General features: G+C 66.6%; 57 protein-coding genes and 1 pseudogene (1 of these 58 running past the window's edge). 36 read left to right on the forward strand and 22 right to left on the reverse strand.

The genetic code is table 11. From position 1 onward, the window contains the following. Positions 1-101 precede the first annotated feature (101 nt). The 3 genes from BST42_RS20385 to BST42_RS20395 all read left to right on the forward strand — a co-directional run bounded on the left by BST42_RS20385 (position 102) and on the right by BST42_RS20395 (position 3,631). Positions 102-1,562 (forward strand): HNH endonuclease signature motif containing protein, encoded by a 1,461-nt coding sequence (locus BST42_RS20385; protein ID WP_083121142.1) that lies wholly within the window; start codon positions 102-104, stop codon positions 1,560-1,562. A gap of 46 nt (positions 1,563-1,608) precedes the next feature. Further along, on the forward strand, positions 1,609-2,514 hold the full coding sequence (locus BST42_RS20390; RefSeq protein WP_083121143.1) for a DUF4436 domain-containing protein: 906 nt from the start codon (positions 1,609-1,611) through the stop codon (positions 2,512-2,514). 103 nt (positions 2,515-2,617) lie between these two features. Further along, on the forward strand, positions 2,618-3,631 hold the full coding sequence (locus BST42_RS20395) for an aldo/keto reductase (RefSeq protein ID WP_083121144.1): 1,014 nt from the start codon (positions 2,618-2,620) through the stop codon (positions 3,629-3,631). Positions 3,632-3,634: 3 nt separating this feature from the next. Here BST42_RS20395 and BST42_RS20400 read toward each other — a convergent pair whose 3' ends face one another. The 7 genes from BST42_RS20400 to BST42_RS20430 all read right to left on the reverse strand — a co-directional run bounded on the left by BST42_RS20400 (position 3,635) and on the right by BST42_RS20430 (position 11,089). Continuing rightward, complete coding sequence (locus BST42_RS20400; RefSeq protein WP_083121145.1) at positions 3,635-4,804, reverse strand: AI-2E family transporter; 1,170 nt, start codon at positions 4,802-4,804, stop codon at positions 3,635-3,637. 5 nt (positions 4,805-4,809) lie between these two features. Further along, on the reverse strand, positions 4,810-5,583 hold the full coding sequence (locus BST42_RS20405; protein ID WP_083121146.1) for an SDR family NAD(P)-dependent oxidoreductase: 774 nt from the start codon (positions 5,581-5,583) through the stop codon (positions 4,810-4,812). Then, positions 5,580-6,647: an NAD-dependent epimerase/dehydratase family protein gene (locus tag BST42_RS20410; protein WP_083121147.1), complete on the reverse strand. Its 1,068-nt coding sequence runs from the start codon at positions 6,645-6,647 to the stop codon at positions 5,580-5,582. Before BST42_RS20410 ends, BST42_RS20405 begins: the two co-directional genes overlap by 4 nt. Positions 6,648-6,703: 56 nt before the next feature. Then, entirely contained in the window at positions 6,704-7,522 is an 819-nt protein-coding gene (locus BST42_RS20415) for a formylglycine-generating enzyme family protein (protein WP_237159536.1), read from the reverse strand. Positions 7,523-7,556: 34 nt separating this feature from the next. Beyond that, positions 7,557-8,453 (reverse strand): HAD family hydrolase, encoded by an 897-nt coding sequence (locus BST42_RS20420; RefSeq protein WP_083121149.1) that lies wholly within the window; start codon positions 8,451-8,453, stop codon positions 7,557-7,559. After that, complete coding sequence (locus tag BST42_RS20425) at positions 8,454-9,995, reverse strand: arylsulfatase (protein WP_083121150.1); 1,542 nt, start codon at positions 9,993-9,995, stop codon at positions 8,454-8,456. It abuts the gene before it with no gap. A gap of 65 nt (positions 9,996-10,060) precedes the next feature. Further along, a complete protein-coding gene (locus BST42_RS20430) occupies positions 10,061-11,089 on the reverse strand; it encodes a hypothetical protein (RefSeq protein WP_083121151.1) in 1,029 nt (342 codons plus the stop codon). A gap of 121 nt (positions 11,090-11,210) precedes the next feature. Here BST42_RS20430 and BST42_RS20435 point away from each other — a divergent pair, with 121 nt between their 5' ends. From BST42_RS20435 to BST42_RS20445, 3 genes are read left to right on the forward strand one after another with little or no spacing between them, the layout of a single operon-like run. After that, a complete protein-coding gene (locus BST42_RS20435) occupies positions 11,211-13,607 on the forward strand; it encodes a plasma-membrane proton-efflux P-type ATPase (RefSeq protein WP_435406050.1) in 2,397 nt (798 codons plus the stop codon). A gap of 22 nt (positions 13,608-13,629) precedes the next feature. After that, positions 13,630-14,010 carry a hypothetical protein gene (locus tag BST42_RS20440; protein WP_133057490.1) on the forward strand — a complete coding sequence of 127 codons (381 nt, stop codon included), beginning with the start codon at positions 13,630-13,632 and terminating at the stop codon, positions 14,008-14,010. Then, complete coding sequence (locus BST42_RS20445) at positions 14,007-14,423, forward strand: hypothetical protein (RefSeq protein ID WP_133057491.1); 417 nt, start codon at positions 14,007-14,009, stop codon at positions 14,421-14,423. Before BST42_RS20440 ends, BST42_RS20445 begins: the two co-directional genes overlap by 4 nt. Here the strand turns inward: BST42_RS20445 and BST42_RS20450 are convergent. Genes BST42_RS20450 through BST42_RS20465 form a run of 4 tightly spaced genes read right to left on the reverse strand, consistent with a single transcriptional unit; the run spans position 14,420 to position 17,580 of the window. Beyond that, entirely contained in the window at positions 14,420-15,493 is a 1,074-nt protein-coding gene (locus tag BST42_RS20450; protein ID WP_110918705.1) for a 3-beta-hydroxysteroid dehydrogenase, read from the reverse strand. The two genes, BST42_RS20445 and BST42_RS20450, sit on opposite strands and share 4 nt — an antisense overlap. Before the next feature lie 52 nt (positions 15,494-15,545). Then, positions 15,546-15,776, reverse strand: coding sequence for an exodeoxyribonuclease VII small subunit (locus tag BST42_RS20455; protein ID WP_083121156.1), 231 nt, complete (start codon positions 15,774-15,776; stop codon positions 15,546-15,548). After that, the gene (xseA, locus tag BST42_RS20460) at positions 15,773-17,011 is read right to left on the reverse strand and encodes an exodeoxyribonuclease VII large subunit (RefSeq protein ID WP_083121157.1); all 1,239 of its coding nucleotides are present in this window, start codon (positions 17,009-17,011) and stop codon (positions 15,773-15,775) included. Before xseA ends, BST42_RS20455 begins: the two co-directional genes overlap by 4 nt. Continuing rightward, positions 17,008-17,580, reverse strand: coding sequence for a lipid droplet-associated protein (locus BST42_RS20465; RefSeq protein WP_083121158.1), 573 nt, complete (start codon positions 17,578-17,580; stop codon positions 17,008-17,010). Before BST42_RS20465 ends, xseA begins: the two co-directional genes overlap by 4 nt. 53 nt (positions 17,581-17,633) lie before the next feature. Between BST42_RS20465 and BST42_RS20470 the strand changes: the two genes are divergently transcribed. After that, a complete protein-coding gene (locus BST42_RS20470; RefSeq protein ID WP_083121159.1) occupies positions 17,634-18,635 on the forward strand; it encodes a 4-hydroxy-3-methylbut-2-enyl diphosphate reductase in 1,002 nt (333 codons plus the stop codon). Between the two features lie 122 nt (positions 18,636-18,757). Here BST42_RS20470 and BST42_RS20475 read toward each other — a convergent pair whose 3' ends face one another. Next, the gene (locus tag BST42_RS20475) at positions 18,758-19,891 is read right to left on the reverse strand and encodes a DUF6542 domain-containing protein (protein WP_237159528.1); all 1,134 of its coding nucleotides are present in this window, start codon (positions 19,889-19,891) and stop codon (positions 18,758-18,760) included. A gap of 120 nt (positions 19,892-20,011) precedes the next feature. Here BST42_RS20475 and ychF point away from each other — a divergent pair, with 120 nt between their 5' ends. From ychF to BST42_RS20490, 3 genes are all read left to right on the forward strand, one after another. Next, complete coding sequence (ychF, locus tag BST42_RS20480; RefSeq protein ID WP_083121161.1) at positions 20,012-21,085, forward strand: redox-regulated ATPase YchF; 1,074 nt, start codon at positions 20,012-20,014, stop codon at positions 21,083-21,085. A 524-nt stretch (positions 21,086-21,609) separates the two neighbouring features. Continuing rightward, complete coding sequence (locus tag BST42_RS20485) at positions 21,610-22,008, forward strand: VOC family protein (protein ID WP_083121162.1); 399 nt, start codon at positions 21,610-21,612, stop codon at positions 22,006-22,008. A gap of 8 nt (positions 22,009-22,016) precedes the next feature. Continuing rightward, the gene (locus BST42_RS20490) at positions 22,017-22,652 is read left to right on the forward strand and encodes a class I SAM-dependent methyltransferase (RefSeq protein ID WP_165760888.1); all 636 of its coding nucleotides are present in this window, start codon (positions 22,017-22,019) and stop codon (positions 22,650-22,652) included. Between the two features lie 5 nt (positions 22,653-22,657). Here the strand turns inward: BST42_RS20490 and BST42_RS20495 are convergent, their stop codons facing one another. Then, positions 22,658-23,017, reverse strand: coding sequence for an Rv2640c family ArsR-like transcriptional regulator (locus BST42_RS20495; RefSeq protein ID WP_083121304.1), 360 nt, complete (start codon positions 23,015-23,017; stop codon positions 22,658-22,660). A gap of 94 nt (positions 23,018-23,111) precedes the next feature. Here BST42_RS20495 and BST42_RS20500 point away from each other — a divergent pair, with 94 nt between their 5' ends. The 5 genes and pseudogenes from BST42_RS20500 (at position 23,112) to BST42_RS20520 (ending at position 27,476) form a co-directional block, all read left to right on the forward strand. Next, positions 23,112-23,516 carry an ArsI/CadI family heavy metal resistance metalloenzyme gene (locus tag BST42_RS20500; protein WP_083121164.1) on the forward strand — a complete coding sequence of 135 codons (405 nt, stop codon included), beginning with the start codon at positions 23,112-23,114 and terminating at the stop codon, positions 23,514-23,516. 2 nt (positions 23,517-23,518) lie between these two features. Beyond that, entirely contained in the window at positions 23,519-24,628 is a 1,110-nt protein-coding gene (gene arsB / locus BST42_RS20505) for an ACR3 family arsenite efflux transporter (RefSeq protein WP_264046064.1), read from the forward strand. 17 nt (positions 24,629-24,645) lie between these two features. Next, positions 24,646-25,053 (forward strand): annotated as a pseudogene (locus BST42_RS20510) (arsenate reductase ArsC); the annotation flags it as partial. Between the two features lie 54 nt (positions 25,054-25,107). Further along, positions 25,108-25,683 (forward strand): dihydrofolate reductase family protein, encoded by a 576-nt coding sequence (locus tag BST42_RS20515; protein WP_083121167.1) that lies wholly within the window; start codon positions 25,108-25,110, stop codon positions 25,681-25,683. 116 nt (positions 25,684-25,799) lie between these two features. After that, on the forward strand, positions 25,800-27,476 hold the full coding sequence (locus BST42_RS20520) for a sensor domain-containing protein (RefSeq protein ID WP_165760889.1): 1,677 nt from the start codon (positions 25,800-25,802) through the stop codon (positions 27,474-27,476). A 6-nt stretch (positions 27,477-27,482) separates the two neighbouring features. Here the strand turns inward: BST42_RS20520 and BST42_RS20525 are convergent, their stop codons facing one another. Then, positions 27,483-28,166, reverse strand: coding sequence for a class I SAM-dependent methyltransferase (locus tag BST42_RS20525; protein ID WP_083121169.1), 684 nt, complete (start codon positions 28,164-28,166; stop codon positions 27,483-27,485). A 105-nt stretch (positions 28,167-28,271) separates the two neighbouring features. Here BST42_RS20525 and BST42_RS20530 point away from each other — a divergent pair, with 105 nt between their 5' ends. Beyond that, entirely contained in the window at positions 28,272-28,796 is a 525-nt protein-coding gene (locus tag BST42_RS20530) for a DUF1942 domain-containing protein (protein WP_165760890.1), read from the forward strand. A gap of 21 nt (positions 28,797-28,817) precedes the next feature. Continuing rightward, a complete protein-coding gene (locus BST42_RS20535; protein ID WP_083121171.1) occupies positions 28,818-29,132 on the forward strand; it encodes a hypothetical protein in 315 nt (104 codons plus the stop codon). Between the two features lie 4 nt (positions 29,133-29,136). Here the strand turns inward: BST42_RS20535 and BST42_RS20540 are convergent, their stop codons facing one another. Beyond that, positions 29,137-29,817 (reverse strand): guanylate cyclase, encoded by a 681-nt coding sequence (locus BST42_RS20540; RefSeq protein ID WP_110918706.1) that lies wholly within the window; start codon positions 29,815-29,817, stop codon positions 29,137-29,139. Positions 29,818-29,854: 37 nt separating this feature from the next. On the opposite strand from BST42_RS20540, the gene BST42_RS29140 reads away from it, so the two are divergent. Beyond that, positions 29,855-30,022: a hypothetical protein gene (locus tag BST42_RS29140; protein ID WP_110918695.1), complete on the forward strand. Its 168-nt coding sequence runs from the start codon at positions 29,855-29,857 to the stop codon at positions 30,020-30,022. Here the strand turns inward: BST42_RS29140 and BST42_RS20545 are convergent. After that, positions 30,019-30,807 (reverse strand): adenylate/guanylate cyclase domain-containing protein, encoded by a 789-nt coding sequence (locus BST42_RS20545; protein ID WP_237159529.1) that lies wholly within the window; start codon positions 30,805-30,807, stop codon positions 30,019-30,021. The genes BST42_RS29140 and BST42_RS20545 overlap by 4 nt on opposite strands. 34 nt (positions 30,808-30,841) lie before the next feature. On the opposite strand from BST42_RS20545, the gene BST42_RS20550 reads away from it, so the two are divergent. The 3 genes from BST42_RS20550 to BST42_RS20560 all read left to right on the forward strand — a co-directional run bounded on the left by BST42_RS20550 (position 30,842) and on the right by BST42_RS20560 (position 35,406). Then, entirely contained in the window at positions 30,842-31,774 is a 933-nt protein-coding gene (locus tag BST42_RS20550; protein ID WP_083121172.1) for a hypothetical protein, read from the forward strand. A gap of 87 nt (positions 31,775-31,861) precedes the next feature. Continuing rightward, positions 31,862-34,483: a helix-turn-helix transcriptional regulator gene (locus BST42_RS20555; protein WP_083121173.1), complete on the forward strand. Its 2,622-nt coding sequence runs from the start codon at positions 31,862-31,864 to the stop codon at positions 34,481-34,483. Between the two features lie 8 nt (positions 34,484-34,491). Continuing rightward, on the forward strand, positions 34,492-35,406 hold the full coding sequence (locus BST42_RS20560) for a 2-hydroxyacid dehydrogenase (RefSeq protein ID WP_083121174.1): 915 nt from the start codon (positions 34,492-34,494) through the stop codon (positions 35,404-35,406). On the opposite strand, the gene BST42_RS20565 is transcribed toward BST42_RS20560, so the two are convergent. Continuing rightward, positions 35,390-36,256: an alpha/beta fold hydrolase gene (locus tag BST42_RS20565; protein ID WP_435406051.1), complete on the reverse strand. Its 867-nt coding sequence runs from the start codon at positions 36,254-36,256 to the stop codon at positions 35,390-35,392. The two genes, BST42_RS20560 and BST42_RS20565, sit on opposite strands and share 17 nt — an antisense overlap. Before the next feature lie 110 nt (positions 36,257-36,366). Between BST42_RS20565 and BST42_RS20570 the strand changes: the two genes are divergently transcribed. From BST42_RS20570 to BST42_RS20585, 4 genes are all read left to right on the forward strand, one after another. Beyond that, entirely contained in the window at positions 36,367-36,840 is a 474-nt protein-coding gene (locus BST42_RS20570; RefSeq protein ID WP_083121176.1) for a VOC family protein, read from the forward strand. Between the two features lie 80 nt (positions 36,841-36,920). Continuing rightward, the gene (locus BST42_RS20575; protein ID WP_083121177.1) at positions 36,921-37,499 is read left to right on the forward strand and encodes an Rv1363c family protein; all 579 of its coding nucleotides are present in this window, start codon (positions 36,921-36,923) and stop codon (positions 37,497-37,499) included. Continuing rightward, positions 37,496-38,071: a hypothetical protein gene (locus tag BST42_RS20580; RefSeq protein WP_083121178.1), complete on the forward strand. Its 576-nt coding sequence runs from the start codon at positions 37,496-37,498 to the stop codon at positions 38,069-38,071. The genes BST42_RS20575 and BST42_RS20580 overlap by 4 nt, the downstream gene beginning before the upstream one ends. Before the next feature lie 16 nt (positions 38,072-38,087). Beyond that, entirely contained in the window at positions 38,088-39,002 is a 915-nt protein-coding gene (locus BST42_RS20585; protein ID WP_083121179.1) for an alpha/beta fold hydrolase, read from the forward strand. Here the strand turns inward: BST42_RS20585 and BST42_RS20590 are convergent. Next, positions 38,989-39,792: an SDR family NAD(P)-dependent oxidoreductase gene (locus BST42_RS20590; protein WP_083121180.1), complete on the reverse strand. Its 804-nt coding sequence runs from the start codon at positions 39,790-39,792 to the stop codon at positions 38,989-38,991. The two genes, BST42_RS20585 and BST42_RS20590, sit on opposite strands and share 14 nt — an antisense overlap. Before the next feature lie 26 nt (positions 39,793-39,818). Here BST42_RS20590 and BST42_RS20595 point away from each other — a divergent pair, with 26 nt between their 5' ends. From BST42_RS20595 to BST42_RS20620, 6 genes are all read left to right on the forward strand, one after another. After that, a complete protein-coding gene (locus BST42_RS20595; protein ID WP_237159530.1) occupies positions 39,819-41,075 on the forward strand; it encodes a WS/DGAT domain-containing protein in 1,257 nt (418 codons plus the stop codon). Positions 41,076-41,150: 75 nt separating this feature from the next. After that, positions 41,151-42,947: a hypothetical protein gene (locus BST42_RS20600; RefSeq protein ID WP_083121181.1), complete on the forward strand. Its 1,797-nt coding sequence runs from the start codon at positions 41,151-41,153 to the stop codon at positions 42,945-42,947. Between the two features lie 42 nt (positions 42,948-42,989). Further along, on the forward strand, positions 42,990-43,505 hold the full coding sequence (locus BST42_RS20605; protein ID WP_083121182.1) for a DoxX family protein: 516 nt from the start codon (positions 42,990-42,992) through the stop codon (positions 43,503-43,505). A gap of 135 nt (positions 43,506-43,640) precedes the next feature. After that, entirely contained in the window at positions 43,641-45,377 is a 1,737-nt protein-coding gene (locus tag BST42_RS20610; RefSeq protein ID WP_083121183.1) for a DUF3556 domain-containing protein, read from the forward strand. Positions 45,378-45,486: 109 nt separating this feature from the next. Further along, the gene (locus BST42_RS20615) at positions 45,487-46,632 is read left to right on the forward strand and encodes a thiolase family protein (RefSeq protein ID WP_083121184.1); all 1,146 of its coding nucleotides are present in this window, start codon (positions 45,487-45,489) and stop codon (positions 46,630-46,632) included. Beyond that, a complete protein-coding gene (locus BST42_RS20620; protein ID WP_083121185.1) occupies positions 46,632-47,429 on the forward strand; it encodes a crotonase/enoyl-CoA hydratase family protein in 798 nt (265 codons plus the stop codon). The genes BST42_RS20615 and BST42_RS20620 overlap by 1 nt, the downstream gene beginning before the upstream one ends. Here the strand turns inward: BST42_RS20620 and BST42_RS20625 are convergent. Beyond that, positions 47,426-48,295: an alpha/beta fold hydrolase gene (locus BST42_RS20625; RefSeq protein WP_083121186.1), complete on the reverse strand. Its 870-nt coding sequence runs from the start codon at positions 48,293-48,295 to the stop codon at positions 47,426-47,428. The genes BST42_RS20620 and BST42_RS20625 overlap by 4 nt on opposite strands. Positions 48,296-48,378: 83 nt before the next feature. On the opposite strand from BST42_RS20625, the gene BST42_RS20630 reads away from it, so the two are divergent. After that, on the forward strand, positions 48,379-48,975 hold the full coding sequence (locus tag BST42_RS20630) for a TetR/AcrR family transcriptional regulator (protein WP_083121187.1): 597 nt from the start codon (positions 48,379-48,381) through the stop codon (positions 48,973-48,975). A gap of 1 nt (position 48,976) precedes the next feature. Here the strand turns inward: BST42_RS20630 and BST42_RS20635 are convergent, their stop codons facing one another. Then, positions 48,977-49,753, reverse strand: coding sequence for a fasciclin domain-containing protein (locus BST42_RS20635; RefSeq protein WP_083121188.1), 777 nt, complete (start codon positions 49,751-49,753; stop codon positions 48,977-48,979). A gap of 175 nt (positions 49,754-49,928) precedes the next feature. Here BST42_RS20635 and BST42_RS20640 point away from each other — a divergent pair, with 175 nt between their 5' ends. The 3 genes from BST42_RS20640 (at position 49,929) to BST42_RS20650 (ending at position 52,360) form a co-directional block, all read left to right on the forward strand. Continuing rightward, positions 49,929-50,450, forward strand: coding sequence for a gamma carbonic anhydrase family protein (locus BST42_RS20640; RefSeq protein ID WP_083121189.1), 522 nt, complete (start codon positions 49,929-49,931; stop codon positions 50,448-50,450). 69 nt (positions 50,451-50,519) lie between these two features. After that, a complete protein-coding gene (locus BST42_RS20645) occupies positions 50,520-51,662 on the forward strand; it encodes an NAD(P)H-binding protein (protein WP_083121190.1) in 1,143 nt (380 codons plus the stop codon). Then, positions 51,659-52,360 carry a CPBP family intramembrane glutamic endopeptidase gene (locus tag BST42_RS20650; RefSeq protein WP_083121191.1) on the forward strand — a complete coding sequence of 234 codons (702 nt, stop codon included), beginning with the start codon at positions 51,659-51,661 and terminating at the stop codon, positions 52,358-52,360. Before BST42_RS20645 ends, BST42_RS20650 begins: the two co-directional genes overlap by 4 nt. Here BST42_RS20650 and BST42_RS20655 read toward each other — a convergent pair. After that, positions 52,357-53,643, reverse strand: a complete 1,287-nt coding sequence (locus BST42_RS20655; protein WP_083121192.1) for an MFS transporter — start codon at positions 53,641-53,643, stop codon at positions 52,357-52,359. The two genes, BST42_RS20650 and BST42_RS20655, sit on opposite strands and share 4 nt — an antisense overlap. Positions 53,644-53,759: 116 nt before the next feature. Beyond that, the gene (locus BST42_RS20660; protein ID WP_083121193.1) at positions 53,760-54,566 is read right to left on the reverse strand and encodes an enoyl-CoA hydratase; all 807 of its coding nucleotides are present in this window, start codon (positions 54,564-54,566) and stop codon (positions 53,760-53,762) included. 97 nt (positions 54,567-54,663) lie between these two features. Between BST42_RS20660 and BST42_RS20665 the strand changes: the two genes are divergently transcribed. Beyond that, positions 54,664-55,724: the 5' portion of a CaiB/BaiF CoA transferase family protein gene (locus BST42_RS20665; protein WP_083121194.1), read on the forward strand. 25 nt of this gene lie beyond the right edge of the window; 1,061 of the gene's 1,086 nt are visible here — the first part of the coding sequence; the start codon lies at positions 54,664-54,666; its stop codon lies off the right edge, out of view.

The following is a 55,724-nucleotide window of genomic DNA, read 5'->3' on the forward strand; positions in this document are numbered from 1 at the left end:
GTCACACCGAGAGTCATCACCAACGGCGAACAGCCAAGACCATCTTCGCCGGAGTCTGCTTAACAGAATCAATGTCAGTGGCCCGCCTTAGTATCGAACGTATGTTCGGAAGAAGTCAGTACCACGACTACTTCGAGCCGTCGGACACGGCCGAGTCGCGTGCCCTGCTGGCCAGCATCGTCGCCTCCGCGAGGGCGGAGAATCAGACGGCTGCCCGCCGGCTGGCGTCCATCGCCGAACTCTTCGAACTGCGACGCCGCGAACGCGGGGAACGAGAAGACTGGGCCGTCGACACCTGGGCGGCCGTGGGCGCCGAAGTCTCTGCCGCGCTACGGATCAGCTCGGCCAAGGCGGGCAGCTACATGAACTACGGCTTGGCAATGAAGCAGCTGCCGGCGGTCGCGGCCATCTTCATCGCCGGCGATATCGATGTGCAGATGTTCCAGACGGTTGTCTATCGCACCGCATTGATCACCGATGACGGCGTCCTTGCTGAGGTGGACCGACGGTTGGCGCTGCGGGCTGCCCGGTGGCCGTCGATGACGCGCGGCCGGCTGGCATCCGAGATTGACCGCATCGTGGCCAAGCACGACCCCGATGCGGTGCGCAGGGTCCGTGGGAAGGTCCGCGACCGCGAGGTGGTGTTCGGCGACGAGGACAACGGGTGCGTCGAGGTAATCGCGCGAGTGGCGGCGACCGACGCCGAACTGTTCAAGCGGCGGCTCGACGTGCTGGCCAACTCGGTATGCGACGCCGACCCGCGCACAGCAGGCCAGCGGCATGCCGATGCCTATGGCGCCATGGCGGCCAGCGCCGACCGGCTGGCCTGCCGGTGCGGCGACCCGGACTGTTCGGCCGCCTGCCAGCCCGCGCCGGGCGCGGTGGTGATTCACGTCGTCGCCGAACGGGCCACCGTCGAAGGGCGCTCCGATGATCCCGGCTACCTGATCGACGCCGATTGGGTGATGCCGGCTGAGGTCGTGGCCGAGTTGGCCCGGGGCGCCAAGCTCAGTCCGCTGACTCACCCCGACGATCTCGCGCCGGAGCGGGGATACCGCCCTTCGCGCGCGCTCGCCGACTTCGTGCGCGCCCGCGATCTCACCTGCCGCGCACCAGGTTGTGACCGGCCGGCCACGCACTGCGATCTGGACCATACGGTCCCGTATCCTTACGGCCCCACTCACGCCGGCAACATCAAATGCTTGTGCCGTCGCTGTCATATCTTGAAGACGTTCTGGGGTTGGCGTGACACGCAATTGGCCGATGGAACGGTCATCTGGGAGCTGCCCGGGGATCAGACGTATGTCACCACACCGGGCAGTGCGCTGTTGTTCCCCGGCTTGATGACGCCGACGCTGCCGCCGCTGCACCGACTGGCCGACATCGACGCACCGGGTGATCGCACGCTGTTCATGCCGCGTCGAAAGACCACGCGGGCGCAGAACCGTGCGAAGTACGTCGCAGGCGAACGCCGGCACAACCACCGTCAACGCGCAGCACGCCACAGCACACTGCTCGGACCGGCGCCACCGCCGAACGACGCTGATCCGCCGCCCTTTTAGGCGGGAAAGACCAGCGCATTCGCGTGCGTCAATATACGATGCCCGCGTGACCACCGCCCCCGCCGAGCCGCAGAGCCCGGCTCCCGCCGCGCAACCCGCGTCACGTGGCAAGACAGTCGCCATCCTCACCGTGCTGGTCGTCGTGCTGGCCTACATCGTCACACTATTCGGCTACTGGTGGCTGTCCGGCTCCGCCAAGGAGCTGGAGGCGTCGGGTGAAAGCAACGGATCAGAGACGACGGTGCTGATCACGTTGCAGTCGCTGCGCACCGTCGACTACAAGGTGGATGCCAAAGTGCTTGTCATCCCCGCAGATTCGCTGGTGGACGAGAAGCTGGACACCCTCAAGGAAGACATCGCGGTGCGATTGCATCCGTGGAACTCCCTGGGCGACTTGAAGTTCCCGGCCGGCGCCGCACCGGCGGAGGTGACGACCACCATCGACGTCGACGGCGATGTGAACACCTGGCCCTTCGATCGCTACCAGACCCAGGGCATCAGCGCGGATCTGCTGGTGGGCGAGGGCGAGGATCGCAAGATCATTCCGGCCAAGGTTCAGATAGCCGGCGCCTTGCAGGGCTGGGACCTGTCCAGCGAGCAGGTCGCCCCGTCGCCCGCAGCCAAGGGTGACGGCGACGCGACGCAGGTGACCTTCAGCCGGGCCCTCGGTCCGCTGGCTTTCGACCTCGGCATCGTCATCGTGCTGCTCACGCTGCCGACCATCGCGATCTTCACCTCGGTGCTCGTGATCACCCGGCGCAAGCAATTCCAGATGCCGTTCGCAACGTGGTACGCCGCAATGCTGTTCGCGATAGTGCCGCTGCGCAACATCCTGCCGGGCGCGCCGCCGCCAGGTGCATGGATCGACATGGCGCTGGTGCTGTGGGTGATCGTCGCCCTGGTCGCGGCGATGGTGATGGTCGTCATCTCCTGGTTCAAACAGGTCGACTAGCGTTCAGCAGGCTCGCCGTCTGCGGCGACCGTATCGATCAGTTTTCCTGAGCGATGTGGTGTGAACGCGTGCAATATCGCGCCAAGACTGTAGAACATGACTTATGCGCTACGTAGCTGACAAAAACCGTTACGACGTAGCCGAATACGCGCGCAGCGGGAGAAGCGGCCTCATGCTGCCCCGCATATCGCTGGGACTGTGGAACAACTTCGGCGACGACCGACCGCTCGAGGTCCAGCGCGCCATCGTGCGGCGCGCCTTCGATCTGGGGGTGATCCACTTCGACGCCGCCAACAACTACGGTCCGCCTGCCGGATCGGCAGAGAGCAACTTCGGGCGCATTCTTCACCAAGATCTGCGGCCGCATCGCGACGAGCTCATAATCTCGACCAAGGCCGGCTACGACATGTCCGAGGGGCCCTACGGGGAGTGGGGATCGCGCAAGACGATGCTCTCCTCGCTCGACCAGTCCCTGTCCCGGCTGAACGTCGACTACGTCGATATCTTCTACTCGCACCGAACTGACCCCGATACGCCCATCGAGGAGACCATGGGGGCCCTGGCGCACGCCGTCCGGCAGGGCAAGGCTCTCTACGTCGGAGTATCGAACTACAATCCTGACGAAACGCGTTCCGCCGCTGCTGCTTTGACGGCTGAGGGGGTACCGCTGACGATTCACCAGCCCTGCTACAACATGTTCGAGCGTTCCCCAGAGCAGGGCCTGTGGGACGCAATCACCGAGATCGGCGCCGGCAGTATCGTCTACTCCCCGCTGGCCCAGGGTTTACTGACTTCGCGCTACCTCAATGGAGTTCCGGCGGGTTCGCGAGCCAGTGTTGGCCGCTGGATGACTGAAGCCAACATCTCCGAGGTCTACCTGGAGCGGGCCCGTGGCCTCAATGCGATAGCGCAGCAACGCGGCCAATCGCTTGCGCAGCTGGCGATTACCTGGGTGCTCCGTCAGCCCGTGGTGACCAGTGCGCTGGTGGGCGCCTCCAGTACCGCACAACTTGAAGACAGTCTGCAGGCTTTGAACGGACCGGAGCTCACCGACGACGAGCTCGCACAAATTGAGATCTTCGCCGTTGACGGCACCGGCGAGGTTGCAGCCGAGTAACCCCTACTGGCCCTGGGGCTCACCGTCCGCGGCGGCCGCAGTAGCTTCAGTCTCGGCCGTGATCCGCCGCCGGAACAACCGGCGGCGCTTCTCGGGCGGCTCGTGTGACGTCATCTCGACGCCCTTGTACACCGCGAGGTACACCGAGATCGTCGTGACGATGATGATCATCAGAACCGGGCCCAGCACAATGCCCCAGAAGCCGAACATCGCGATCCCGGAGAACACCGCAAGCAGCATCAGCGCGGGATCCAACCGCGCCTCGCGTGGCACCAGGATGGGGCGCAGGAAGTTGTCGACGTTGGTGACGCCGATGATGTGGAACAGCACCACAAACAGGCCGCCGCCGATATTGCCGAAGAACATCATCCCGATGCCGAACGGGATCGTGATGATGCCGCTGCCCAGCGGAATGACCGACAGTGCGGTCAAGAAGATCGCGAAGATGAAGAACCCGTTGTGGAAGCCGCCGATGTAGATCGACGCCGCACCCAGCAATCCCTGGACGAGCGCAATGATGAACTGGCCCTTCACCGTTCCCTTCACCATCGCGCCCATCTTGGCCAGATAGAGGTCGGTGACCTCTTCGCCGAGCGGGTTGAGGCGACGGATCAGCGTCAGCAGCTGTTCCTGATTCGTCAGTAATGAGACCAGCACGTACAAGAAGATGATCGCCGACGTGATCACGCCGATCGCCCCGCCCGCGGCGCCCTGCAATGCGTGCAGCAGCCAGCGGCCGAGGTTTTGGGAGATGTTCACCAGCGATTCGCGCACCGAGTCGGCGGTGACCGAGAAGTGGCCGAACGGGAGTTTGGCCAGCGCGTGGTTGGCGTAGTCCAGTGCCTGGTCGCCGACGGTCGACATGTCGGCGTTCTGCACCCATTCCGCCACATGCACCACCATGTGCGAAACCTGAAGCACCGCAAGCGTCAACAGCGCACCGACCGGAATGATGACGGTGGCCAGCGCGGCCAGCACCGTCATCGTCGCCGACAATCCGGTCCCGAACCGGCGCCTGCACCGGTTGTAGAGCGGGGTGAACAGGTAGGCGACGATCGCCGCGATCACCACCAGGATGAAGTAGTGCCGCAGGAAGTAGGCGCCCAGCAGCACGGCGACCAGCGTGACGATCGCCAGCGCGCGCTTCTGGGTGACGGTGAACTCGGTGTTCACGCCAACTACTGATTCATCAGCCGGGTCAGGTGCTCCGCAATGTTGGGGTAGCGCTTGAGGTGTGCGCCGCCGTTGAGGTCGAGGATCTCGCCGGTGAGCCAGGATGACTGCGGCGAACACAGGAAGGCCACCGCATCGGCGATGTCCTGCGGCGTTCCCGCCCGGCCCAGCGCGGTGTTCTCGACGTACTCGTCGACGACACCGGGGACCATGGCTGCGCCTTCGGTCAGCGGCGTGTGCACGAAGCCGGGCGCGACGGCATTGACCCGGATGCCGCGTGGACCCAACTCCAGCGCCGCCACCTGAGTCAGCATCGACAACCCGGCCTTCGCCGCGCAGTACGCGCTCATCCCGACTGCCGGCTGCCGGGCGTTGAGCGACGTCAGCGACACCAGCGCACCGCCCTCGCCGAGATGTCGGCCGGCATGCTTCATCACCAGGAACGCACCGTTGAGGCAGACGTCGACGACCGAGCGGAATTGCTCGGCGTCGAGCTCGGTGATGACACCGAAGCCGCTGAACCCCGCACAGTTGACCACCACGTGCAGGCCGCCTTCGCGGGCCACTGCATCGTCGAAAAGCGTTGCCACCGAGGACTCGTCGGTTACCTCGACGTCCGCCCAGGTGTGTGGATCACCGAGCGTCGCCGCGCGTTCGCGGGCCAGATCGCTGTTGCGGTCGGCGATCGTCACGCGCATGCCCTGGGCTGCCAGCGTCTGGGCCGTCGCCCAGCCGATCCCGGAAGCGCCTCCGACAATCACGGCTACCTTCTCGGTCATGACACCTTCCCGTCGTTCTCCGGAGCTCCCCACTTGCGCCGCACGGCCTCCCACGGGTTGCCGTATCCCGGCGGCTGGCCGTAGTACGGCGACTGACGTTTGAGGTACTCGCGGGCCAGCGGTGCGATCATCCGGAAGATATAGCGCTTCCAGCCGACCTTGTCTGCGGTCTCGGCCAGCATGTCGGGCCAGGAGTAGTGCTGATGGGCAAGCACCTGTTGTGCGGTCGCCGAGTCCATCCAGTCGGTGGCGAACCAGCCGGCGTCGTCGTTCGGGTCGCCCTTGCGGCCCGCGGGCAACGCGCCAACCAGACCCATCGCAGCGGCGGTGGACTGCCCGATGTCGCTCTGCCGCAACCGGTGGGTGTCGTCGCCACCGATCAGGAGGGTCTGGCCGACGACATCGGCGGTGGTGGCCGCCGCGAAGGCGAAGGCCACATCGCGGACGTCGACGGTCTGCAGCCGCCCATCGGCAGGCAGCACGCCTTCGAAGAAGATCAGGTTGGGATCCATACCGAGATTGGGTTCGGTGGTCAGCACCCCGCCGAGCCGCAGGATCACCCAGTCCAGACTCGAGGCCCGCACGATTCCCTCGGCCTCGACCTTGTGCTTGCCGTAGTTGTCGTACGGGTTGACCGGCGTCTGCGCGGTCAGCACGTCGGTAATGTGATGCGGGTTGCGCGGTCCGTACACCGCGATGCTGGAGGCCTGCACCAGCCGCGCCGGATTGGGATGAGCCTCAAGCGCTTTCACCAGATTGGCGGTCGCCCCGACGTTGACTTTGTAGGCCAGGTGCGGTTTGGCGTAGCACAGCGGTGGGATCACCGCGGCCAGGTGGATGACGGCGGCGGGGGAGACCTCGGCCGCCAGTTTCTCGACCGCGGCCGGGTCGGTGAGGTCCGCCCAGCGCACCTGGACTCCGGCGGGGAGACCGGCAGCGGCCTTCTGGGTGGCCGGGGTTTCGAGGTCGGTGGCGACGACCCGGCGGCCGGTGGCGGCCAACTGCCTGACGGTGGCACTTCCGACCAACCCGAACGCGCCGGTTACCAGCACAGCGTCGGACATCGAGCCCCTTTCCGTATGAGAATGCGTTCTAGTGAAGCATGGGCGAGGTACTGGTCCTAGCGCTTCACGCAGCGGAATCCGATGTGGCTCATGCCGGTGTCGACCATCTGCGGGCGGCGCGCGGCGGGACGGTAGCGCATGCAGTAGCTGTCGGCGCACAGGAACGATCCGCCTTTTACGACCTTGCGTGGGACCGTGAACTGCGGTTGCGCGGGGTCGTAGCTGGCCGCCTCGCTGCCCGCCCACCAGTCGGTGGTCCACTCCCACACGTTGCCGGCCATGTCGAACAGTCCGTATCCGTTGGGTCCGAACGTGCCGACGTCGGTGGTGCGTCCGTAGCCGGGTTCCGGGCGCCAGGGGAAGTCGCCGTGCCAATAGTTCGCCAGACGCTCGCCGGGTCCTTCCGGTTGATCGCCCCACGTGTAGTCGGCGTGCGCGCGCCCGCCGCGGGCCGCGGTCTCCCATTCTGCCTCGGTCGGCAATGCCAGCCCTGCCCAGGCCGCGTAGGCTTCGGCGTCCTCATACGCGACGTGAACGACCGGGTGCGCGGCGCGTTTGGCGATCGACGAACCGGGTCCCAACGGGTGCCGCCACGAGGCGCCGGGGGTCCAGGTCCACCACTGGCTGAGGTGACGCAGGTCGACGGGTCCGCTGGTCCGGCGGAACACCATCGAGCCCGGTTGCAGGTTGACCGGCGGCGCGCCCGGATAGTCGGCCGGGTTCAGCGGCCGCTCGGCAACGGTGAGATAGTCTGTCGCCGAGACGAATTGGTCGAAGTCGGCGTTGGTGACCTGATAGGGCTGAATCCAGAAGCCGTCGACGGTCACCGGTCGCGTAGGGGCCTCTTCGGGGTAGTGCAGATCGGAGCCCAGCATGGCGGTCTGCGCGGGGATCGCAACCAGTTCGGGCTCAGTCACTGAAGACGGTCTTCCAGTCGTCGCGCATGCTGGCGCGCGTCCACCCGGCTTTCTCGACATGTTGCAGAGCGCTCTCTGCGCCTGCGTCGTAGGCGAATTCACGCTCGGCGTCGTCGTGGTGGACCAGCAGTGCCAGCGACGGACCCGACCCGGCCGCGGTGTACTGCAGCATCTCGATATCGCCGTTGGAGTTGCCCGCCGCAAAGATCGGCCGCCGGCCAACTCGCGCCCAGATGCGGACCGGCTTGACCGGGCCGTCGTTGAGGAACTCCGGTTGAGCCGTGGTCAGCAGTTCACCATTCTGGAAGATCAGGCCGACCGAACTACCGATCACCCGTTCCGGCGGGACGCCGTACATCGATGTCGTCACCGGCCGCATGAAGTCGCGTCCGCCGCCGGAGACGATGTAGTTGGTGAAGCCGAACGACTCGAGGTAGCGCAGCAGTTCGATCATCGGTGCATACCCGCATGCGGTGTACGGCCGGCCGAGTGTCGGATGCTTTGCGTCGGCGAAAAACGCGTTCACCCGCGCCGCGTGCTCCTCGGTGGTGATGGTGGCGTTGGCTGAAAGAACTGCTTTGGCAAGGAGTTTCAGGTCGGAGTCGTCACCGTCGTAGTGCTTGGTGACGGCGTCGCCGAACCAGCCCAGATCGCCGGATGCAGCGGCGGTGTAGGGCTGTTCGGTAGCCAGCGCGGGATCGCGCGCGACCTGTTCGGCGATCCGGCGGACCAGGAAGTCGAGCTGGATGTATGCCGGCTTCTCGCACCACAGCGTGCCGTCGTTGTCGAACACGGCGACGCGCTCCTCGGGTGCCACCGAGTCGACGGCACGCGCGGCGAACTCGACGAGTGCCGATTTCGCGGCCCCGTCGGCCCACAACTCCAGCATCTAGTCTGCCGCCAGGAACTCGTCGAGTTTCTTGACGATCTGGTCGATGCTGAAGCTGGCCGGTGGGTGCCGCGGCGGAAATTCCTTGAAGGTGTCGAGAAACATCGACGCCATCGCGGTGGCGTAGAACGCGAAGAAATCCCGCCGCAGGAACCACTCGTAGTACGTGTTCGACGTGACGTCGGCGTACTCGAACGGGTCGGTGCGCAGGTTGAACAGCTTGGGCACCCGCAGCTCGGTAAACGGCTCGGCCCAGATCCGCAGTGTGCCCTGGCAGCGCTGCTCGGCGAACACGATCTTCCAATTCTCGAAACGCATCGCCACCAGTTGGGCGTCGTCATTGAAATAGAAGAAGCCGCGTCTGGGACTGTGCTCGACCTCGCCCATCAAATAGGGCAGCAGGTTGAACCCGTCGATATGCACCTTGTATTCCATATCGCCGATCCGGTAGCCCTTTTTCAGCTTCTCGCTGACGTCGGGGTCTCCCGCTGCGGCCAGCAACGTCGGCAGCCAGTCATGGTGCTGGATGATGTCGTTGGACACGGTGCCCGCCTTGATCTTTCCGGGCCAGCGGATCATCTCCGGCACCCGGTAGGCGCCCTCCCAGTTGGTGTTCTTCTCGCTGCGGAACGGAGTGGTCCCGGCGTCCGGCCACGAGTTTCGATGCGGGCCGTTATCGGTCGAATAGATGACGATGGTGTCCTCGGCGATACCGAGTTCGTCGAGAACGTCGAGCACCGTGCCCACGTTCTTGTCGTGGTCGATCATCGCGTCGTGGTACTCCGACTGCCACAGCCCGGCCTGCCCCTTGCTGCCCGGTTTGAGGTGTGTGTACAGGTGCATGTGGGTGAAGTTGCACCAGACGAAGAACGGGTTTCCCGCGTCGTGCTGGCGGCGGATGTACTCGACCGTGCGATCGGCGATGTCGTCGTCGATGGTCTCCATCCGTTTGGCGGTCAGCGGCCCGGTATCGGTGATGGACTGCTTTCCGACGGGCCCGAACTTCTCGTCGTCGGGCTCGGTCGAGACTTCGGCCAGCGCCTTGCAGTCCATCACGCCGCGCGGCAAGGCCTGTTCGTACAGTCGCGGGAATTGATCCTTGTGCGGATAGTCGTACTGCTCGGGCTCCTCTTCGGCATTGAGGTGATACAGGTTGCCGTAGAACTCGTCGAAACCGTGCACGGTCGGCAGGTACTTGTTGAGGTCGCCGAAGTGATTCTTGCCGAACTGGCCGGTGGCGTATCCCAGCGGTTTGAGCAGCTCGGCGATCGTCGGATCCTCAGCGGCCCAGCCGATGTCGACACCGGGTATGCCGACCTTGCTCATACCGGTGCGGTAGACGCTTTGGCCGCTGATGAACGCGGCTCGACCGGCGGTGCAGCTTTGTTCACCGTAGGAGTCGGTGAAGCGCATTCCCTCGGTGGCGATCCGGTCGATGTTGGGCGTGCGGTAGCCCATGATTCCGTCGCTGTAGCAGGACAGGTTCGTGATCCCGATGTCATCGCCCCAGATGACCAAGATGTTGGGCTTATCTCCAGGCATATTCTGACGTTAGGCCAGTCGGTCGGACGATGGTGGACTCTCACCAACTATTCATGAGCCACGGCTCAGGACGCACAGATTTCGTATCGGGCGGTCAGTTGTCGTTCCGCTTGGGTGGGTAGGTACACCAACGGGTCGTACCTGGTGCATCCGCCGACTGTGACCACCACCGGGCCGCGGGCGAATCCCCGACCGCCGATGTGGCCGGACAGCTGATCGCCGGCACTGTAGAGAACCGGTGCGGGCAGCGTCGCCACGATCGGCAGATGTGTGCGCGCCAAACTCAATGCGACCGCGATATCGTGTGACCCGATTGTCTTCTCGGAGAACCAAACCGGTGCTGCTAGGGGAGCATTGATCCGCAGCCGATCGATATGGGCGATCGCCTGGTCACTGTTGAGCCGGTTGAACACATCCAACTCGGCCGTCGTGGGCAGCCGCCGTGATGTCTTGATCTCGGCGGGGTGCTCCTTGCCGGCCTCGACGGACCAGTCCAGCCCCGCAAGGTGCGGGAATCGATCGGACAACGTGTGCATCGCCGCGCTGACGTTGGTGTAGTCGCTCGGATCGGCAAGGTCGAGGCGGGCGAGATTCGACTGGCCACCTTCCTGTGCGGTCAGCTGTCCGCCTGGATGCGTAATAGTGGATCGCATAGTGACTGTGGCGCCGGGGAATTCGTGGCGGAGAAGCGCCCAGTCCCGCGCCTGCGCGACGATCTGATCCGCGTTGGTGATCGGCAGCGTCCCGCTGTCGACGGCGAACAGATTCCAGCCGCGTCGCAGGTCCATCTCGAGCCGGTACCCGGTGTACGTGCCCCCGGCAAGGTCGCGCAGATACTGCGAGGTGATCGCGGCGGCCTGATCACTGGTCAGGTGGTCGGAAACGTCGACGTACAGGCGGAAGTAGACCATGCCCTGCGCCTGACTTCGGGCGAAGTCGCTCGTGGCCGCGACCACGCCGGGCAGACCCCGAACCTGCGCGGCGAGCGCGTCGGCGTCCGCGCGCCGGTCCGGCACCCCGCCGGGAGCGCACCCCACCAGCGCGGCGAGTGCGATCAACGCCCCCAGGGCGGCGCAGAGACGGCGGATCGGCACGGCAACCGAGTGTACGGGTGTGGAGTCTGGCAACGCGCTGTGAGTGCGGAGTACTGAAGTCGCTCTCGCACCGGCCTTTTGGCCCTCGCGGTCGACGCGGCTTCGGAGCACTGTGGAGGACGTGAGCGCAGACCGCACCCTGGCCACGGTCCCCTTGAGCGAGGCTTTGTCGACATTGGAGACCTCAGCCCATGGACTGACATCCGAGCAGGCGCTGACCCGTCGTGACCGTTATGGGCTCAACCAGATCGAAGAACAGCGCGTCAACCCGGTGCTGGCTTTCCTCGGCTATTTCTGGGCCCCGATCCCGTGGATGATCGAGGTGGCACTGCTGCTGTCGCTGGCTGCGCGGCACTGGGCGGATGCGCTGATCATCGGCATTCTCCTGCTCCTCAATGGGCTGGTCGCATTCTTGGAAGAACACCAGGCGGCCGGCGCGATCGCCGCGCTCAAGGAGGGGTTGGCAACCTCGGCGCGGGTCCGACGGGACGGGTCGTGGGTCACGGTCGCGGTCAGTGAACTCGTGCCCGGCGACGTGGTCCGGGTGCGTCTCGGTGATGTGATACCGGCTGATCTGCGGGTGCTCGACGACGTTTCGGTGCAGGTCGACCAATCCGCACTCACCGGAGAGTCACTGGCAGTGACCAGGGGCCGGGGTCAACCGCTGTACTCCGGCTCGGTGCTAGTGCGCGGCGAGGCGGATGCGGTCGTGTACGCCACCGGTGCATCGTCGTATTTCGGGCGCACCGCCGCGCTGGTGCAGAAGGCCGGCACGATCAGTCACTTCCAGCGCGCTGTTCTGCGCATCGGCCATTACCTGATCGTGCTTGCTGTGGGGTTGGTGGTGCTGACGACGGTGGTGTCGCTGATCCGCGGTAACGCCGTCCTGGAGACGCTCGAGTTTGCGTTGGTGGTGACGATCGCGTCCATTCCGGTCGCCTTGCCCGCGGTGCTGTCGGTCACGATGGCGGTCGGGGCGCGCAAACTCGCCCGACGGCAGGCGGTGGTGAGCCACTTGCCTGCCATCGAGGAATTGGGCGGCATGGACCTGCTGTGCTCCGACAAGACCGGCACGCTCACGCAGAATCAGCTGGCAGTCGCGGCGGTCTGGACCGCCGACGGAGTGTCCGAGCAGACACTGCTTGCCACCGCCGCACTGGCCTCCCGTGCCGAGGACAACGACCCCATCGATCTCGCGGTACTGGCCAGTGCGGTTCAGGTTCCGGCGGCCGAAGTATCGGTGTTCGTCCCGTTCGACCCGGTGAGCAAGCGAACCGAAGCGCAGGGGCGCGATGGTTCCGGCAGGCCGTTCCACGTGAGCAAGGGCGCACCGCAGGTCATCGCGGCGCTGTGCCAACATGACCCCGCCAACGCCGCGGTCGCCGATGTCGTCGGCGGATTCGCCACCCACGGCTATCGCTCCTTGGCAGTGGCCCAGACCGACTCGGGCGGTGTCTGGCGGATGGTGGGCGTGCTCGCCCTGGCCGACCCGCCGAGGTTGGACTCGGCTGAAACCATCTCCGCAGCAAGGGAACTCGGAGTCCGCGTGAAGATGGTCACCGGAGATCAGGTTGCGATCGGGCAGGAAATCGCCCGCCAGGTCGGCCTTGGTGACCGCATCCTCGACGCCGCCGCGCTCGACACATCCGCGGACCAGGAGCTGGCTGATGTGGTGGCGGGCGCTGACGGGTTCGCTCAGGTCTATCCCGAGCACAAGTACCGGATCGTTGAGCTCCTGCAGTCCCGAGGACACATCGTGGGAATGACCGGGGACGGCGTCAACGATGCGCCGGCGCTCAAGCAGGCTGACGCTGGAATCGCCGTTGCGGGCGCCACCGATGCCGCTCGGGCGGCGGCGGATGTGGTGCTGCTCGCACCGGGACTGTCGGTGATCGTGGCCGCAATCCGGGAGGCGCGGGAGATCTTCGAGCGGATGACGAGCTACGCCATCTACCGCATCGCCGAGACGATCCGGGTGCTGTTGCTCATCACGCTCTCGATCATCGTGATGAACTTTTTTCCGGTCACCGCGGTGATGATCGTGTTCCTCGCGTTGCTCAATGACGGTGCCATCCTGGCGATCGCCTATGACCGGGTTCGCGGCTCAGCAAAACCCGCGTCCTGGGACATGCAGGGGATCTTGGTGATCGCCACAGCGCTCGGCCTGATGGGGGTGGCCGAGACGTTTCTGTTGTTCTTCTTCGCCGACAAGTATTTCGGCCTCGACCATGACCTGATTAGGACCCTCATCTACCTCAAACTGTCGGTGTCCGGCCATCTGACCATTTTCGTCACTCGCACCCGGCGGCCGTTCTGGTCATCACCTGCACCTGCTCGTGTCCTGCTCGTCGCGGTGATCGGGACGCAGGCGGTAGCTACGGTGATCGCGGTGTGCGGGTTCGCCATGACGCCGCTGGGCTGGCGATGGGCGGCGGTGGTCTGGGTCTATGCAATTGCGTGGTTCTTCGTCGAGGACCGCGTGAAGTTGCTCGCGTATCGCTGGCTCGATCGGCGCTAACCGCGCTCGTTATCCTCGAAGGATGCCGACGAGATTCCGATTGCTCATGGCTGCCGCGCTCGTTGTCGGGCTGACTGTTCTGCAACAGCCGCAGGCCAACGCCGGAACCGGCCACGAACCGCTGACCGCCGCGGGCCTGGTGGCGGCTCTCACCGCCGACGGTGTCGCGGTGCCCAACCCCATCGACACCACCGCCCAGGAGTGCCCTGCTGCCGGCTGCGAGCAATCGATCGTCACCGACACCCTGCGGGTCAAGTCGTTCGCGACGGTCCGGCAGGCCAAGTGGTATTCGGTCGCGGCGGGGCTGCCTCGATTCGCCAACATCGTCGTCGAATTCGCGCCGCCGCTGACGGTTGGCGAACGAGATGTCTATCTCGAAGCGATCGGACGGCTGCTGCCATGAGATGTCCTCGGTGGCCCCTGAGCCTGGCGGTAGCCGCCCTCGCCGTGGTGTCGGCGGGCTGCGCCGGCCAGGACTCCGCTACGCCGCCGCGGCCGAGCGCGCCGGCGGGACCGGTGATGCTCAACGATGCGTCGGTCGGCTCGATACTGAGCGCGATCACGAAGTCCGGGCTGCCCGCTGTGAACGCACATGATTCGACGGCGTCCAGATGCCCGCAGGCGGGCTGTGTCCAGGCGACTGACACTGACACCGTCTCGATCCTGAAGTTCCCCAGCACCGGACGAGCGGAGATCTACGCCGCCGCGGTGCCCGACATGCTCCAGGTAGAAGACGTCGTCCTGGTTTTCGAGAGCACGGTGACGAGCGAGCAGAAGGCTGCCTACGGCCGCGCCGTCAAGGACGCGATGCGTTAGCCCTTCATTTCGGCGTAGAGGTCGGTGTAGTAGGGCAGGCAGTGCTCCAGCGCCTCACCGGTGGTGTACAGCGGCTGGTAGCCCAGATCGCGGCGGGCCTTGGCGATCGAGAAGTAATTGTCGATCGAGACCCGTTCCACCGCAAGCGGTTCCAGCGGCGGCTGGGGGAACTTGAACTTGAAATGCAGCCACTGCCAGCCGGTCAGGACGGCATGGACGAAGCCGCCGGGAATCCATACCGTCGGCCACTTCTCGCCGCAGGCCTCCACCACCGGCCGGGAGAAGTCGAACATATTGATCGGTTCGCCGTCGTTGATGAAGTAGGCCTGCCCGGGGGCGGTGCCACCGGGCACCAAATGCTCTGCGGCCAGGATGAATCCGTGTACGAGGTTGTGCACGTAGGAGTTGTCGAGCTTGGCGTCCTTGTTGCCGACGAGAACCTTCACGTGCCCGGCGATCACCCGCTCGAACAGTTTGCGGAACATGGTCTGATCGCCCCGGCCCCAGATGCCGCTGGGTCGGATCGAACAGGTCAGCAGACCGTCCACACCGTTCTGGCTGAGCACGAACTTCTCGGCCACCACCTTTGTCTCGGTGTACAGGTCGTTGAAACGTGCTGTGTACGGCAGTGTTTCGTCACCGTTGACGATCCGCTGGCCACCCATGACCACGCTGTTGGATGCGGTGTAGACAAACCGCTTGACGCCGGCTGCTTGCGCGGCGTGCACCAGGTTCTTGGTCCCTTCGACATTCACGTCGAAACTGCGCTTGCGGTACTCCGCGGTGACCGACGCCCCGCCCATCAAGTCGATGATCGCCGCGGTGTGGAAAATCGTGTCGATCCCGTCGACGGCCGCGGCGACGGTGGCGGTGTCGCAGATGTCGCCCTGCACCACCTCGAGGCGGTCATGGGAGGGCAGCGCCGACGGCGCCCGATCGAAGGCGCGAACGAAGTGACCGCGGTCCAGCAACTCGGTCACGAGGTTGGCGCCGACGAATCCGGCGCCCCCGGTCACCAGGACGCGGCCCAGCTCGGTTGTCAGGGTGGCATCACTCATGGCGGCGAGAATAACTGAAACACGTTCCAGTTTTCCAATATCGCAGGTTAGCGCGCCGGCCGGATCACTGCTCGCCGGCGTCGCGGGCGGCCAGCGCATCCTCGATGCGTTTGCGCGCTCCGGCTAAGTGCTCCTCACAGCGTCGTGCCAGTTCCTCGCCTCGTTCCCACAGTTTCAGCGACGAATCAAGATCGAGGCCGCCTTGCTCGAGCACGCGGACGACCTCGATCAGCTGATCGCGGCAATCTTCATAGCCAAGCTGACTAATGGGCGTCGTCTCGTTAGGTTTGCTCATGCGGATCCGTCCGTCGGGCCTGTGCTACTTGCGCCGATCGCACCGTCGCCGACCCGGATGCGCAGCGTGGTCCCGGCCGGTGCGTCGGTGGTGGAGCGAAGGATCTCAGCCTCTCCTTGTCGGCTCAGCACCTGGACCACGGCGTAACCGCGCGCCAGGGTGGCCGCCGGGCCGAGGGTGGCCAGCCGCGCCGCGAGGTGGCCGATCCGGTCGGTTTCGGCGGCGACCAGCCGTTTGACGTCGCGGCGAACGCAGGCCCGGGCCCGCTCGATCTCCTCGGTGCGATGTGTCAGCGCGCCCAACGGGTCGGCCAGCACCGGCCGGCTGCGCAGATGGGTGACGGTCCGCTGCTCGCGGCCGACCCAGTTGCGCAGTGCCTGCGCGCTGCGGTGCCGAAGCTCGGAGACCAACGCCAGCTCGGCTGCCGTGTCAGGCACCACCTTCTTGGCGGCGTCGGTCGGGGTGGCCGCCCGTACGTCGGCGACCAGGTCGCACAGCGGGTTGTCCGGTTCGTGGCCGACGGCGCTGACCACCGGTGTGGTGCACGCGGCGATCTCGCGGCACAGCGTCTCGTCGGAGAACGGCAGCAGATCTTCGACGCTGCCGCCGCCGCGGGCGATCACGATGACGTCGACCTCGGGGTCGGCGTCGAGTTCACGCAACGCCTCGACGATCTGCGCCACCGCGTTGACGCCTTGCACGGCGGTGTTGCGGATGGCGAAGCGGACCCCGGGCCAGCGGGCACCGGCCACCGTCGTCACGTCGTGCTCGGCCGCGCTGGCCCGCCCCGTGATCAGCCCGACGGTCGACGGCAGGAACGGCAACGGGCGTTTGAGCCGCGGATCGAACAGTCCCTCGGCCTCCAGCAGTCGGCGCAACCGTTCGATGCGGGCCAGCAGTTCGCCCACGCCCACGGCGCGAATATCGCTGACGCGCAAGGAAAACGAGCCGCGCACGGTGTAGAAGCTCGGCTTGCCGCACACCACCACCTGGGTGCCCTCGGTGAGCTTCACCGGCGCTGCGAGCAGCAGGTCACGTGAGCAGCTGATATCGAGCGACATGTTGGCCGCCGGATCACGCAGCACCATGTATGCCGTGGAGTTGCGCACGTTGATCTGGGTCAGCTGACCTTCAACCCATACCGTGCCGAGCTTGTCGATCCAGCCGGCCACGCGGATGGCCACCGCGCGGACCGGATACGGATTCTCCGCAGAGTTGCTCTGAGCGTTGGTCACTTGGCGGACGCGCGAGTGATCCTGTTGGCCAGCAGCGTCTGGAACGGCGCACGCGATTTGGAGGCTTCCTCGTAGGCCAGTAGCGCTTCGAGGTCGGCCACGCTGAGCGACTGCAGCCTGGCGCGCAGTTGCGCCAGGGTCAGCGACTCGTAGTCGAGCTCCTCGGCGATCGGCGGCGCGCTCTTGGTGGCCGTGGCAACAGAGGAGGGCTGGGCCGAGTTCTGCGACTTCGCCTCCACGCCGTCGGTGGTGCTGTACAGGGCGAACCGGCCTTCGGTGAGGCGCTCCCCGTCCTGCGCTGGGGCGTCGTCGTCCTCGTCGGCGGAGTCCTCGTCGAAGGTCGCCCACTCTGGCTGCTCGTCCTTCGGCGGGAAGATGTTCTCCAGGGCGCTGTCGCCCTTGATCACCAGATCAGCGAGGTCCTGCTGCATCTTCATCACGATGTGTGCGACGGTGCTCGCCACCGTCATCGGGTACATCAGGATGGTTTGCGGCAGCTTGCGGGTTTCTTCGAGAGCGGTGACGGCGGCGCCGACCAGCAGACGAACCCCGTACGGTGCAGTTGCCATGGGCCCCAGCCTACGGCTGGCCCGCCGAGGTTGCGGGAACGTACCCTGAAAGCATGCCGCCTACCGTCAACATGGGGATTCCCGGTGCCGCCAGCACGGCTGCCGAGCCCGTTACCGGCAAGCGGGTGCTGCTGGCCGAACCGCGCGGTTACTGCGCGGGCGTGGACCGCGCCGTCGAGACCGTCGAACGCGCCCTGGAGAAACACGGGGCACCTGTCTACGTGCGCCACGAGATCGTGCACAACCGCTACGTGGTGGACACCCTGGCCAAAGCCGGCGCGGTGTTCGTCGAGCAGACCGATGAGGTACCCGAAGGGGCCATCGTGGTCTTCTCGGCGCACGGCGTGGCGCCGACCGTGCACGAGGAGGCGGCTGCCCGCAACCTGCAGACCATCGATGCCACCTGCCCGCTGGTCACCAAGGTGCACAACGAGGCCAAGCGGTTCGCCCGGGACGACTACGACATCCTGCTCGTCGGCCACGAGGGCCACGAAGAGGTCGTCGGCACCGCCGGTGAGGCGCCTGACCACGTTCAGGTGGTCGACAATCCGGACGCGGTGGACAAAGTGACCGTGCGGGACCCGAACAAGGTGATCTGGCTGTCCCAGACCACGCTGAGCGTCGACGAGACCATGGAGACGGTGCGACGGCTGCGGGAGAAGTTCCCGACGCTGCAGGACCCGCCCAGCGACGACATCTGCTACGCCACCCAGAACCGGCAGGGCGCGGTCAAAGCGATGGCGCCGGAGTGCGATCTGGTGATCGTCGTGGGCTCGCGGAATTCGTCGAACTCGGTACGGCTGGTGGAGGTGGCCCTCGGCGCCGGCTCGAAGGCGGCCAAGCTGGTGGACTACGCCGACGACATCGACCCGGCCTGGTTGTCGGGTGTCACGACCGTCGGCGTGACATCGGGTGCCTCGGTTCCCGAGGTGCTGGTGCGCGGCGTGCTCGACCGGCTGGCCGAATACGGTTACGGCACCGTGCAGACGGTGACGACCGCGAACGAGACGCTGGTGTTCGCGCTGCCGCGCGAGATCAGGCCCGCCCGCAGCTAGTTCCGCGACTCAGCGGGCTCAAGGCCCGCCGAGAGTAACGCCGTGGCGGGAAACCAGGTGTTTTCTCGCCGTGAGGTTACTGTCGGCCCGCCCCATCGAAGGGGCCGTTGAATCGGGATCGGTCAGCGGTCGGAACGCCAGGATTCGGCGTCCCAGTCATTCGCACTGGGGCGACGCGACCTCGGCGGGCGGCTCGGCTCCGGATCGACTTCACCGCGATAACGCACCCGCGACACCGGGTGATGGGTGTCGCTGTCACCGTTCGTCCGACCGGGCGGACGTTGCCGCGGCGGCGGTTCGTACGGCGGATACGGCTCGTAAGACGGGTAGGGCTCGTATGGCTCGAATCGGCTGCTGCGCCGCGAGGGTGAGCCGTAGGGATCCCTGCGATCGCGAGGCTCACGCGGTTCGCGGGGCTCACGCGGTTCACGCGGCTCACGAGGCTCGCGCCGTGACGACGTGCGGCTGTTCGGGTCACGCGGCTGGCGGCGACGCCGCGGGGTCTCGGGATAGTCGAGCGCGTCTGACTCGGCGTCGAGGGGACGGCGACGGGCCGATTGGGGGCGGGGTCGCTCGGGCGCCTCGGTGATGTCCTCGATCGGGGGACGCGCATGCCGCGAGCGGGTCGGTGCCGGACGCTTGGCGGGCCGCTCCGAGCGGGGACGCCGTTGCGCGGTCGCGGGCCGGTCGATGCTGTGCTTGCGTTTGGGCGCCTCGTCGGCGTCGTCGTCATCATCGACGTCACCGCGCTGGAGTATCGACGAGAACTTGGCCGCCAGCCCGGCGAACAGCCCGGGGCCCGCGGCGGTTTCGCCGTCGCCCTCGGCGGGGGCCGTCGCCGGCGATTTGGCCGACATTCCGAAATACCAGCGCACCAACCCGATCAGCAGAACGCCGGCCGAGGTGAACAGCATCAGCGGGAAGCGTTCGATCAGCGGGTAGCCGAAGTTGATCAGGGTGTCCTTGACGCCGGTGAACGCCGCGCCGTGGAACAGGAAGTAGGAGCCGGGCACCATCACGAACAGGATCAGCGGGGGCTGAATGACGGCCGTGAAAATACTGGAGTGACGCACCGCGAGAACGGCCGCCACACAGCCGAGCGCGTACATGGCGGCGAAGACGTTGCCGAGTTCCTTGTTGCCTGAGCCCGCATCGAAGGCAAAGCCAATTGTGGTGGCGATCACAGCAATCAGGACGGCGGCCCACCATGGCACGCCGGACAGGTTCGGGTGCGCCGAGCGGTTCGCGGGCGCCACGGAGGACCTCGCTCGCTGTGCTGACACACGTAGACCGTACCGGCTCCGGCTGAATGTGGACCGTCAGCGGGGCCGCAAGCGGAGGGGTCGTCCGGGGCTTTCTCCTAGACTGTCTTCTCTGTGAGCCTGAGCCTCGGAATTGTCGGTCTGCCCAACGTGGGAAAATCGACCCTGTTCAATGCGCTGACCCGCAACAACGTGCTGGCAGCCAACTATCCGTTCGCCACGATCGAGCCGAATGAGGGCGTCGTCCCGCTGCCCGACCCGCGACTGACCAAACTGGCCGAGATCTTCGGCTCCGAGCGGATCCTGCCGGCGCCGGTCACGTTCGTCGACATCGCCGGCATCGTCAAAGGCGCCTCGGAGGGCGCGGGGCTGGGCAACAAGTTCCTGGCCAACATCCGCGAGTGTGACGCGATCTGTCAGGTGGTCCGGGTGTTCGCCGACGACGACGTCGTGCACGTCGACGGCAAGGTGGACCCGAAGTCCGACATCGAGGTCATCGAGACCGAGCTGATCCTGGCCGACCTGCAGACCCTGGAGAAGGCGGTGCCCCGGCTGGAGAAGGAAGCCCGCAACAACAAGGACCGCAAGCCGGTTTTCGAGGCCGCGGTCGCGGCTCAGGAACTGCTCAACGGCGGCACGACGCTGTTCGCCAGCGGCAAGGACTGGTCGCTGCTGCGCGAGCTGAACCTGATGACCATCAAGCCGTTCCTGTATGTGTTCAACGCCGACGAATCGGTGCTCACCGATGACGCACGGATCGCCGAGCTGCGCGCGCTGGTGGCCCCGGCCGACGCGGTGTTCCTGGACGCGAAGATCGAGGCCGAGCTCCAGGAACTCGACGACGAGTCGGCGGCCGAGCTGCTGGAGTCGATCGGGCAGAGTGAGCGCGGCCTGGATGCGTTGGCGCGGGCCGGTTTTCACACGTTGAATCTGCAGACCTACCTGACCGCGGGGCCAAAAGAGGCGCGCGCCTGGACGATTCACCGCGGGGACACCGCGCCGAAGGCGGCCGGCGTGATCCACACCGACTTCGAGAAGGGCTTCATCAAGGCCGAGGTCGTGTCCTACGACGACTTGGTGGAAGCGGGCACGATGGCCGCGGCCAAGGCGGCAGGCAAGGTGCGGATGGAAGGTAAGGACTACGTGATGGCAGACGGCGACGTGGTCGAGTTCCGCTTCAACGTCTAGGTCCAAGTCGTAGGCTTGTTTGGTGGAGCTGAGGGTTAGGGCTGTCGGCCGCTGTGGGGCCGAAAGCGACCGGGGTGCCTCCGACAAGAGCGTGCATGGTGTCGATGCGCCAGGATCGTGTTGGGCGGTAGACGCCAAGGTTGAAAACAGTGAGAGCCATCAACTGAGGATGGGCTCGATCGTTCGTTACTGGGGTGACCGCGAGGGCGCCGATGCTGACGCAGCGCAGATCGAGCAGGGCAATTGCTTTTACAAGGACACTGGTCGTCGATACTTCGACGCAGTTGTGACGCCGGCGGACGCATACTGGCGGTAGAGGCGGCCGCCCGGTGGCGCTGTTCACCGAAATTGGACGTGGGGTGTGCGGGTCGCGCCACTGGCCGATGAGGTGCCGAGTGTGGGGGATATGCACGCAGACAGGCCCTTTTGCGTGCATAGGGCCCACAGTCGCGTGCTGAGGAGTGCCCTGGCGAGTCATCGCGCTCAGGGTTGACCTGTCGGTGGGCGGGTCTAGCTTGGGCGCCATGAAGCTAGTGTCGATCCGCCTCATCACCGCGGATGTGCAGCGTTTGGCCTCCTTCTACGAGATGGTCACCGGAGCTGACGCGGTCTGGGCGAACGAACTATTCGCCGAGATTCCCACGCCGGTGGGCACCCTGGCCATCGGAAGCGACAAGACCGTGCCGTTGTTCGGTGTGGGATCTGCCGAGCCGGCGGCCAATCGCAGTGCCATCATCGAGTTCATCGTCGCTGACGTGGACGCCGAATACGCCCGCCTGCAAGGACAATTGGACGAGGTTGTCACCGAGCCGACCACCATGCCGTGGGGAAATCGCGCACTGTTGTTCCGCGACCCCGACGGCAACCTGGTGAACCTGTTCACCCCGGTCAGCGACGATGCTCGAGCCAAGTTCGGTGTCTAATGATGGGCATGCCGCTCGTCGACCGTGCGCTTGCCGGGCTTGCTCGGCAACTCGGTGATCCCACCGGGTTCGCGGGCCGACTCGTCGGGCGCGTACTCAACCGCGGCAATCGATCAGTCGTCGTCGCTGCGGTCGCCGCCGCGGAGCGCGGGCCGTCCGCCGACATCGCTGACATCGGATTTGGTGGGGGCGTCGGACTCGACATCTTGCTCGGTCGTGAGGGCACGGTCGTTCACGGCGTCGAGATGTCGGACACGATGCTCGCGCAAGCTCGGCAGCGGTTCGCCGACGCCATTGCTCGCGGGCGGCTACGTCTGTATGCCGGTCGGATGGAAAGTCTGCCGCTCGACGATTCCGCACTGGACGCGATCATCTCCACTAACACGGTCTATTTCGTGCCGGATCTCGCCGCGGCTTTCACCGAGTTGGCTCGAGTGCTGCGGCCCGGCGGGCGACTGGTGCTGGGGGTCGGTGACCCGGATCAGATGACCAAAATGCCGTTCACCCGCCATGGGTTTCGGTTGCGGCCCATCGATGAACTCGTCTCGGCTATCCGCGACGCGGGTTTCGATCGGATCGAGGACAGGCGCGTCGGTAATGGTCCGCGCGCCTTCCATCTTCTGGTGTGCGACCTGCCAAGCTGAGTGATCTAGCGGCAGCAGTTCGGGTCCAGCACTGTGCAGAGCGCCACCAGCGCTTCGCGGCGAGGTCGGTGGTAGACGTTCATTCCGCGGCGTTCGGATTCGACCAGACCTGCACGACGCAACTGAGACAGATGGTGGCTGACCGTTGATTCGCTCAGGTCGACCGCCTCAGCCAGGTCACAACTACACACCTCGCCCGCGTCCGAACCGAACAGCAGTGAGACCAGTTTGACTCGAACCGGGTCCGCTAAAGCTTTGAGCCGCAACGCAATCTCGAGCGCCGCCTGATCGCTGACGGGACCGGCGGCCACCGGCGCGCAGCAGACCGGCGCGGACATGTCCACTGTGGGCAGTGTCTTCGGCATGCCCACATCTTGCCATGGATATTGACATACGTCGAAGAGGTGGCATCATCGTGGAGAGCATAGTTCGACATAAGCCACATAGGTAGGAGCCGTCATGTCCCGCGCTCAACTGGCACTCAACGTCGATGACCTGGACGAGGCCATCACGTTCTATTCGAAGCTGTTCAACACCGAACCGGCCAAGGTGAAGCCGGGTTACGCGAACTTCGCCATCGTCGACCCGCCGTTGAAGCTTGTCCTGCTGGAAAACCCAGGCAAGGGCGGCACCCTCAACCACCTTGGCGTCGAGGTGGATTCCAGCGCGACCGTCCACGCTGAAATCGCCCGCCTCACCGGCGAAGGTCTGTTCACGGACGAAGAGATCGGCACCACCTGCTGCTTCGCCACCCAGGACAAGGTATGGGTAACGGCACCCGCCGGCGAGAAATGGGAGGTCTATACCGTCCTCGCGGATTCGGACACGTTCGGCAACAGCCCCGCGAGTGATGTCTGCTGCTGATGGTGAACGCGCCCTCCGCAACTGACATCGATACCGCGGTCGTCGGGAAGCTCTCGCGTCTGGACCGATTTCTGCCGGTATGGATCGGCATCGCCATGGCGGTCGGCCTGCTCCTGGGCCGCCTGGTACCAGGCCTGAACACCGCACTGGACAAGGTGCAAGTCGACGGCATCTCGCTGCCGATCGCGCTGGGCCTGCTGATCATGATGTACCCGGTACTGGCCAAGGTCCGCTACGACCGCTTGGACACCGTCACCGGGGACCGCAAACTTCTCGTCAGTTCCCTGCTGTTGAACTGGGTCATCGGACCCGCGCTGATGTTCGCCCTGGCCTGGCTGCTGCTGCCCGACCTACCCGAGTACCGCACCGGACTCATCATCGTCGGCCTCGCCCGCTGCATTGCGATGGTCATCATCTGGAACGACCTTGCCTGCGGCGACCGCGAAGCCGCCGCCGTTCTCGTCGCCCTCAACTCGGTGTTCCAGGTCGTCATGTTCGCGGTGCTCGGCTGGTTCTACCTGTCCGTGCTGCCCGGGTGGCTGGGGCTGGAACAGACCACCATCAGCACCTCCCCGTGGCAGATCGCCAAGTCAGTGCTGATCTTCCTGGGCATCCCGCTACTCGCCGGCTACCTATCCCGGCGGCTCGGCGAGAAAGCCAAGGGCCGCGAATGGTACGAATCCACATTCCTGCCGAGGGTCGGACCGTGGGCCCTCTACGGGTTGCTGTTCACCATCGTCATTCTTTTTGCGCTGCAGGGTGATCAGATCACCAGTCGCCCGCTGGACGTCGTCCGCATCGCTCTCCCGCTACTGGCCTATTTCGCGATCATGTGGGGCGGCGGTTACCTGCTCGGCGCGCTACTCGGTCTGGGTTATCAGCGCACGACGACCCTGGCGTTCACCGCGGCGGGCAACAACTTCGAGCTCGCCATCGCGGTTGCGATCGCCACCTACGGCGCAACGTCGGGGCAGGCACTCGCCGGAGTGGTCGGCCCGCTCATCGAAGTGCCCGTCCTCGTTGCGTTGGTCTACGTCTCCCTCGCACTCCGCCGCCGTTTCACTGACACCGCCGGACCATTGACCGCGATGCCTCATAGGAGCAGACCGTGAACGCCGTCATCAACCCCAAGCCCACCGTGCTGTTCCTGTGCACCCACAATGCGGGGCGCTCCCAGATGGCGCTCGGATACTTCAACCATCTCGCCGGAGACCATGGGGTGGGGTGGTCCGGAGGCTCGGAACCCGCCAACGAGATCAACCCCGCCGCCGTGGCCGTCATGGCCGAAGTCGGCATCGATATCGCGCGGGAGTTCCCGAAGCCGTGGACCGATGAGATCGTCCGGGCGGCCGACGTCGTCGTCACCATGGGATGCGGCGATACGTGCCCATATTTTCCCGGAAAGCGTTACGAGAACTGGGATTTGCCCGACCCGGCGGGCCAGGGGATCGACGCCGTCCGCCCGATCCGCGACGAGATCGAGGCGCGCGTGCGGCGACTTCTCGCCGACCTCGGCATCGAACCCGCTCTGCACTGACCACGCCGGTCGACCTCCGCGATGACTTCGGCCGGTTGAGCGAGTCTGTATGGCATGGGAAAGCTGAACTACACCGCGACCACGTCCATCGACGGCTACGTTGCCGATACTGCCGGTGACTTCCAATGGTCGGCCCCCGAGGGGGCGGTGTTCGACGTCCACGTCGAGCGGATGGGCGAGGTATCCACCGAGGTGCTGGGGCGCCGGACCTTCGAGTTGATGCAGTACTGGGAGACCGATCCCGACGATCAAGTCTGGACCCCGGCGGAGCAGGAGTTCGCCCGTCGTTGGCGGCGCATCGACAAAGTGGTGGCGTCCTCGACGCTGACGCACGAGGACATCGGGTCGGACCGCGTCCGTCTGGTGCCGGACCTGGGCCTGGCGGAGTTACGGCGAATCGTGGATGACGCCCCGGGAACCGTCGAGATCTTCGGGCCGACCGTCGCGGCCGCCGCGATCCGGGCCGGCCTGGTCGAGGAATTCCAGTTCTTCGTGGTTCCGAAGGTGGTGGGCGGCGGCTTGCGCGCACTACCCGACGACGTGCAGCTCGAGCTGCGCCTCGAAGGCCACGAGACGTTCGCCAACGGCATCGCTCATCTGCGCTACGTACCGCGCGATGCGGGACATTAACCAAGGCAACCCTTATGTAGGGCAGGGGGATTCGATGTTGGGCAATGACACCGGAAGCGGGCGGTGAAAACCTAGACTCACGCAGGACAAGGTCAGCAGAGACCGAGGGGGGTCCGGTGGACGGCGGTGCACAGGTCTCCGTCGACGCGCTGGCGGCAGAGGCGGGTTTCGCCGCGCTGCCACCAGAGGCCGGCATCGTCGTGCAGAACGCCGACGGCGAGATCATCGCCGCCTCCACGGTGGCGCAGGAGATTCTCGGGTTGTCGTCCGACCAGATGCTCGGCCGGACGTCGCAGGACCCGCGCTGGGCCGCGGTAGACGAAGACGGCCGATTCCTCGAAGGTGCAGAGGCGCCGGCCATGGTCGCCCGGCGCACACGAATTACGGTGCGCGACAGGATAATGGGCGTTCACCGCCCGGGCAGTGATGCGGCGGGACGCCACGTATGGCTACACGTCGACGCTGTACCGCTGTTCCGGGCCGATGACCCCGACCCGTGGGCGGTGGTGGCTGCCTTCCGACCGGTCAGCGGTGAAACCCTGCACACTCTGCAGCTCCGGGAATCCGAGCGACTCTTTCGCATGATCGCCGAATACAGCTCCGACATGGTCGCCTGGCAGCTGGTCGACGACACCTCGTTCCTGTGGGCGTCACCTGCGTCGCGGACCGTACTGGGCTTCGAGCCCGACGACCTGATCGGAACGTACGGGATCGATCTCGTCCACCCGGACGACGGAGCCGAGCTGGCGGAGACCTGGCAGACCACGAACGGTGCGGTCACCAGGTTCCTGATGCGGATGCGCCACGCGGACGGCGAGTACCGCTGGATCGAGACGACGGCGCACGTCCTACCCGGTGAGGAGGACAGGCCACAGGAGATGATCACCGCGCACCGCGACGTCAGCGACCGCGTGCAGGCCGAACAGGCCCGCGATGCCGCGGTGCGGATGTTCGAGTTGACCATGAGTCGCGCCACGATCGGTGTCGGCTGGCGCATGCTGGACGGGACGCTGGCTCGGGTCAATCCCGCGTTGTGCAGCATCCTCGGCAGGAGCGCCGAGCAGTTGGTCGGACACTCACTGCGGGAGTTCGCAACAGACGACGGGTCGGTGTTCGAGGACGCTGTCGCCGCGGTTCACGCGGGAGCGCGCACCCATCACGAGAGCGAACGTCAGTTCCTGCGCCCGGACGGGACGGTGGTCTGGTGCCTGCACACCGTTGTCGGTCTACCCGATGAGTTCGGCGTCGTCTCATCTTCGCTGGTTCAGCTCCAAGACATCACCCAACAGAAGAAGGCGGTCGCACAACTCGAAGAAGCCGCGCTGAGCGACCCCCTCACCGGACTGTCCAACCGAACCGTTCTCGAAGATCGCCTCACCCGAGCTCTCGGCAGGGCAAGGCTCACCAACACTCTGGTGGGTGTGCTGTTCATCGACCTGGACAACTTCAAGAGCGTCAACGACCGTTACGGCCACGATATTGGCGATAAAGTGTTGTGCGAGATTGGAATTCGCTTATCCGATGCGGTACGTGACGCCGACACCGTCGTCCGTCTGGGCGGCGACGAGTTCGTCGTCGTCCGCGAGCGTCTTCACGACCTCACCCAGCTGGACGACCTTGCTGAGCACATCGGTCACCGGCTGTCGACACCGTTCGACGTCGAATCCCATGAGCTGAGCGTCAGCGCCAGTATCGGGCGCGCTGCCGGCTCTGATCTCACTGCCGCGCAACTGCTTTCCCGCGCCGACGAAGCGATGTATCGCACCAAACGTGACCGGCGCGGCGGCGGGTAGAAGAGCTCAGGCGTAGCAGACCCAGCCGCGGACGGTGAACGCCGTGAAGAATTCGGTGACATCGGTGAACCCCGCTTCGCGCAGAATGGCGCGGTCCTGGTCTGGCGAGAGAACGGGAACCTCGGTGGCGATGGCGTTGCGCGCCTTGTCGACGTCCGCGGCATCGATCCCCGCGGCGATGAGATTCGCGACATGCCGGCTGATCCACAAGTCCCGTTCGCTGCCGTGTTGCGGAAAGCTCATGTGCGCAACAACGAACGGCGCGCCGGGCGTCAACCGCTGGCGGACCCGTGCAGCTGTCTCGAGGCGGAGCTGCCGGGGCAGGAAGTGCAGTGTCAGCAGACTTGTCGCGGCGGCGAATGGGCCGTCCGGAGCGTCCTCGATGTATCCACGGTGCATGCGCACCCGCGCTGCATAGGGTCCGAGGTTTCGCGCCGCGAGCTCCAGCATCGCTTCCGACGGGTCAACGGCGTCGAACGTCCACCCGGGCTGGGCTTGGGCAAATGCCGTGGTCTCCAGCCCGCCGCCGGCGCCGAGCACCAGAACCCTGGCATCGGACGGCGCGCGCTCATCGATCAGAACCGTGGCCATCCGGTGGATGTCGCGGTAGGCGGGCACCATCTTCGCCGCGCGGGCGGCGTACATGTCGACAAAGTGTGGATCATCGAACGGGTTCGCTGTTGAGGTCACGTACCGATGGTGCTGATGCGTCGGCGATATCGGCAAGGAGATTTGCCAATCAGGCAAGACGGGCGCGACGCTGACGGAGGCGGGTGCCCGCGCTACTATCCGCCCATGCGCGGAACACGGTTGTTCAGAGTCCCTCTCGGCCTGTTGGCCGTCGTGCTCATGACTGCGGCATGCGGGAATTCCAACCAGACCGCCCAACAGTCGCCGCCCAGCACACCTGCCGGCACCTCGATGGCGCCCACTCTGGAAGCGGTCGCGTTCGGCACCAAGGTCGACATCGCGTCGTCCGACGGCACCGCGGCCTACACGATCGACAACCTGCAGCCGGTGCCGCCCGACGCCCAGATCGTCCCGGCCAAGGGCGCGATGTACGCCGTCGATGTGACGATCGTCGCCAAGAGCGGCACACCCACCTACAACGGCTTCTACCTCGTCGCGCGCGCCGCCGACGGGTCGAACATCGCGCCCGCCGTCGGTGCGGTCCGGCCCGGCATCACCTCAGGCCAGCTCACGCAGGGCCAGCGGGTCGCCGGCCACGTCGCCTACGACGTTCCGCCGGGTCAGACCATCACCGCGGTCCAATTCCGCGACCCGAAAGGCAAAGTGCTTGCAGTCTGGGGCTCGGGGTAAGTTCAGCTCGGGAGGTGCGTCATGCGATGGGGGATCGGACGATCGGTGACCGCGCTGTTCGGCGCGGCCGCCGCTGTTCCGATCGTGTTCGCGTCGGTGGCCTCGGCCGACACGGCGCAGGCGACCATCGACGATCTCCAGTCCCAGGGCTACGTCGTCGCCATCAACTGGGTCGACGGCAACACCGGTGCGCCGTTGTCGTCCTGTCGGGTGGTGGCCGTGCACAATCCGGATAGCTCGCCCGGGGAGTCGACCAGCGCGACCACCGTCTACGTCGACCTGTCGTGCCCGCACCGTGAGTCGCCGGTCGGTATCGGCGTCGGCGTCGGCTTCTGACGAATCAGTCTGTCAGGACCTGGATTTCGTCGCCGAGTCGATAGTCGTCGACCAGGGGTAGGGTGTCACCGCTCCAGAACCGGCCGGGATCGAACCAGTTCTCGTTCTTCTCGGTGGCCAGCAAGCCCATCTCCTCGTAGGTGATGGCCACCGTCTCCGCGCAATATGCCGTCTGCAACCCGATTTCACGCTCGGCCAGCTTGCGCCGTTCCGCGGATTGTCGAACCTTCTTGTGTACGAACGGGATTCCCCGCGTCCAGTCGCTGACGGTGGGCAGCCGACCACGGAGCCAGCGGCCGGTCAACCGCGCGGTCGAGGGGAACGGGGTGCCGTCCATCCGGGCGATCACCTTCAGCAGCTGATCTTCATGCTCGCGGGTGACATCCGGGGTGAGCTGGCGCAGCCAGCACCGCTGACCGTACTGATGCAGCCACTGTTCGATGGCCTCACGCGCATCGTTGAGCTGCACCCCACGGTGATTGGTGCCGGTCCACAGGTCCAGCAGCTTGTGGCCGAGCTCGGCGTGCCAGATCAGCGGCGGCAGATCGTCGATCGCCACCGTCATGCCGACATGGTTGACCGGCGCGTTGGTCAAAGTCTGGATCGCCCGGTCCGGGCCCGATCCGCCGCGGAACAACCAGACGTCACCGGTACGGGTTTCGTTCAGCGCCTGTGTCAACGACACGGTGTGCTCACTCACCAGCGCAGCATAATGTGATCGCATGCGCGGTATCTGGAAGTGGATCGGTCTGGCCGGTGCGGCCGGCGTCGTCGCGGGCGGGGTGCTCGTCGCGCGGGACCAACGGCGGCGCGAGGCATACACCCCCGACGAGATTCGCGCCCGGCTGCACCAGCGCCACGCAGAAGCCGACTCCACACCGAAAAGCTAGGCCACCGCGTACAGCCGGTGGCTGCCGCTGAACCCTTTGAGTTCGGCTTCTCGTCCCTCGTCGAAGGCCTGCTGATCGCCGACCGCGGTCCGTACCGGCTCGCTCACCAGGATCTCGCCGCCATCGGCCTGACCGGCGACTCGGGCCGCCATCGCGACGTTGCGCCCGAACAGGTCGTCACCGCGGCGCACCGACTTGCCCATGTGGATACCGATCCGCACCCGAATGCTGTTGTTTCGCAGCCTTTTCGCGTCGCGCGCCAATTCCCGCTGCATCGCCACCGCGCAATCCACCGCGGCGGCGGGATCGGCGAACGCAACCATGAACCCGTCGCCCTGACTCTTGACGACGTGGCCGTCGTGCTTGCCCACCAACCGCCGGACCATCCGGTCGTGGTTGCCGATGAGCTTGACCCAGGCCCGGTCGCCGATGCGTTCGTTGAGCGCAGTGGACTCCTCGATGTCGGAGAACATCACCACCACCTTGCCGTCGGGCGCCAGCCGAGCCAGGTCGGGTCGCTCGACGTCGGCCCAGTCGGCGAGTTCCTCGATCGAGGACCGCACCGCGCCGCCCAGGCCCTGGGTGCGGACCAGATTGGCGGTCTGCCACACCTGTTTGACCGCCTCTCGGCCGCCCGACCACAGCATGTTGCGGGTGTCCAGGCGCCCGCGCAGCTCCTCGGTTTCCCGCTCGCTCGCCGCCAGCCGTGAACGCATCACCAGCAGCGCGATCGCCTCGGCCACGACCAGCACCGCCAACACCGCAGCCGCGATCGTCCAACCCACTGTGCGCCGCCCTTCTGTCCGCGATCCTGAACAGATGATGCCTCCTTACTACGAGAGCAGATTCATCCGCGCGAATCACCCCCGGCGCGCGCAGGCGATCTGGCTGCGCTGGACGCGGCTGCTGCCCAAGCCCGGCGACGCGGTGGCCGACGTCTGGGTGATGCTGTTCGACCCCGACGGCGCGGGCAACCGTGCGCTGAAGGTGCCGCACCCCCTGGGCGACGCCGACTACCTGTCCGATCCCTGGTCGGCCAGGATCGCCGACAGCGTGATCGACGACGTCCAGGCCCGCGCGTCGCTCGACGGAGCGTCCTGTGACCTGGCCATCACGCCCGGTGACGAGCCGCCGGTCAAGCTCCTCACCGAGCGCTCCTATACGGCGAAGTTCCCGACCGCCAAGACCCTGGTACGGCACCCGCTGGCCCGCTTCGACGGCACGGTGACCCTCGGCGACACCCGAGTCGCCGTCGACTCGTGGACGGGCAGCGTCAACCACAACTGGGGCAGCAAGCACACCCCGGCGTACGCCTTCGGTCAGGTGTGCGGATTCGACGAGCACCCGAACTCGAGCCTGGAGGTGGTCACCGCGCACGCCGCCCTGGGACCACTACGGTTGCCTGCCACGACGCTGTTCGTCCTGCGCCATGCGGGCTGGGAGGTGGCCGTGCGGTCCATCCTGGCCGCACGGCACACTCGCGGTTCGTACGAGCCGTTCCGGTGGTCGTTCGGCGGCCGTACCGACGGATTCGAGCTGCACGGCGAGATTCGTGCCGAACCTGGCGACGTCATCGGGCTGACCTACACCGACACCAACAGTGCCACCAAGTACTGCTACAACTCCGCTCTGGCGAACTGTCGAATCACGCTGTCCGGCAATGGTCTTGACACCGAACTGGTGGCCGCGCGGCGGGCGATGTTCGAAATCCTGACCGATCAGCGGCACGGCGACGTGCCGTTGTTGGCGTAGCCCGGGCGGCCGACCGGTCGTCGCGCGGGTTTTTGAACGTTGAGCAATCCGCCCAGTCCAGGGCTTTCGCCTGCGTAAACTGCGGCCGTGGGGGACAGCCGTACCTGGCCTGTCATGCGTCGAGGCAAGGAACTCGCCGCGATCCAGGCGTCCCTGCAGGGCCGGCCCGGCCAATGCGGGACACTCCTTCTGGGCGACGCCGGTGTCGGGAAGACGACTCTGGCACGGATGGCCGCGCACACGTTGCGCACCGCGGCGGTGTGGGTCGCGGGCACCGAGTCCGCGCGTGACGTGCCATTGGGTGTGTTCGCCCATCTGCTCGCCAGTCCGATGCCCACCGACCCGGTGGCCATGCTGGCCGCCGCTTTTCACGCCGTCCGGCGGGAGAAGCCGGCGCTCATCGGTGTTGACGACGTGCACCTGGTCGACCACCTGTCCGCGACGCTGCTGCACCAGCTGGCTGTCGAAGGCTCGGTGCGCATCGTGGCGACCGCTCGCAGCGGCGAGCCGATTCCCGAGACGATCACCGCGCTGTGGAAAGACGGCTACCTGGCCCGGTTGGATGTCGCTCCCTTCAGCAAGGCCGAGTCGGTGGCGCTGATCGAGACGGCCCTCGGTGGACGGTTGGAGCGACTCTCCGCCGACCTGATGTGGGAAGCCTCCAGCGGCAACGCATTGTTCGTCCGGCACCTCGTCGAGGGAGCGCTGGAAGCCGGCACCCTCCGTCAGGTCAACGGTGTCTGGCAGCTGCGCGGCGAGACGGCGGTGGCCTCGAAACTGGCGCCGCTGCTGAGTAGCCGGCTCGACCGGTTGCCCGATGACGAACGGCGGGCTCTGCAGCTGCTGGCAGTCTCGGAGCCGCTCACTTTGGACGTGATGTCCGAACTCGTCGACAGCGATACGTTGGAACACGCCGAGAGGCGGGGGCTGATCCGCGTCGTCGATGGCAGCGGCACCGCTGACATTCACTTCACCCACTCGGTGATCGGTGAAGTCATCAGGCAGGGTCTGGGTCAAGTCGCGAGCCGACGCCTGCGGACAGAGCTGGTGGGCGCGATGGATCTGCACCCACCGCTGGGCCCGGTACAACGCGTGCGCCGCGCTGAACTGGCGCTGCACTCCGACAAGACGATGGACGCCGAATTCTTGTCCCGTGCAGCAGAAGACGCGATCGCACTGATGAACATCGCGCTCGCCGAGCGGCTGGCGCGTGCCGCCGTCGACGCCGGCGGCGGCCTGGTGGCCTCGGAACTGCTCGCGCGAACATTGCTGTGGCAGGGGCGGGCCCCGGAGTCCGAACTGATCCTGGCGTCCTTCGACCCCGACAGCCTCACCGAGTTCGAACTGGCCCGATGGGGCATGGCGCGGATCGCGAATCTCCAGTGGTCGATAGGAGACGCCGCAGCCGCAGCCGAGATCCTGAAGATGTTGCAGCAGAGGATTACTCACCCGCGGGTACGGGTGGGTGTCGACAGCCTCGCGGCCGCCCTGGCCGTACTCGACAATCGACTCGACGAGGCCGCCGAGCTGGCCGACAAGGTGCTGGCCGATCCGACCGCGCCGCCGATTGCCGTCGGGTGGGCGGTCTTCGGCGGTGGTATGGCGGCCGCGCTCAAAGGCTGCACCGCCGACGCGGCGCGGCTGGCCGCACGGGGCCACGAGGTCTACGACAACATCGACGGGCTGCTGCGGTTCCTGCTGGCGCTGGCCGAAGTGCGCGCCCTGACGCTGGCGGGCGATTTCGCTGCCGCGCAGGCACGTTCGGGTGACATCGTGCGGATCACCTCGCCAAGCCAGTACCGCGCTCGCGCAATGGCGAACGTCCTGTCCGGCACCGTGGAACTGGGCCGCGGGCAACTGCGGGTGGCGATGGGCCGACTCGAGGAAACGCTGGCCGCCCTCAGCGGCGAGGCGGCCGCCTCGTGGAATGTTCCGGCCAGACTGATTCTGGCGCAATGCTATTGCGGACTCGGCTACGACTCGGCCGCCGCGCCCTTGGTCGCCGAACTTCGGGAGCTGGTGGGGCGCGCGGCGACGATGTTCGAACCTGCGGTCCGCATCGCGGAGGCATGGCTGGCTGCAGCTATGGGTCATGTCAGCGGCGCGGTCACGATGGCTCTGCGCGCAGCCGACCTCGCCGCCGAGTCGGGCCAACGCGCCATCGAGCTGATGGCCCTGCACGCCGCAGCGCGGTTCGGGGACAAGACCTGCTTGCCGCGGATAGTCGAGGTGGCCGCCGTGATCGGTGGTCCGCTGGCGGCGATCGATGCCGCGCACGCCACCGGACTGATGAACAACGATGGGGCAGCGGTTCTTTCGGCGTCGCGGGAGTTCGAGCGGATCGGCGCCCTGTTGTCGGCGGCGGATGCCGCAGCGCAGGCCGCGGCACTCTTCGATGCCGCCGGACAGCGCAGGCAGTCACTGGAGGCCGCGGCGGCCGCCGACCGGCTCGGCAAGGAATGCGGCGGATTGAAGACACCAGCACTGATGGCCACCTCCCAGCCGCTGCCACTGTCCAGGCGGGAAAGCGAGATCGCCCACCTGGTGGTGCGCGGATTGTCCAACCGCGAGATCGCCGAGCGGCTCGTGGTGTCGACCCGCACGGTCGAGGGGCACCTGTATCGGATGTACCTCAAACTCAATGTCACCAGTCGCGAGGACCTGCGCGACATCATCCGCCGCGCGCTCGACGACGACGGGCCTGGTTGACTGGCGGTATGGCCATCCTCGTCGTCGGCAGGCTCGAACCGTCTCTGGAGAAGCAACTGACGGCGCGGCACACGCCGCTGCGATTTCCCGTCGACGCGCAGCAGGCCCACGAGGTCACGGTGATCGTGTGCGGTGGCCGACCGGGTGTCGATGCCGCGCTGATGGATTCGCTGCCGGCCTTGAGGGCCATCGTGAACTTCGGTGCCGGCTACGACGCCATCGACGTCGACGCGGCGCGCGAGCGGGGGATCGGGGTGAGCAACACCCCCGACGTGCTCAACGACACCGTCGCCGACACCGCGCTGGGGTTGATCCTGGACACCATGCGCCGGTTCAGCGCCGCCGACCGATACGTGCGGGCGGGCCGCTGGGCCACCGACGGGCCGTTCCCGTACACCCGCGACCTCAGCGGCAGCCGCGTCGGCATCCTCGGGTTGGGCCGGATCGGCTCGGCGATCGCCACCCGGTTACGCGGATTCGACTGTGCCATCGCCTATCACAATCGCCACGAGCTGGCCGACAGTCCGTACCGCTACTCCGCCTCACCGGTGGAATTGGCGGCGTCCGTCGACGTCCTGGTGGTCGTCACCGCCGGGGGATCCGGCACCGAGCATCTGGTGGATCGCGATGTGCTGGAGGCGCTCGGTCCGGACGGTTTCCTGATCAACGTCGCCCGCGGCAGTGTCGTCGACCAGGACGCGCTCATCGAGTTCCTGGAAGCGGGCCGGCTGGCGGGCGCCGGTCTGGATGTCTACGCGGCGGAGCCCGACGTGCCCGTCCGGCTGTGGGAACTCGACAACGTCGTGCTGTTGCCGCACATGGGCAGCGCCACGTTGCGAACCCGGACGGCGATGGCCACGTTGGCGATGCGCAACCTGGAGGAGTTCCTGGCCAACGGTCAGTTGGTCACACCGGTCTGGTGACGAACGAGACGACTGCTTCGCTGAACGCGTCGTTGTCGTCACCTGCGGCGGTGTGGCCGGCGTCGGAGAGTTCGACGAACTCCGCGCCCGGCACCTTCGCCAGGAAGTCCTGCACCCCTTCGGCGCTGACCACATCGGACAGCTTGCCTCGGATCAGCAGGATCGGGATCGTCAGTTCGATGGCGGCCTGCTCGAGCCGCTCCACCCGGCCGAACGGATCGTCTTTCGGTGCGGTGAGGAACGCCGGATCCCAATGCCAGAACCACCGGCCGTCCCGGAACCGCAGATTCTTCTTCAAGCCCTCAAGATTTTTCGGCCGCTTGCGGTGCGGCAGGTATCCGGCGATGGCGTCGGCCGCCTGTTCGAGGTTGTCGAAGCCGTCCACATTGCTGAACATGAAGTCCCGGATGCGGGCGCTGCCGTCCTTCTCGAAGCGGGGCACCACATCGACCAACACCAGCTTCGTCACCACGGCAGGCCCGGCCTCCTTGGCCACCAGGATGCTGGTCAACCCGCCCATGCTCGCCCCGATCAGCACGACCGGGCGGCCGATCTGCTCCAGCACGCGCAGCACGTCGGCGGACAGCGAGTCGACGCTGTAGTCGGCGTCGGGGGCGCGGTCGCTGTCACCGTGCCCGCGGGCGTCCAGCGCGATCACATGAAAACCCTGATCGGCCAGCACCTGGCCGGTGTTCTTCCAGGAGAACCGGTTCTGACCGCCGCCGTGCAGCATGAGGATCGTCGGGCGCTCAGCCGCCGACTCGACACCCCGGTTCCACTCGTCGGCCACGAGGGCGAGGTCGTTGGTGCCGCGGAACTCCACTGTCTGACCGCTGTTCGTGCTGCTCACCGGCATCCTCTCGACCGAACCTGAACAGCACGTTACATAGCGGCGCTATCGATGAGTTTCGGCACCCCGGCCGGTCAATCCCTTCGACTGTCCTGGAGAGGAGACCACCCGTGCCCACCATCACCCCGTCGTTGTGGTTCGACGACGACCTCGAGGAGGCGATGCGGTTCTACACCGGCATCTTCCCGAATTCGTCCATCGAGTACGTCAATCGCTACACCGACGCGGGGCCGGGCACCGCCGGCCAGGTCGTGTCGGCCGGCTTCACCCTCGACGGCACCCGGTTCGTCGGTATCAACGGTGGCCCGGTGTTCTCGTTCACCGAGGCGGTGTCCTTCCTGATCGAATGCGCTGACCAGGCCGAAGTCGACTACTACTGGGACGCTCTGGTCGCCGGTGGCCAGGAGTCGCAGTGCGGCTGGCTCAAGGACCGATTCGGCCTGAGCTGGCAGGTGGTGCCCACCCGGCTCTACGAGCTGCTGTCCGATCCCGACCAGACCCGGGCGGCCGCCGCGACCAAGGCCATGCTCGGGATGCGCAAAATCGTCATCGCCGATCTCGAGGCCGCTGTCGCGAACCCGTGACGGCCCTCACAGCGCCTACCGGTAGCCTTTCGCCCCAAGTGCGGGTGATCGGAGCCCGGTAACGCCGCAGAGGGAGAAACATGGCCGACGAGCCTGCCGAGCCCGGAGACGAGGCCACCACGGCCGTCGAACTCGGGGTTGACGGGGACACGCCCGCACCGCCGAGACCGGCGCGTTCGCATGTCCAGCTGGCGCTGATCGTGGGGACGGCCGTGGTGGTCGCTCTGGCCGCGCTCACGGGATGGCTCGGCTACCGGGCCTACGAGTCCAGGCAGACCGCGCAGCTGCAGCAGCTACTGGTCGGAGTCGGCCGCCAGGGCGCCCTCAATCTGACGACCATCGACGCCGCCGAGGCGGACAAGGATGTGCAGCGCATCCTCGACTCCGCCACCGATGCGTTCTACGACGATTTCGCGAAGCGGTCCCAGCCGTTCATCGAGGTGGTCAAGCAGGCTCAGTCCAAGTCGGTGGGTGAGGTGACCGAGGCGGGGCTGGAGTCGGTGTCGGGCAATGAGGGCCAGGTGCTGGTGGCCGTCACCGTCACCACCTCAAACCGGGGTGCGCCCAATCAGCCGAAGCGCTCCTGGCGGATGCGCCTGACGGTCAAAAAGACCGGGAACGACGAAGCGAAGGTCGCGAAAGTGGAGTTCGTACCGTGACGACTGAGGACGCCAAGCCAGACCCCGAGGTCATCGAGGAAGACGCCGCACCGGCGCCTGCTGCTGCCGATGCCGCACCGGCGAAGCGATTCAGCCTCGCCGGGGCGGTCGCCTTCGGGGTGCTGCCGGTCGTGGCGCTGCTGCTCGCGGCGGCGGCCGGTTATCTGCGCTATGAGGATTCGTCGCGCCGGGACGCCGACACCGCGCGCATCGAATCGGTGCAGGCGGCCAAGGACTCCACTGTCGCCCTGCTGAGCTACAAGCCCGAGTCGGTCGAGAAGGATCTCGGCGCGGCGCGCGACCGGCTGACCGGAAGTTTCCTGGACGCCTATACCCAACTGATCAACACCGTCGTCATCCCGGGCGCCAAGGAGAAGAAGATCTCTGCCCTGGCAGCCGTTCCCGCGGCGGCATCGGTCTCGGCCAAGCCCGATCATGCGGTGGTGTTGCTGTTCGTCGATCAGACAGTGGTCGTCGGCACCGATGCGCCGACCAACACCGCCTCCAGCGTGCGGGTGACGTTGGAGAAGGTCAAAGACCACTGGCTGATCTCGGGATTCGATCCGATCTAGTGAACGCCGGCGTTCGATGACCGAGCCGCGCTGGATTGACGTCTCCGCGCCGGCCGTGCAGCTGCGCGCACTGAGTTGGGGTCCGGATGACGGCCCAATCGCGTTGTGCCTGCACGGTTTTCCCGATACTGCCTACGGTTTCCGGAAACTGGCGCCCTACCTGGTGGCCGCCGGCTACCGGGTCGTCGCGCCGTTCATGCGCGGTTACGTGCCCTCGTCGCTTCCCGCCGACGGCAGCCAGCACATCGGAGCCGTGATGGACGATGCGCTGCGGGTGCTTGCCGCGTGCAATCCGACCGGAGCCGACGTTGTCATCGGCCACGACTGGGGCGCGATCGCCGCGACCGGTTTGGCTGCGATGCCGGACAGTCCCTTCACCAAGGCCGTCGTGATGTCGGTGCCGCCCTCGGCGGCGCTGCGGCCCGGGGCCGGCAGGAAGCTGGCCAACCGGGGCCGGCTGCTGCGTCTGCTTCCGGTGCAACTCCTGCGCAGCTGGTACATCAGCTACTTTCAGCTGCCGTTCGCCCCGGAGCGCTCGTCGTCGTGGATCGTGCCGCTGCTGTGGCGCCGCTGGTCACCCGGCTACAACGCCGCCGAGGATCTGCGCCACGTCGACGCCGCCATCGGCACCCCGGATCGTTGGCGCGCCGCGCTGGGCACCTACCGGGCCACCATCCGCAACACCCGCCCGCCGAGTCGCTACGCCGAGCTGAACCGGCTGTGGCTGGAGGTGCCGCGGCTGCCGACGCTGTACCTGCACGGGGCCGACGATGGTTGCATGACAGCGGAATTCACGCCGTGGGTGGCGGCTGTCCTACCGGCGGGCAGTGAAGTGGCGATCGTCGAGCACGCCGGGCACTTCCTTCAGCTCGAACAGCCCGAGGTGGTGGGCGGGCAGATCGTCGCCTTCCTGTCAGCTACTTCTTCTTGAGGCTCGGGTGGCTGCGGGCCAGCAGTGGTAGCAACAGCCGCTTGGGTGTGAGCGCATAGACCGCGGTAGCCGCGTAGTTGAGCCGGCCAGGCACGACGACTGCCTTGCCGGCTGCCAGTCCGTCCACGGCGGCCTTGGCGACATCTTCGGCCGACACCCACAGCGGCTTGGGCAGCGCGGCCTCGGCGTCTTCGTCGGAGATGCCGGCGGCCGCGCCGAATCCGGTCTTCACCGGACCGGGGCACAGGGTGGATGCCGTGACGCCGCTCGGTTTGAGTTCCTCGCGAAGCGCGTAGGTGTAGGAGAGCACGAAGGCCTTGGACGCACCGTAGACAGCCTGGCCGGGCAGCGGTCCGAAGGCGCCCAACGAGGCGACGTTGAGCACGGCTCCGCGCCGCCGGGCCGCCATCGCGCCGACGAATCGGGTGCACAGGTCGACGACGGCGGCCACATCGACCTCGACCACGTTGAGCTCGGCGGCCGGATCTGCGGCGGCCACCGGGCCGGTGGTCGTCAGCCCGGCGTTGTTGACCAGTATGTCGACGTCCAACCCGAGTTCGGCGACCCGGCCGGGCAGCGCGGCCCGATCCTGGGGTTGCGAAAGATCAGCGCCGACAACCGAACTCGGGCCAGGAAGCGATTCCGCGAGTGCGGTGAGCTGCTCGGTACGGCGGGCCACCAGCACGACGTGGTGACCGCGCGAGGACAGCACACGGGCGATTTCGGCGCCGATGCCAGAGGATGCTCCGGTGATCAGCGCGGCGCGGTCGGGACCGGGAGTCGGCAGCACCTGGCCAGCCTAGGACAATGGCCGCCATGGCTGCCAGCAGAGCGATGACCGCGGTTGACGCGCAGATGTTCTGGATGTCGGCCGTCGTCCCCAGCGATCAGCTGGTGCTGTACGCCTTCGACGGATCACCCGACTCGCCGGAGGACGCCGTCGACGAACTCCGCCGGCGCGCCGAGGCGTGTGACGAGTTGCGGATGCGGGTGGTGGACTATGGCCGGTGGCGATACCCGCGCTGGTGTCGCGGCGACGTCAGCGCCGATCAGTTCGTGCTGCACGACACCGGGGGAGTGGATTGGCAGGGCTGCCTGGACGCTGCCGCGCGGTTCCGCGGTGACCCGCTCGACCTTCACCGAATGACTTGGCGCGCACACATTTTCCCGCGCGTGTCGGGCGTGCCGGGGTGCAAGGGTGTGGGCTCGGTGGTGGTCATGCAGACCGGCCACGCCTTCGCCGACGGCACCCGGGGGACCCTGCTCGGCGGGGCGCTGCTCGGCCGGCGGCAGCCGGTGCCGGTGCCCGCGCCCACGCGGCGCGGTTTCCTGCCTGCCCGCGGTGTGGCCGCCGCGCGGGCGCATCGCCAACTCGTGCGCGACACCGAGGCCGGGCGGGTGCCGCCGGCCGCTCCGGGCGCCCCGCTGCTGAGCATCAATCAGCGGCCCCGCGCGACACCGGTGCTGCGGACGCTGGTGTTGCACCGCGACCGGCTGACGGAACCCACCGTCACCATCGGAGCGTTGGTGGTGATCGCCGAGGCGCTCGGTGGTTACCTCGCCGCGCGTGGCGAGGACACCTCGGCGCTGGCGGCCGAAGTGACGATGGCCGGACAACTGGGTTCGGGCGGGCACAACAACTTTCGCAATGTCGGAATCCGGCTGCACCCGGACGTCGACCGCGCCCGGCGGGCGGAGCTGATCGCAGCCGAGCTGACCGCCCAGCGCCTGCGCGGCGAGCACCCGGCGCTGCGGGCCTCGGCCGCGGCGTCCGCCGCCGTCCCCGCCGCGTTGTTGCGCTGGGGCGTGCGGCAATTCGACCCGGAGATGCGGTCGGCCACGGTCACCGGCAACACCGTGGTCTCCAGCGTGAACCGCGGGGCTGCCGATCTGTCCTTCGGCGGTTGCCCGGTCCTGCTGGCCGCCGGGTGGTCGGGGCTCTCGCCGATGATGAGCCTGACCCACGGAGTGCACGGCCTCGGCGACACCATCGCGCTCAGCGTGCACGCCGACCCGGACAACGTCGACGTCGACGACTACCTTGACCGGTTGCGAGCGGCGCTGGCGGTCTGAACATTTGCAGTCGACCGAGTGAAGCCCGGTCGACGGCGGCTACACCTAATTGCCCCGGATGATAATTCTGGGCCCATGGCGGATGTGGCTGTGGTGCGTTGGCTTCAAGCGGGTGCGGTCGCGGCCGGTGTGGGGGCAGCGATGCTGGCGGCGCCGGCGATCGCCTCAGCCGACGACGGCGGCGGTTCGGCAGCGCCGGCGTCGCACTCGGCGCGGCAAGCGGGCGCCGTTAAAGCGTCGGTTGTCGGCGAGCGTCGTCCCACGGTGGGTCCACGCAAGGTACAGGCCTCGGCGCGGCCGACTGCTGACCGACGACGCCCACGCTTTCCCGGCTTCCCCGGCCCGGTCACCGGCGTCGGGAATCCCACCGGAAACGACGATCCAAGCACATCCACCGAGATCGTCACCGGCCTCTTCCGCGAGATTCTGCGCGCCGACCCCACCGCGGAGCAGTTGACGCGCTACACCGCCGTGTTCGACGCGAGGGGTCAAGCGGCCGTGGTGAACCGCCTCTACACGTCGACGGCCTTTCGTCAGCAGCAGGTCAACAGCTATTACCTCGAGCTGCTCGGAAGAGCGCCCACCGCAGGAGAATTGGCGGCGGGCACCATGGAGTTGCGGATGGGTGTTCCCGAGCCGCTGGTGGTCGCCCAGGTGGCCAGCACCCGGGAGTTCTACCGGGTGAGCGGCGGCACCGCCGACACCTATGTCCAGCTGCTCTACCGGAGCCTGCTGGGTGAGCCGGCCGATGCCGGCCAAGCGGCCATTTACGTCCAGGAGTTACGGTCCGGCCGGCCGACGCAGGTGGTGGCGGTCCAGTTCATCAAGGCCAACGCGTTTCGCGCCGTGAAGATCCAGGAGATCTTCCAGGTCGTCCTCGGCCGGGCGGCCACCGACACCGAAGTCGCCTCCTACCTCGGTAGCTGGATTCGCAACGGCGGCCTGGCCGGCACCGCGACGAAGGTCCTCAACAGCGCCGAGAACACCGGACGGATGACGACGGACGGGGTACCGCTGCCCGACATGGTTGCCGTCGACCAGCTGCAGCAGATCCTGATGGCACGGTACAACGAGGACCCGGACGGCTTCGTCAACCTGTTCAACACCTACCTCAAGACCGATCCCGTCACCGGTGAGCAGTGCCCGAGTACTTGCAACACACCGCTTTTGGCCTTGATCACCACCGGTGGACTGACCCGAGGCATCCCCAACCAGGCCATCGCGGTCACCCCGATCACCGCAGCCGTGAGCAGTCTGTTGCCGACGCAGAACGAGATCGATGCGACCAAGGCGCTGGAGGATCCGCTGCAGGACCCAGACCTGCTCGAGGACTACCTGGCCGGCGGCACCGTGCTCGCCAAAAGCGTGATCCTGACCGCCGACGACGGGCTCTACATCGTCGACGGTCACCACCGCTGGGGTGGCCTCTATGTCATCAACCCGTACTCCCAGCTGAGCTCGATCGACCTGGGCTACGTGCCCAACGCCCAGGAAGCGCTCAAGGAGACGCAGGTCGCCATCGTGGCCGAACAGGGGTACCTGAGTGCGCAGACCGTCACCGGCGACAACCTTTACACGATCAGCAAGGACGACTTCGACGACTTGGTCGAAGGTCTGATCGACAGTGGCGACGACAAAGACAAGATCCTGAAGATCTTCAAGAAGGAGAAGGATCTCACGAGCATGGCTCAGATTCAGGATTACCTGTGGGCCAACGTGATTCGGATGCGCCAGTTCAACGAGCCGGTTGCGGGAGCCACCAGCCGCGGCTACATGCCTCAGCCACCGAACAGCGACTACCAGCCGCTGATGCACTGGATGGAGAACGGCGCACTGAGCTACACCATGCCGGTCATCGGCTACGTGGGCTGAGCGCCTGCCCAGCACGTGGCGTAATGCTCTAGGTTTACCTCCATGACTGCCTACAGTGTCGGACTGCTGATCCTGCGTGTGGTGCTCGGCGTGACCATGGCCGCCCACGGCTACAACAAGTTCTTCGGCGGCGGCCGGATCAAGGGGACCGCCGGCTGGTTCGAGAGCATCGGCATGAAGCCCGGCACCTTTCACGCCCGGGTGGCGGCCAGCACCGAGATGGCGGCGGGCATCGGCCTGGCTCTGGGCCTCTTGACGCCGATCCCGGCCGCGGGATTCGTCGCGCTGATGCTCGTCGCGGCCTGGACGGTGCACCGGCACAACGGCTTCTTCATCGTCAAAGAAGGCTGGGAGTACAACCTGGTGCTGGCGGCCGCGGCCATCGCGATCGCCGCGACCGGCGCGGGCAAGTACAGCCTTGACTATCTGCTGTTCCACGGCACCAGCGCCTACCCGTGGCTGCACGGCTGGTGCGGCCTGCTGATCGCGTTGGTGCTCGGCCTTGCCGGCGGTGTCGGCCAGCTGGCGATCTTCTACCGCCCGCCCGCCAAGGCCTGACAGTTCCCGTCGCGAGCAGACACAAACTCGGGCATTTTTGCCCGAATCCGCCCGAGTTTGTGTCTGCTCGCGGAGAAGTCTCGCCGCGCGGGAATTCGTACCCGTGCGACTAGAACACGTTCTAGTCTTTTTGCCATGGGATTTCTGAAGCAGGAAGTGCCCGTCATCGACTTCGAGACGTGGAGCAAGGGCACGCGCGCGGAGAAGATCAAACCGATGGCGCGGCACTGGGCCGAGGTGGGCTTCGGCACGCCGGTCGCCCTGCATCTGTTCTACGTCATCAAGATCCTGCTCTACGTCTTCGTCGGAGCGCTGTTCGGTCTGGCCACTACGGGCATCGGCGGACTGACCGACATCGGGTCGTGGTGGTCGGAGCCGATCGTCTACGAGAAGGCCGTGCTCTACACGATGCTCTTCGAGGTCGTCGGCCTCGGCTGCGGCTTCGGCCCGCTGAACAACCGGTTCTGGCCGCCGATGGGGTCGATCATCTATTGGTTGCGCCCCAACACGATCCGGCTGCCACCGTGGCCCAAGCTGGTGCCGCTGACCAAGGGCGACAATCGTGGCCCCGTCGACATCGCGCTCTACGCGGCGCTGATCGTGATGATCCTGGTGGCGCTGTTCTCCGACGGCACCGGGCCCGTCCCTGAGCTGGGCACCGAAGTCGGTCTGCTGCCGACCTGGCAGGTCGCGACGGTCGTGGCGTTGCTGGCGCTGGTGGGTCTGCGCGACAAGGTGATCTTCCTGGCCGCCCGCGGCGAGGTGTATGGCGCGTTCGCGGTTGCGTTCCTGTTCTCCGGCGTCGACATCATCATCGCCGCCAAGCTGGTGTGCATGGCGATCTGGATCGGCGCCGCGACCTCCAAGCTCACCCGGCACTTCCCGTTCGTCATCTCCACGATGATGTCCAACAGCCCGGTGGTGCGGCCACGCTTCCTGAAGCGGATGTTCTTCAAGAAGTTCCCCGAAGACCTTCGGCCCGGCCCGATGTCGCACACGCTGGCCCACATCAGCACCGCCATCGAAATGCTGATCCCGTTGGCGCTGTTCTTCTCCCACGGCGGATGGCCGACCACGATCGCGGCCATCGTCATGGTGTGCTTCCACCTCGGCATCCTGTCGGCGATTCCGATGGGTGTGCCGCTGGAGTGGAACGTCTTCATGATCTTCTCGGTGCTCTCGCTGTTCGTCGCGCACGCCCAGATCGGGATCACCGACATCACCAGCCCGTGGCCGATCCTGCTGTTCCTGGCATTGGCCACCACCGTCTTCCTCGGAAACACGGTGCCGCGCAAGGTGTCCTTCCTGCCCGGAATGCGCTACTACGCAGGCAACTGGGACACCACGTTGTGGTGTGTGAAGCCGTCGGCCGAGGCGAAGATCGAGCAGAACCTGGTGACGATCGCCAACATGCCGGCCGCGCAGCTCGAAAAGTTCTACGGCAGTAAGGAAGCCGCGCAGATCCCGTTGTTCATGGGGTACGCGTTTCGCGCCTTCAACACCCACGGCAAGGCGCTGTTCACCCTGGCCCACCGCGCGATGGCCGGTGGGAATGAGGAGGACTACTCGATCACCGACGGTGAGCGCATCTGCAGCATGGCGATCGGCTGGAACTTCGGCGATGGGCACATGCACAACGAACAGCTCATCGCGGCGATGCAGCGACGCTGCCACTTCGAACCCGGCGAGGTGCGGGTGGTGCTGCTCGACGGCCAGCCCCTGCATCGGCAGCGGCAGGAGTACCGGCTGGTGGACGCCGCGACCGGCGAATTCGAGACCGGCTATGTCAACGTCGCCGACATGGTGAACCGACAGCCGTGGGACGACACACTGCCGGTGCATGTCACGTCGGAGCGGCGGGCAGGAGCGTAGCGACTCGGGGATCGGCATGGCTGACCGAACGGTTGGTTGACCCGCTTGACGGTCGTCAAACGGCGTGTGTTTTGATCCAAAGATCACCCCGTCGTAAAGGAGTAGGCCGATGGCTGAAGCGGTAATTGTCGAAGCTGTACGTTCACCAGTCGGGAAGCGCAACGGTGGTCTGTCCGGTGTGCACCCCGCTGAGCTGTCGGCCCAGGTACTCAACGGTCTGGCGCAGCGGGCCGGCATCGACCCCGAGATCGTCGACGACGTCATTTGGGGATGTGTCATGCAGGCCGGTGAGCAGGCCCTCGACATCGCGCGGACCGCGGTGCTGACCGCAGGCTGGCCCGAGTCGGTACCCGGTGTGACCGTCGACCGCCAGTGCGGCTCCAGCCAGCAGTCGGTGCACTTCGCCGCCGCCGGTGTGGTGGCCGGGCACTACGACGTCGTCGTCGCCGGTGGAGTCGAGTCGATGTCGCGCACCCCGATGGGCGCCTCGCTGGCCAACGGCGGGAACCCCTACTCGGCCGGGTTCAAGAGCCGCTACGACCGCACGCCCAACCAGGGCATCGGCGCGGAGATGATGGCCACCAAGTGGGGCCTGAGCCGCACCGATCTCGACCAGTTCTCCCTGGACTCCCACGAAAAGGCCGCTGCTGCACAGGATTCGGGCGCCTTTGAGGACCAGATCGTGGGAATCAAGGATTCCGAAGGAAACGTCGTGCTCAAGGATGAGGGCATCCGCCGCGGCACCACCCTGGAGAAGATGGGCCAGCTCAAGCCGGCGTTCTCCGAGGACGGCGTGATCCACGCGGGCAACTCCTCGCAGATCTCCGACGGCTCGGCCGCGCTGCTGTTCATGTCGGCGGAGAAGGCAAAGTCGTTGGGCCTCAAGCCGATCGCGCGGGTACACACTGCGACGCTGGCCGGCTCTGACCCGGTGATGATGTTGAGCGGCCCGATCCCGGCCACCCAGAAGGCACTCGCCAAGTCCGGCCTGAGCGTGGACGACATCGGTGCATTCGAGGTCAACGAGGCGTTCGCGCCTGTTCCGATGGCCTGGCTCAAGGAGATCGGCGCCGACGAGAAGAAGCTCAACCCCAACGGCGGCGCGATCGCGCTGGGCCATCCGCTCGGCGGCTCCGGTGCCCGGCTGATGACGACGCTGCTCTATCACATGCGCGACAACGGAATTCGCTACGGTCTGCAGACCATGTGCGAAGGCGGCGGCCAGGCCAACGCCACCATCCTCGAGCTGCTGTAGTGACCGACGTGCAAGCCCCCGCCGCTCTCGGAGAGCGGCGGGGCAACGTCCTGCTCATCACCATCAACCGCCCGGACGCGCGCAACGCGGTGAACGGCGCGGTCAGCACCGCCGTCGGCGATCTGCTCCAGCAGGCTCAGGACGACGCCGACGTCTGGGCGGTGGTGATCACCGGTTCCGGTGACAAGTCTTTCTGCGCCGGGGCCGACCTGAAGGCGATCTACCGGCGGGAGAACCTGTTTCACCCGCAACACCCGGAGTGGGGTTTCGCCGGTTACGTCCGGCACTTCATCGACAAGCCCACCATCGCCGCGGTCAACGGCACCGCGCTGGGCGGGGGGACCGAACTGGCCTTGGCCAGCGACCTGGTGGTCGCCGAGGAGAGCGCCAAGTTCGGGTTGCCGGAAGTCAAGCGGGGCTTGGTCGCCGCGGCGGGTGGCGTGTTCCGCATCGTCGAGCAGTTGCCGCGCAAAGTGGCCATGCAATTGCTGTTCACCGGCGAACCGATCACCTCGGCCGAGGCGCTCAAGTGGGGCCTGATCAACGACGTCGTGCCCGACGGCACCGTCGTCGACGCGGCTTTGGCTCTGGCGCAACGCATCACCGTCAACGCGCCGTTGGCGGTGCAGGCCAGCAAGCGCGTCGCGGTCGGTGTCGACGACGGCGTGATCACCGACGACGAAGCCGGCTGGACTCGCACCATGCGCGAGATCGGGCCGCTGATGAAGTCCGAGGACGCCAAGGAAGGCCCGCTGGCCTTCGCCGAAAAGCGCCAGCCGGTCTGGAAGGCGCGCTAGGAACTGCTGCGGAGCGCGGCGACCACCGCGTCCGGAGCTTCGGTCTGTGGAAAGTGGCCGACGCCGGCGAGTTCGGTGATCGTGGCCTGGGGGAGTAGGCGGGTCGCTTCCCACAGCACATGCTGTCCCGATACCGGGTCGGACAGTCCCCAAACCAGATGAAGTGGGCGGTCCCACGCGGCCAGAGCCGCCTCCCAGCGGCGGTGGTGGCGGGCGCGCTCGGTGTTGTAACGAATCAGCAAGTGCGCCAGCTTGTGTCCGCTGTCCCGGGAAATCCCCTCCCAAAGTTCGTCGAACTCGGCGTCGGTCAGCTTGGTGTCGCCCCAGACTGCCGCGAGTCCCTTGCGCAGTGTCGTCGCCGAGATCTGCGCGGCGATCAACCGGCCCAGGACGGGTGTGTTGAGCAGTTTCTGCAGCCGGGTCGGCCGATAGGCGCTGTAGACGATGCCGCAGTTCAAGATCGTGAGGCTGTCGACGGTGAACGGCAGGCGGCCGCCGAGTTGGCGGTCGGCGATTTCCTGGCCGACGATTCCGCCGTAGTCGTGGACGATCAGGTCCACCGAGGTCAGCCGCAGGTGCGCCATCAGATCCTCGACGATGTCTGCGGATTCGGTCACCGAGTAGTCGTGCGGGGCGGGCTTGTCCGACGCGCCGTATCCGAGGAAGTCGACGGTGACTACGTCGTGGTCGCGGGCCAGGTCGGTCGCTACCGCGGCGTAGTCGTAGGACCACGTCGGGAATCCATGCAGCAGAAGGACACTCGGTCCGCTGCCGCGTCGCCGGTAGGCGACGCGATGGCCACGGCGGGTGTGCAGGTGTTCGCACTGCGTCATCCACTCGGAGGCGCTCGGGACATTGTCGACCATTGGTCCTCCGATGCATCACCACATTCAGATACAGTTGTGTATCACAATGCAGAAGTGTCAGCCCACTGTCAACAGGAGTGCGTATGCCCCGACTGTCGCGGGCCGAGCAGCGGGAGGAGACCCGCCGACGGCTGATCGAATCGGCGGCAAAGGTGTTTTGTCGCACGGGTTTCGAAGCCGCGCCCATCGATGTCATAGCCGAGGAGGCGGGCTTCTCCCGCGGAGCGTTCTACTCGAACTTCGAGTCCAAAGACGAACTGTTCCTCGCCCTACTGAGCGGGCATCTGGACGCCGAGATCGAAACACTCAGCCGCGCGCTTGACCGGATCAAGGCAGCCGACGAGCTGGCACCTGCGATAGAGCGTCGGTACCGCGTGCTGGGTGAAGACAGCAGCTGGTGCTTGCTGACGACCGAGTTTCAGCTGTATGCGATGCGCGGCGGCAAGATGGCCGGTCAGTTCGCGACCATCTACGAGTCCTACCGGCAGCGCCTGGGTGAGCTGATCGAGACGCACTTCGACCGGCTCGGAATCGTATCGACGCTGAGTCCGTATGAGTTCGGCGTCGCCCAAGTAGCTCTATCTCATGGGCTGGCACTGCAACGGGCCGCCAACAAGGCGCTGGCGTCGACGCTGCCGGCCCGCGCCCTGGCCACGTTCGTGCGTGGCGCTACCGGCTGAACTACGCCGTCGCGGGCTTGCTGGTCGTCGTCGGAGTCGCCGACGTCGACTCGGCCGGGGCTGATGTCGTGGTGGTCGGCGTCGTGCTCGTCGTGCTGGTCGCCTCGTTCGGGGCTGGCGCATCGGCCGGACTGAGCACGGTGTCGATCATGTAGATGTACGCGCCGCGAGCTGTGTAGCCGCACACCAGCTTTGCGGTGTCGTTGACCTTGATGTCGCCGCCCTTGCCGGTCACGTTCACCGGGCTGCCCTGCTGCGTCGGCATCTTGCCGTGCAGATCATCGGGGCCCAGGTAGCCGAGCACCAGGTGGTAGTACAGCGTCGACGTCAGTGCCGCCGGGTCGCTCTTCAACTGGGCCAGCGTCGCTTCATCGAGCTTGGCGAAGGCATCGTTGGTCGGCGCGAACACCACGTACGGGCCGCCGTCGATCACGCTGCCGATGTTGACGGCCGGGTTGAGGCCGCCGGAGATGGCCGCGCTGAACGTGCTCAGGTCCGGGTTGGCGGCGATGGCCGCCGTCGCCGGCTGATTGCCCATGCTGGTGAACGAGCCGGAGCCGCTCGGGATGCGGTTCTTGTAGGCGTCACAGCCCGAGCCCTGCGGGTCGGGAATCTGGGTCGGTCCGACCGCCGGGAAGGCCGACGTTGTCGTCGTCGGGGCGGCCGGGGTGGTGGTGGTCGGCGTCGGATCGGCATACGCCTGCACGGCCGTCGGGATCGCGACTGCGATGGCGGCCACTGCTGCGGCGACGCCAAGGGACTTGGTACGAGTGCTCACTTCGGCTCCTTATCGAGTCTCTAGTGGAGTCGGCGAAATGCGGGTCCCCGTTACCGCTGCGCCCCGACGAATCGTACTGGCAGCAAAGCTTCAGTCTCAAAACGGCTGGTGAAGCTGCAGTTCAGAGCGCTGCCCGGCGCCGGGCTCCGGAACGCGTCTGCCTACGATGTCGGCCATGGCCGAACCACTGATCATGTCCGTTGGCGGGCACAGCCCCGAACTGCACGCCGAATCCTGGGTAGCGCCCAATGCGGCGGTGATCGGCCAGGTCCGGCTCGCCGCGCGGGCCAGCGTCTGGTATTCGGCGACGCTGCGCGCCGAGGCCGAATGGATCGACGTCGGCGAGGGCAGCAATATCCAGGACGGCTCCACCGTGCACGTCGACCCGGGGTTTCCGGTGAAGATCGGTGCGGGCGTGACGGTCGGGCACAACGCCGTGCTGCACGGCTGCACGGTCGAGGACGGTTCGCTGGTCGGGATGGGCTCGATCGTGCTCAACGGCGCCGTGATCGGCGCGGGATCGATCGTCGCCGCAGGCGCGGTGGTGCCGCAGGGCATGATGGTGCCGCCGCGATCGCTGGTGGCGGGCGTTCCCGCCAAGGTGCGCCGCGACCTGTCCGACGCCGAACTGGACGGCAATCGGATGAACGCCGCGGTCTACGAGCACCTCATCGACCTGCACCACGACTCCGCGTAGCGGCCGGCGGGATCGATCTCACACCGCGGTCAGGTTTGCGCCGCGGCAAGACTGCCGATAAGTCCTAGCGTGAACTCGAAGCGGATCCTGGTCACCGGTGCCACCGGATACGTCGGTTCCCGGCTGGTGGCGCGTCTGCTCGACGACGGTCACGAGGTCGTCGCCGCGACCCGCAACCCGGAGAAACTCGGCCGGTTCGGCTGGTGCGACCGGGTGACGGCCGTCGTGTTCGATGCCGACGATCCGACCTCGGTCGAGACGGCGCTCGCAGTCTCCGGGCCGATCGATGTCATCTACTACCTGGTGCATGCGATCGGCCAGCCCGGCTTCCGCGAACGTGACAACGCCGCCGCGGCGAACGTGGGCAAGGCCGCAGCGGCCGCCGGGGTCGGGCGCATCGTGTACCTCGGCGGGTTCGTGCCTGACGACGACACGCTGTCCGAGCATCTGGCCGGCCGGGCCGAGGTCGCGGCGGCGCTGGCCGTCGAAGGCGGCGCCGAACTGGTCTGGCTCGGAGCGGCGGTGATCATCGGCGCGGGCTCGACGTCGTTCGAGATGGTCCGCTACGTCGGCGACCGGTTCTGGGTGATTCCGTTGCCGCCGTGGGCCGACCACGACATCGAGCCGATCTCGATCAGCGACGTGCTGTACTACCTGCTTGCCGCGGCCGATCCGGCGGTTGTGCCGGCGGGGTCGTACGACATCGTCGGGCCCGACGTCGTGACCTATGGCGAGCTGCTGCAGACCTATATCGACGCGGCGGGTGAACTGCGGGCCGGGCTACCGGTCCGCGACATCCTGCCGCAGGCAGTCGTCGGCCGGGTGGCCGGCGCCGCCGTACCGGTGCCCAGCGGATTGGCCGCCGATCTCATCGAATCGCTGGACCATCCGATGACGGCCTCGGACACTGTCTTACGTGATCATGTCCCGGACCCGCCCGGTGGGCTCACCACCATCGAGGACGCTGTCGCCGCCGCGGTGGCCAGCCCACCGCCGCGTCCGGTCGACCGACTGGCCGACCCGCATCATCTGGCCGACAGTGATCCAGCGTGGGCCGGTGGAGACGCACTGCAACTGCGGCGCATGGCAGCCACGGTGACGCCCGGGGTGGCGCGCCCCGCGCTGCGCCTGCTGAACTCGGTGCCCGGGCCGCTGGCCGGGGTGCTGCGGACCGGCCTGGATCTATTGCTGGCGAAAGTTCGCATGTTATGACGGTGCTGGCTGAGCTTCGATCGGTAGCCTCCAATGTTGCTGTACCACATCAGGAGTGGCCGTCGGCGATCCGCCGGCGGCGCATCGCCGTGTGTGTGGTGCTGGTTCTGGGGGCGGCGCTGCTCGGCCTGTCGCTGACCCGCAGGCCCGGCGATGCGGCGTTCTACTGGCTGACGATGGCGCTGGCGGCGACGTGGGCGTTCGGCGCGCGGGCATCGGGCCCGGTGCACCTTGGGTGTATCCGCTGGCGCGGCCGTAACCAGCGCCCGGTCATCACCGGGCTCGCGATCGGATTGCTGCTCGGCGGCGTCTTTGTGCTCGGCGGGCTGGTGACCCGGGAGATCCCGCCGGTAGCCGAAGCGATCACTCGCGTGCTGGAGTACGCCAACCACGGCAGCTTGTTGCTGATCGTCGTGATCACCCTGGTGAACGGCTTGGCCGAGGAGATGTTCTTTCGCGGCGCGCTGTACACCGCACTGGGTGCCTTCCATCCGGTGGTGATCTCGACGGTGCTCTACACCATCGCGACGTGTGCCAGCGGCAACTGGATGCTCGGCTTCGCCGCGATCATCCTTGGCACGGTGTGCGCCCTGGAACGCCGAGCCACCGGCGGAGTGCTGGCACCTGTGCTGACCCACGTGGTCTGGGGTTTGATCATGGTGTTGGCACTGCCGCCGATGTTCGGCGTCTGGCGTTAGCGCAGCGGGTGGGCGATCTCGTCGCGCGGCATCCGCGCCGCGACGAGCGCCACCGCGGCCAGTAGTACCGGCGCTATACCCGTCACCGCGAAGATGAGTTCCACCGGAACCACTTTCGACAGCGGGCCCGCGACCGCCATCGACACCGGCATGAACGCCAGCGAGACGAAGAAGTCCAGGCTCGACACCCGGCCCAGCATCTCCGGCGGTACCCGCCGCTGCAGCAACGTGCCCCAGATGACGCCGGCCCCCTCGCCGAGCCCGATGACGAACAACGAGATCAGGATCAGCGGCAGCGAGGACGTCACCCCGACGATCACGAACGGCAGCGACCCCGCACCCCACATCGTCATCATCACCGTGAGGTAGCGACGAGGCAGTGGTCGTGACGACACCACCACGGCGCCGATCGCACTGCCCACTCCGAACGCGGCGAGCATCAATCCGTACACCTGCTCACCGTGCTCGAACCGGTTGTGGGCGATGAACGGCAGCAGCACCTCGATCGGGCCCATCGCCAAAAACACCCACGTGCAGGCGAACAGCAGCGTCCAGCGCAACCATCGGGTGTGCAGGACGAACCGTAAGCCGTCCCTGAGATCGGTTAGCGCGTGCGGCTTTTCGCGGTCGACGGTCAGCACGATGTGCTCGCCCTCGCCTTGGCGCATCGACACCAGAAGGATCAGTCCGATCACCATCAACACGGTCACCGTGACCGAGCCGAGCGCGGGGAAGGTGAGCCCGACCAGCACGCCGGCGACCGCCGGGCCGACGGCCTGCTGCAGGGTCGGCCGGACCGCGCCTTCGACACCGTTGGCCGCCAGCAGTTGTTCGGCAGGCAGGATGCGCGGCAGGTAGGCGTTGTAGGCAGGGAAGAAGAAGGCCGCGCCGATGCCGAGAACCGTTGCGGCCGTTGCCATATGCCATAGTCGCAGCTCGCCGAGTAAGCCGAGGATCGCGACGGCGCCTGTGGCGGCTGCGTTGGCGGCCTCGACGGCGATGATGATCGCGCGTTGCGGTACGCGGTCGGCGACGATTCCACCGACGAGCATGAAGGCCAGCATGCCGCCGGCCAGGCAGGCGGCCACCAGGGACAGCGCGGCGGGATCGTCGGCCAGCGCGATGACCTGCAGGGCCATCACCACGGTCCACATACCTTCGGCGAACAGGAACAGCGACATCGCCGTGATGAGCAGCCGGAACTCGCGGTAGTGGAAGGGTGCAAGCACGCGCCAGCGGCCGGTGGTCTTCACCGGCTTGCCTACGTCGTAATGCGTACTCATGCCTTCGATGGTCGCCGACGGGTCCGGGCTGCGTCCAACGATTTTCGGCGCGCCCAAAGTGCAGTTGTTAACGCAAAAGCCCAGGAAAGGTCGCCAACAAGTGCAGTATGGGCGACTCAGTCGTCGGTGAACGTTGGCGAGCGGTGCTCCTGGAACGCCCGCGTACCCTCGCGGAAGTCTTTGGATGCCAACAGGATCAGCTGGCCTTCGCTTTCGCGGCCGATCGCCGGCTCGAGCTCGGTGAGCGTCGCTGCGTTGATCGCCTGCTTGGTCTTGCGCAACGCGATCGCGGGACCGGACACCAGCTTGTCGAGCACCGCCGCCACCCCGGCCTCCAGCTCGTCGGCCGGATACACCTCGCTGACCAGACCGAAGCCGAACGCGTCGGCTGCCGAAATACGCTCGGCCAGAAGCGCCATCTTCATGGCACGGGCACGCCCGATCGACGCAGCCACCAACGCCGACGCACCGCCGTCGGGCATCAGGCCGATCTTGGTGAACGCCAGCAGGAAAAACGCCTTCTCCGAGGCCAATACGATGTCGCAGGCCAGTGCGAGCGACACCCCGACTCCGGCCGCAGGCCCGTGCACCACCGAGACCACCGGCTTGGGCAGATTGATGATCGCGCGCACGGCGCGGTTCGCCTCCTGCAGCACCTCGTCCGGGGTGTCCGGCCGGCGTGCGGACTGATCCTCGGCGCTGATGCCCGCGCCGGAGCTGAACCCACGTCCGGCACCGCGCAGTCGCACGACCCGGACCGCCGCGTCGTCGGCCGCATGCTCCAACACGTCGGCCAGCGTGCGCAACATGATCGCGTTCAAGGAGTTCAGGCTGTCGGGCCGGTTCAGCGTCACCGACAACACTCCGCGCTCGAGCGACACGGTCAGTTCCGGGACACCGGTATATGCGTCGATGGTCGTCATGGCTGCACCTTAGCCCCGGCAGGGGCGCAGCCCACGACGGGTCGGGCCAGGTGTAAATAGTTAAGGCGGCGATCAATCAACTGGAGGGTAGACACCTATGGCCGGACCATTGCACGGTTTGCGCGTCATCGAATTGGCGGGCATCGGACCCGGCCCACATGCCGCGATGATCCTCGGTGACCTGGGCGCCGACGTCGTCCGCATCGACCGGCTCGGCAAGGGCACCGGCACCCCCAGCAACGACTACCTGCTGCGCAACCGTCGCTCGGTCGGCGCCAACCTGAAGGACCCAGCGGACCGCGACATGGTTCTGGGTCTGATCGCCAAGGCCGACGTCCTCATCGAGGGATTCCGTCCCGGTGTCACCGAACGCCTCGGGCTCGGTCCGGAGGACTGCGCCAAGGTCAACGAGCGCCTGATCTATGGCCGAATGACCGGGTGGGGACAACAGGGGCCGCGCAGTCAGCAGGCCGGCCACGACATCAACTACATCTCGCTCAACGGCCTGCTGCACGCCGTCGGCCGGGTCAACGAACGTCCCGTCCCGCCGCTGAACCTGGCCGGCGACTTCGGCGGCGGCTCGATGTTCCTGCTGGTCGGCATCCTGTCCGCGCTGTGGGAGCGGGAGCGTTCCGGCAAGGGGCAGGTCATCGACGCGGCCATGGTCGACGGCTCGAGCGTGCTGGCCCAGATGATGTGGGCGTTCCGCCACATGGGCATGTGGAGCGACGAGCGCGGCACCAACATGCTCGACACCGGAGCGCCCTACTACGACACCTACGAGTGTTCCGACGGGCGGTACGTGGCGGTCGGCGCGATCGAGCCGCAGTTCTACGCCGAACTCATCGAAAAGCTCGGGCTCACGGACGCCGACCTGCCCGACCAGAACGACATCAGCCGCTGGCCGGAACTGCGCGCGGTGCTCACGGACACCTTCGGCAAGCACGACCGCGACCACTGGGCCACGGTGTTCGCCGGCAGCGACGCGTGCTGCACGCCGGTGCTGTCGTTCGCCGAGGTCGACACCGAAGCGCACAACACCGAGCGCAATACCTTCTACACCGAAGCGGGCTCGACGTTCCCCGCTCCCGCGCCGCGGTTCTCCCGGACCGCACTCGACACCCCGGCCGCGCCCGGCGTACCGGGAGGCGACAACGA

Source organism: Mycolicibacterium rhodesiae (genome assembly GCF_002086695.1).
Classification (GTDB): Bacteria; Actinomycetota; Actinomycetes; order Mycobacteriales; family Mycobacteriaceae; genus Mycobacterium; species Mycobacterium rhodesiae.

What these genes read in the sequence shown, in the direction of transcription:
- BST42_RS20385 (WP_083121142.1), top strand. Translation starts at nt 102, where the DNA reads ATGTTCGGAAGAAGTCAGTACCACGACTACTTCGAGCCGTCGGACACG.
- BST42_RS20395 (WP_083121144.1), top strand. Translation starts at nt 2,618, where the DNA reads ATGCGCTACGTAGCTGACAAAAACCGTTACGACGTAGCCGAATACGCG.
- BST42_RS20405 (WP_083121146.1), bottom strand. Translation starts at nt 5,583, where the DNA reads ATGACCGAGAAGGTAGCCGTGATTGTCGGAGGCGCTTCCGGGATCGGC.
- BST42_RS20410 (WP_083121147.1), bottom strand. Translation starts at nt 6,647, where the DNA reads ATGTCCGACGCTGTGCTGGTAACCGGCGCGTTCGGGTTGGTCGGAAGT.
- BST42_RS20415 (WP_237159536.1), bottom strand. Translation starts at nt 7,522, where the DNA reads ATGCTGGGCTCCGATCTGCACTACCCCGAAGAGGCCCCTACGCGACCG.
- BST42_RS20420 (WP_083121149.1), bottom strand. Translation starts at nt 8,453, where the DNA reads ATGCTGGAGTTGTGGGCCGACGGGGCCGCGAAATCGGCACTCGTCGAG.
- BST42_RS20425 (WP_083121150.1), bottom strand. Translation starts at nt 9,995, where the DNA reads ATGCCTGGAGATAAGCCCAACATCTTGGTCATCTGGGGCGATGACATC.
- BST42_RS20440 (WP_133057490.1), top strand. Translation starts at nt 13,630, where the DNA reads ATGCCGACGAGATTCCGATTGCTCATGGCTGCCGCGCTCGTTGTCGGG.
- BST42_RS20445 (WP_133057491.1), top strand. Translation starts at nt 14,007, where the DNA reads ATGAGATGTCCTCGGTGGCCCCTGAGCCTGGCGGTAGCCGCCCTCGCC.
- BST42_RS20455 (WP_083121156.1), bottom strand. Translation starts at nt 15,776, where the DNA reads ATGAGCAAACCTAACGAGACGACGCCCATTAGTCAGCTTGGCTATGAA.
- BST42_RS20465 (WP_083121158.1), bottom strand. Translation starts at nt 17,580, where the DNA reads ATGGCAACTGCACCGTACGGGGTTCGTCTGCTGGTCGGCGCCGCCGTC.
- BST42_RS20470 (WP_083121159.1), top strand. Translation starts at nt 17,634, where the DNA reads ATGCCGCCTACCGTCAACATGGGGATTCCCGGTGCCGCCAGCACGGCT.
- BST42_RS20485 (WP_083121162.1), top strand. Translation starts at nt 21,610, where the DNA reads ATGAAGCTAGTGTCGATCCGCCTCATCACCGCGGATGTGCAGCGTTTG.
- BST42_RS20490 (WP_165760888.1), top strand. Translation starts at nt 22,017, where the DNA reads ATGCCGCTCGTCGACCGTGCGCTTGCCGGGCTTGCTCGGCAACTCGGT.
- BST42_RS20495 (WP_083121304.1), bottom strand. Translation starts at nt 23,017, where the DNA reads ATGCCGAAGACACTGCCCACAGTGGACATGTCCGCGCCGGTCTGCTGC.
- BST42_RS20500 (WP_083121164.1), top strand. Translation starts at nt 23,112, where the DNA reads ATGTCCCGCGCTCAACTGGCACTCAACGTCGATGACCTGGACGAGGCC.
- BST42_RS20515 (WP_083121167.1), top strand. Translation starts at nt 25,108, where the DNA reads ATGGGAAAGCTGAACTACACCGCGACCACGTCCATCGACGGCTACGTT.
- BST42_RS20530 (WP_165760890.1), top strand. Translation starts at nt 28,272, where the DNA reads ATGCGCGGAACACGGTTGTTCAGAGTCCCTCTCGGCCTGTTGGCCGTC.
- BST42_RS20535 (WP_083121171.1), top strand. Translation starts at nt 28,818, where the DNA reads ATGCGATGGGGGATCGGACGATCGGTGACCGCGCTGTTCGGCGCGGCC.
- BST42_RS29140 (WP_110918695.1), top strand. Translation starts at nt 29,855, where the DNA reads ATGCGCGGTATCTGGAAGTGGATCGGTCTGGCCGGTGCGGCCGGCGTC.
- BST42_RS20550 (WP_083121172.1), top strand. Translation starts at nt 30,842, where the DNA reads ATGATGCCTCCTTACTACGAGAGCAGATTCATCCGCGCGAATCACCCC.
- BST42_RS20560 (WP_083121174.1), top strand. Translation starts at nt 34,492, where the DNA reads ATGGCCATCCTCGTCGTCGGCAGGCTCGAACCGTCTCTGGAGAAGCAA.
- BST42_RS20575 (WP_083121177.1), top strand. Translation starts at nt 36,921, where the DNA reads ATGGCCGACGAGCCTGCCGAGCCCGGAGACGAGGCCACCACGGCCGTC.
- BST42_RS20585 (WP_083121179.1), top strand. Translation starts at nt 38,088, where the DNA reads ATGACCGAGCCGCGCTGGATTGACGTCTCCGCGCCGGCCGTGCAGCTG.
- BST42_RS20595 (WP_237159530.1), top strand. Translation starts at nt 39,819, where the DNA reads ATGGCTGCCAGCAGAGCGATGACCGCGGTTGACGCGCAGATGTTCTGG.
- BST42_RS20600 (WP_083121181.1), top strand. Translation starts at nt 41,151, where the DNA reads ATGGCGGATGTGGCTGTGGTGCGTTGGCTTCAAGCGGGTGCGGTCGCG.
- BST42_RS20605 (WP_083121182.1), top strand. Translation starts at nt 42,990, where the DNA reads ATGACTGCCTACAGTGTCGGACTGCTGATCCTGCGTGTGGTGCTCGGC.
- BST42_RS20610 (WP_083121183.1), top strand. Translation starts at nt 43,641, where the DNA reads ATGGGATTTCTGAAGCAGGAAGTGCCCGTCATCGACTTCGAGACGTGG.
- BST42_RS20615 (WP_083121184.1), top strand. Translation starts at nt 45,487, where the DNA reads ATGGCTGAAGCGGTAATTGTCGAAGCTGTACGTTCACCAGTCGGGAAG.
- BST42_RS20625 (WP_083121186.1), bottom strand. Translation starts at nt 48,295, where the DNA reads ATGGTCGACAATGTCCCGAGCGCCTCCGAGTGGATGACGCAGTGCGAA.
- BST42_RS20630 (WP_083121187.1), top strand. Translation starts at nt 48,379, where the DNA reads ATGCCCCGACTGTCGCGGGCCGAGCAGCGGGAGGAGACCCGCCGACGG.
- BST42_RS20640 (WP_083121189.1), top strand. Translation starts at nt 49,929, where the DNA reads ATGGCCGAACCACTGATCATGTCCGTTGGCGGGCACAGCCCCGAACTG.
- BST42_RS20650 (WP_083121191.1), top strand. Translation starts at nt 51,659, where the DNA reads ATGACGGTGCTGGCTGAGCTTCGATCGGTAGCCTCCAATGTTGCTGTA.
- BST42_RS20655 (WP_083121192.1), bottom strand. Translation starts at nt 53,643, where the DNA reads ATGAGTACGCATTACGACGTAGGCAAGCCGGTGAAGACCACCGGCCGC.
- BST42_RS20660 (WP_083121193.1), bottom strand. Translation starts at nt 54,566, where the DNA reads ATGACGACCATCGACGCATATACCGGTGTCCCGGAACTGACCGTGTCG.